Annotated in this window: 31 protein-coding genes; 13 read left to right on the top strand and 18 right to left on the bottom strand. The window is 53.3% G+C overall.

Annotation, left to right across the window (positions count from 1 at the left end):
* Positions 1-189: 189 nt before the first annotated feature.
* Positions 190-2661, top strand: a complete 2472-nt coding sequence (locus tag CA13_RS06710) for a YidC/Oxa1 family insertase periplasmic-domain containing protein (RefSeq protein ID WP_146395169.1) — start codon at positions 190-192, stop codon at positions 2659-2661.
* A gap of 3 nt (positions 2662-2664) precedes the next feature.
* Here the strand turns inward: CA13_RS06710 and trhA are convergent, their stop codons facing one another.
* Positions 2665-3354 (bottom strand): PAQR family membrane homeostasis protein TrhA, encoded by a 690-nt coding sequence (gene trhA, locus CA13_RS06705; protein WP_419194016.1) that lies wholly within the window; start codon positions 3352-3354, stop codon positions 2665-2667.
* Between the two features lie 5 nt (positions 3355-3359).
* Positions 3360-4295, bottom strand: a complete 936-nt coding sequence (locus CA13_RS06700) for an alpha/beta hydrolase (protein ID WP_146395168.1) — start codon at positions 4293-4295, stop codon at positions 3360-3362.
* A 122-nt stretch (positions 4296-4417) separates the two neighbouring features.
* Between CA13_RS06700 and CA13_RS06695 the strand changes: the two genes are divergently transcribed.
* A complete protein-coding gene (locus tag CA13_RS06695) occupies positions 4418-4864 on the top strand; it encodes a YkgJ family cysteine cluster protein (protein WP_146395167.1) in 447 nt (148 codons plus the stop codon).
* A 28-nt stretch (positions 4865-4892) separates the two neighbouring features.
* On the opposite strand, the gene CA13_RS06690 is transcribed toward CA13_RS06695, so the two are convergent.
* The 6 genes from CA13_RS06690 to CA13_RS06665 form a co-directional block, all read right to left on the bottom strand.
* A complete protein-coding gene (locus CA13_RS06690) occupies positions 4893-5492 on the bottom strand; it encodes a nuclear transport factor 2 family protein (RefSeq protein ID WP_146395166.1) in 600 nt (199 codons plus the stop codon).
* Positions 5492-7177, bottom strand: coding sequence for a hypothetical protein (locus CA13_RS06685; RefSeq protein ID WP_146395165.1), 1686 nt, complete (start codon positions 7175-7177; stop codon positions 5492-5494). Before CA13_RS06685 ends, CA13_RS06690 begins: the two co-directional genes overlap by 1 nt.
* Before the next feature lie 156 nt (positions 7178-7333).
* The gene (locus tag CA13_RS06680) at positions 7334-8137 is read right to left on the bottom strand and encodes a type III pantothenate kinase (RefSeq protein ID WP_146395164.1); all 804 of its coding nucleotides are present in this window, start codon (positions 8135-8137) and stop codon (positions 7334-7336) included.
* Positions 8134-9330 carry a GTPase ObgE gene (gene obgE, locus CA13_RS06675; protein WP_146395163.1) on the bottom strand — a complete coding sequence of 399 codons (1197 nt, stop codon included), beginning with the start codon at positions 9328-9330 and terminating at the stop codon, positions 8134-8136. The genes CA13_RS06680 and obgE overlap by 4 nt, the downstream gene beginning before the upstream one ends.
* A gap of 159 nt (positions 9331-9489) precedes the next feature.
* The gene (locus CA13_RS06670) at positions 9490-10503 is read right to left on the bottom strand and encodes a hypothetical protein (protein ID WP_146395162.1); all 1014 of its coding nucleotides are present in this window, start codon (positions 10501-10503) and stop codon (positions 9490-9492) included.
* Positions 10504-10552: 49 nt separating this feature from the next.
* Positions 10553-12052, bottom strand: a complete 1500-nt coding sequence (locus tag CA13_RS06665) for a hypothetical protein (protein ID WP_146395161.1) — start codon at positions 12050-12052, stop codon at positions 10553-10555.
* 881 nt (positions 12053-12933) lie between these two features.
* Here CA13_RS06665 and CA13_RS06660 point away from each other — a divergent pair.
* Positions 12934-18036 carry an Ig-like domain-containing protein gene (locus CA13_RS06660; protein WP_146395160.1) on the top strand — a complete coding sequence of 1701 codons (5103 nt, stop codon included), beginning with the start codon at positions 12934-12936 and terminating at the stop codon, positions 18034-18036.
* A gap of 108 nt (positions 18037-18144) precedes the next feature.
* Here CA13_RS06660 and CA13_RS06655 read toward each other — a convergent pair whose 3' ends face one another.
* The gene (locus tag CA13_RS06655; protein ID WP_146395159.1) at positions 18145-18864 is read right to left on the bottom strand and encodes a pyridoxine 5'-phosphate synthase; all 720 of its coding nucleotides are present in this window, start codon (positions 18862-18864) and stop codon (positions 18145-18147) included.
* 298 nt (positions 18865-19162) lie between these two features.
* Between CA13_RS06655 and CA13_RS06650 the strand changes: the two genes are divergently transcribed.
* Positions 19163-20488 (top strand): competence/damage-inducible protein A, encoded by a 1326-nt coding sequence (locus CA13_RS06650; RefSeq protein WP_146395158.1) that lies wholly within the window; start codon positions 19163-19165, stop codon positions 20486-20488.
* Positions 20489-20520: 32 nt separating this feature from the next.
* Here CA13_RS06650 and CA13_RS06645 read toward each other — a convergent pair whose 3' ends face one another.
* From CA13_RS06645 to CA13_RS06625, 5 genes are all read right to left on the bottom strand, one after another.
* Positions 20521-22140 (bottom strand): SulP family inorganic anion transporter, encoded by a 1620-nt coding sequence (locus tag CA13_RS06645; protein WP_146395157.1) that lies wholly within the window; start codon positions 22138-22140, stop codon positions 20521-20523.
* A 249-nt stretch (positions 22141-22389) separates the two neighbouring features.
* Positions 22390-22893, bottom strand: a complete 504-nt coding sequence (locus tag CA13_RS06640; protein WP_146395156.1) for a shikimate kinase — start codon at positions 22891-22893, stop codon at positions 22390-22392.
* Positions 22890-23747, bottom strand: coding sequence for a shikimate dehydrogenase (gene aroE / locus CA13_RS06635; protein ID WP_146395155.1), 858 nt, complete (start codon positions 23745-23747; stop codon positions 22890-22892). Before aroE ends, CA13_RS06640 begins: the two co-directional genes overlap by 4 nt.
* Positions 23748-23982: 235 nt before the next feature.
* Positions 23983-25425 carry a sugar porter family MFS transporter gene (locus CA13_RS06630; protein WP_473087445.1) on the bottom strand — a complete coding sequence of 481 codons (1443 nt, stop codon included), beginning with the start codon at positions 25423-25425 and terminating at the stop codon, positions 23983-23985.
* A 137-nt stretch (positions 25426-25562) separates the two neighbouring features.
* Positions 25563-28931, bottom strand: coding sequence for a DUF5107 domain-containing protein (locus tag CA13_RS06625; RefSeq protein WP_419194015.1), 3369 nt, complete (start codon positions 28929-28931; stop codon positions 25563-25565).
* A gap of 390 nt (positions 28932-29321) precedes the next feature.
* Here CA13_RS06625 and CA13_RS06620 point away from each other — a divergent pair, with 390 nt between their 5' ends.
* Both CA13_RS06620 and CA13_RS06615 read left to right on the top strand, forming a co-directional pair.
* The gene (locus CA13_RS06620) at positions 29322-30557 is read left to right on the top strand and encodes an AraC family transcriptional regulator (RefSeq protein WP_419194014.1); all 1236 of its coding nucleotides are present in this window, start codon (positions 29322-29324) and stop codon (positions 30555-30557) included.
* Positions 30558-30684: 127 nt separating this feature from the next.
* Positions 30685-31701: a TraB/GumN family protein gene (locus CA13_RS06615; RefSeq protein WP_419194013.1), complete on the top strand. Its 1017-nt coding sequence runs from the start codon at positions 30685-30687 to the stop codon at positions 31699-31701.
* 131 nt (positions 31702-31832) lie between these two features.
* On the opposite strand, the gene CA13_RS06610 is transcribed toward CA13_RS06615, so the two are convergent.
* Positions 31833-33347: a SpoIIE family protein phosphatase gene (locus tag CA13_RS06610; RefSeq protein WP_146395154.1), complete on the bottom strand. Its 1515-nt coding sequence runs from the start codon at positions 33345-33347 to the stop codon at positions 31833-31835.
* Between the two features lie 563 nt (positions 33348-33910).
* Here CA13_RS06610 and CA13_RS06600 point away from each other — a divergent pair.
* The 3 genes from CA13_RS06600 to CA13_RS06590 all read left to right on the top strand — a co-directional run bounded on the left by CA13_RS06600 (position 33911) and on the right by CA13_RS06590 (position 36863).
* Positions 33911-34435, top strand: coding sequence for an SET domain-containing protein (locus CA13_RS06600; protein WP_419194012.1), 525 nt, complete (start codon positions 33911-33913; stop codon positions 34433-34435).
* Positions 34436-34574: 139 nt separating this feature from the next.
* Complete coding sequence (locus CA13_RS06595; protein WP_146395152.1) at positions 34575-35654, top strand: hypothetical protein; 1080 nt, start codon at positions 34575-34577, stop codon at positions 35652-35654.
* Between the two features lie 591 nt (positions 35655-36245).
* Positions 36246-36863: a hypothetical protein gene (locus CA13_RS06590; RefSeq protein WP_146403471.1), complete on the top strand. Its 618-nt coding sequence runs from the start codon at positions 36246-36248 to the stop codon at positions 36861-36863.
* A 17-nt stretch (positions 36864-36880) separates the two neighbouring features.
* On the opposite strand, the gene CA13_RS06585 is transcribed toward CA13_RS06590, so the two are convergent.
* A complete protein-coding gene (locus tag CA13_RS06585) occupies positions 36881-37966 on the bottom strand; it encodes a polyprenyl synthetase family protein (protein WP_419194011.1) in 1086 nt (361 codons plus the stop codon).
* A gap of 243 nt (positions 37967-38209) precedes the next feature.
* Entirely contained in the window at positions 38210-40474 is a 2265-nt protein-coding gene (locus CA13_RS06580) for a S8 family peptidase (RefSeq protein ID WP_146395151.1), read from the bottom strand.
* 187 nt (positions 40475-40661) lie between these two features.
* Between CA13_RS06580 and CA13_RS06575 the strand changes: the two genes are divergently transcribed.
* From CA13_RS06575 to CA13_RS06560, 4 genes are all read left to right on the top strand, one after another.
* Positions 40662-41381: a hypothetical protein gene (locus CA13_RS06575; RefSeq protein ID WP_146395150.1), complete on the top strand. Its 720-nt coding sequence runs from the start codon at positions 40662-40664 to the stop codon at positions 41379-41381.
* A 335-nt stretch (positions 41382-41716) separates the two neighbouring features.
* Positions 41717-43573, top strand: a complete 1857-nt coding sequence (gene glmS / locus CA13_RS06570; protein WP_146395149.1) for a glutamine--fructose-6-phosphate transaminase (isomerizing) — start codon at positions 41717-41719, stop codon at positions 43571-43573.
* Positions 43574-43621: 48 nt separating this feature from the next.
* Positions 43622-43819 (top strand): hypothetical protein, encoded by a 198-nt coding sequence (locus CA13_RS06565; protein WP_146395148.1) that lies wholly within the window; start codon positions 43622-43624, stop codon positions 43817-43819.
* Between the two features lie 350 nt (positions 43820-44169).
* Positions 44170-46548 carry a glycoside hydrolase gene (locus tag CA13_RS06560; RefSeq protein ID WP_146395147.1) on the top strand — a complete coding sequence of 793 codons (2379 nt, stop codon included), beginning with the start codon at positions 44170-44172 and terminating at the stop codon, positions 46546-46548.
* Positions 46549-46912: 364 nt separating this feature from the next.
* Here the strand turns inward: CA13_RS06560 and CA13_RS06555 are convergent.
* Positions 46913-47703, bottom strand: a 791-nt coding sequence (locus CA13_RS06555; protein ID WP_146403468.1) for a sulfatase-like hydrolase/transferase, incomplete at its 5' end; no start/stop codon positions are given.

The raw sequence follows: 47703 nt of genomic DNA, 5'->3' as shown, positions 1-47703 counted from the left end.
GGGAATGGGGAATGGGGAATGGGGAATGGGGAATGGGGAATGGGGAATGGGGAATGGGGAATGGGGAATGGGGAATGGGGTTTTGCACCCGTATAGAGACGAACGCCTTCCCAAGATTTCCGTTGGCTGTCAGAATAACCCACTATTGGCCAAATCGCATCTCACCTCTCTTTATTGTTTGGAATCACCGTGGAACGGCGTCTTTTCACCTTTATTATCACTTCGACGGCGTTCTTCTTCGTCTATTTCACCTTGCGCTCGATGCTGCTACCCGAGCCACCAAAGGTGGAACCGAATGCCGCAGCCGAGGTTGCCGAGATGGATGATCCTGCTGCGGAGGATGCCGAAAGCACGGAGGACAGCAGCGAAAATGCGAGCGAAACGGATGTTGCGGATGCAAATGATGCCGCCGTAGACGTGGTTCCATCGGATCGGACCGAGACGCCGACCTGGGTAACGTTGGGGTCAATGGACCCAACGAGCGGCCACCGAATGCTGATCACATTGACCAGTCGAGGTGGTGCGGTCGAGCGAATCGAATTGACCGAGCGAGAGCCCAACAGCACGGATTTGAAGTATCGCCGTGTTGATATCCGCACCGGCTACCTCGGTTACTTTGCCGCTACCTCCGATTCCGAATTCGACGGTGTCACCGTGAACGTGGTCGGCCCAGGCACCCCGGCGGATGTTGCCGGAGTGAAAGTGGGCGACATCATTACGATGGTCAACGGCAAACCGATTGTTTATCGCGAAGACATCAATGCCTCGCTATTGAAAACGAAACCTGGCAAGACGATCGAGATGACCGTTTTGAGAAAAGAGGATCCGAACAGCGAACCGACCGAAGTGACTATATCCGTAAAACTCGGCGAACACCCGCTCGACCTGATTCGACTCGCTCGCGATGGCGGCGACGATCAAGTCAAAGGAAATTTGACGCGATTGTCGTGTCTGATGACTTTGTCGCAAGTCAATCGCAAGAAAATTGAAATTGGAAAACAATCGATCGAAGGTGTGGCCGACCCAGCGGAAATGGTCTGGTCGGTGCAAACTGCCGATGGTGTGGCGGTCGATGGTGTGGCGGTCGATGGTGTGGGTGAAGGAAGCCAGGATGCCGCTGAGCAAGTTACCTTCAAGTTGAACCTAACGGCTGCTGAATTGGCCAAAGCGAAAGGCCAAGCAGTCGAGTTGACTCGGACCTACCGATTGCCCAAATCGAGCTATGTCGTCGATATGGATGTGGAAGTGCGCAACCGAGGGGATCAACCGCAGGACTTGGCTTATCGCTTGGCTGGACCAAACGGCGTGACCATGGAAGGTTGGTGGTATAGCAACAAGATTACACCGAATTGGGGTGGTGCGGCTGCACGCGATATCGCTTACAAGACCGCAGCCGATGGCCGGCAATTCATTAGTGGTTACTCGTTGTTGAAGCGAGCCAAGAAGACCCCCGAAGACGCCGATCAAACGATTTTTGCCCCAGACACAGGCGAAAAATCGCAAGCGCTTAAATACATCGGCATCGATGCTCAATACTTCGTTGCCGCTTACCTGCCGCCCGAAAGTGACGAGTTTCTGAACACGTTCGCACGAGCCACGGCGGAAATCGTCGCGGATTCGGACGCGATTGAACGACACCGCGAACGTGCCGTGAATGTCTCGTTCTACTTGAACAGCGAAACCGCGACATTGGCGCCCGATGAAGCGATCCGGCAAAATCTTCGCATGTTCGTTGGTCCCAAAGACCCCGAAGTGGTCGCGCCATATGGACTAGGCGAAGTGATCTACTACGGTTGGTTCTCGTACTTTGCGAATTTGCTAGCCGGATTGCTCCATTTTCTTGCTAGCGTGATCGGGAACTATGCGATTTCGATCATTGTTTTGACGGTGCTAGTTCGTGGCGCGATGTTCCCGTTGAGCCGCAAAGCAGCCGTCAATGCCCAGCGGATGCAGGAACTCGCACCGGAGCTCAAAAAGATCTCCGAACAGTACAAAGACGACATGGAAGGCCGCATGAAGGCACAACGTGAATTGCAGGCCCGCGTCGGGTTCAATCCAATGGCAGGTTGTTTGCCGATGTTTTTTCAGTTGCCAATCTTTATCGGCTTGTATCGAGCGTTGTCGGTCGACATTGAATTGCGTCAAAAGACCCTTTCGTCGATGACCAATTGGGCTTCGAACTTGGCCGGCCCCGATATGTTGACCTATTGGGGCGATTGGATGTGGGACTACTTGTCCGGTCGAGGTACCGGATGGCTGGGGCCGTATTTCAACATCCTGCCTGTGATCGTGGTCGGATTGTTCTTGTTGCAGCAAAAGTTGTTCATGCCACCGGCGACGGACGAACAAACCGCGATGACTCAAAAGATGATGAACATCATGACGTTGATGATGGGATTGTTCTTTTTCCGAGTCCCCGCCGGATTGTGCTTGTACTTTATTACCAGCAGTTTGTGGGGGATTTGCGAACGCGTGCTCGTGAAAAAGACTTTGCCCAAAGGAAAGCACTTTGACCTTAGCACGGTGGATGGAACGGTCGTCGCAAGCGGAAAGAAAAAGCCGACTTTGGCCGAGCGGATCCGCGATCAAGTCAACAAGCCTGAGGTGAAAGCCGAACGTCCGAACAAGCGACGCCGGCCCGACATCAAAAAGAAGAAGTAAAGGCTAAACCAAGTACCAATAGATGCCCAAAAAATGGCATGTTGCGGCAAGCATGACAGCGACATGCCATCCAGCATGAAGGTAGCGAATTCGCGAGTCATTGACCAATAGAATGACGCCCAGCGAATACAGGACGCCGCCGACGAACATCGAGAAGATCAGGCCCGACGGGATGCTGCCGATCAGTGGCAACGCAGGTAACCAACCAAGTAGCAAGTACGAGATCGTGCCAATCGAGTTCACTCGGTGACGTATCATGACTTTGTGAAAAAATCCGATCGCAGCGGCAACCCAAATCGCGATCAATAGTGGTGTTCGTACGGCATCAGGAGCACAGGTGTAGATGATCGGTGTATAGGTGCCTGAGATCATCGTGTAGATCATCGCTTGATCCCACGCACGCAAGTGATCCAGCAACGGTTGACGCAAAATCGCATGCGACAAAGTGGATGAAACAAAGGTGCCGATCACACCTAGCATGTAGGCAGCACATGCGATTGCTAAACCGGTACTCTGCTCAAATGCTTTGGTGACCAACAAAGCCATTCCGACAATCGATACCGCAGTGGCTACACCATGAGTCAGCGCATTGGCCCATTCTTGGTCAATGCGAATGGGGGCGTCGCCTATCTCTGACTCCAAGTCATCACTGCCGAATTCTCTCGACACTAATGCTGCGATTGAATTTGTCACACTACTCACTTTCCGATCCACTCCTGGTCACGCATCCAATTTTCCAATAATTCGGGCCACGCATCCGTTGCATTGCCAACGGGGCGGGCGCCAAAGCCGTGTCCACCTTGGGCAAACACGTGTAGCGATGCATTTTGTTTGTATTTTTGAAGTTCACTAAACATCGTCACGCTATTTAGGCAATCGATCCGGTCGTCGCGAGCGTGGGCGAAAAAGATTGGAGGAGTCGATTCGGTCACCCGAATCTCGTCCAATAGCTTAGTCGGGTTTTCTTTTTCCACCAGCCACGCTGGATAGACTAAAACGGCGAAATCAGGGGAAAAACCGGCTGAATCGTTCGAATCGATGGGCGAATAAAACCGCTCGGTCGCCGTCGCCGCTCTCGCTGACGCGTTCCCGCCAGCGGAAAAGCCTAGCACTCCAACACGCTTGGGCTCAAGCCCCGCAACCGCGCCGCTGCGAATCATGCTAATCGTTCGTTGGATATCTTGTACCGGAGCCTTCCACGACTGTGATTCTTCGCGAGTAGGAACGCGATACTTTAATACTACCGTTGTCACCCCGATTTCGCGAAGGAATTCGGCAATTTCCGTGCCTTCCAAATCCCATGCCAAAATGGAATAGCCACCGCCGGGGCAAACAACGATGACCGTTTCCGATTTTTCGGTGTTTTTGGCATGGTAGACGTGCATTTCAGGCGTCGAGACGTACCCCAAGCGGACCACATCTTTACCGCCGACTTGGCGGCTCTCGGGTGTACTAGTGTCACGCTGTGACTCACTCGGCGCGGTCCAGGTTGGCGGTTGTTCCGGCCAAACTTGTATCACCGAATCTGCTTGGGTGACATTGGCGGGCGATTCCGCCAAAACGTTTTGAACGTTGGTCGCAGTGCCCGATAAGACAGCTAGAAAAAGGATCGTGTAAGCAACGGATTTCATCATCACACAGCCTCGGATTTAATTTCACCAAATGTCGTAAGTCGCTCATTGTCGACGATCAGAGTCAAGATAGGCAAGCCCGCCTACGCTTGACCTGCCACCGTAATCGGTACCACAATCGGGGCATGGCTAAGAAACAGAGTAAGAAGAAAGACGACAAAAAAAAGAAGTGGTACGCCGAAGGACTGCGGTTCGAGTGCACGCAGTGCGGTGATTGTTGCAGCGGTGCGCCTGGGTTTGTGTGGGTCAACGAAGAAGAAATCGCTGCCATGGCCGAAGAAATGGAAATGGAAATCGATGCGTTCGAGCACCAATTTGTTCGCCAAGTCGGCCGCGAAAAAAGCCTCAAAGAGTATCCCGACGGTGACTGCATCTTGCTCGGTCCCGAGTCTCGTAAATGCACGGTTTACGAATCACGGCCAATTCAATGTCGAACGTGGCCATTTTGGGATAGCACCGTGAAGAAACGTGGTGATTGGAAACAGGCGTGCGAGGTCTGTCCGGGCGCAGGCACCGGAAAGCTTTACACATTCGACGAGATCGAATTGCAGCGAAAACGCAAATCGGTGTGATCGCTGCCGGTCGGATCAATCGTTCGGATCAACGACGATGTTTTGCCGATAGTCGACCGCAGACAAAGCCTAGCAGAATGCCTCCAAGGCCAGCCGCCAGCATCGATGTCGCTAGCGATCCTTTGGCTTGGTTGAGCATTGGATTGTTGAAGATGTTCGCGGTTGCCTGAAAACTAACGACTTGCCAATCGGCGTCCTGTTGGCCAAGCGTCGCCGTCCAGTGACTTTCAAGCGTGAATTCGGAACGGTCTTCAAGTGTGAAGTGATCCGCGATCGTTCCTTCGACAATCGCTGTATTGTCGTCGACGACAATGAACCCGTCGTCAACGTTCATCTCGTGATCGACGTTTTCCACCGACGAAGCCTCGCCGCTGTAAAGCCTTTTGTGGATCTCGATAAAGTCTTCGTTCCGATGGCTCGTTTCAGCGGAGTACCAAGTAATGGCGGCATCGTCCGAAAACTCATCTAGCATTGCGGCAAGGTCATCTTGCTGATAAGCGGCTGCAATGCGATCCATGACCGCATTGGGTGTCGCTGTGTTGTTCGGCTCGACGTCGTCGGCCAAAAGTCTCCCGCCACCGAGAACGGCAACCAAGGCAAGTGATAGTAATGGGATTCGATAGTTCATTAAAAATTCAGTTCCGCGATCGTTTTGGCGACTTGTTGTAGGTCCACGCCTTCGACTGGTTCCGCCATCGACTTGAGCCAGCGGATCGATTGGTCGCGGTGTTGGGGCGTGGCCTTTTTTGACACCGCTTGAAAAGCCGCTTTCGCCGCGACCGTTTCGGGATCGTCGGGGCTCATGCCAAAAGTCGCAAGTTTATGGGCGAGGGTAAGAGGGATTTCGTCGAACGCAAACTCAAAATTCCTGGCGTTCCGTCGGACAACCAGTCGCTCCGGGTTGGGCTCGACGACTAGCAAGCGGACGCCTTTGATTACTTCGAAGTCGCTTCCGGTACTCTGTGCCGCAATCCCTCGTTGAATGCCATTTCTATAGTGGACCGCTAAGTCCGCCAATTGGTAAAGCGACTCGGCGCGAGCGATTTGTTCGTCCGTTCCCAGCGACTCCGTCGCCTGCTGTGCCAGTGGTTTCATCCGCTGCCAATCGGCTGAAATGATCGCCCGGGTTGCATCGCCAATTAATGTTTCTTGGGCCGCCATCTGAGCGGGTGTCAGTTCCGGCTCGGATGTCAGTTCCGGCTCGGATGGCATTTCCGGCTCGGATGGCATTTCCGGCTCGGATGGCATTTCGGTTTCCATCGCCGCAGACATTTCGGTTTCGTTTGCCGGAGTCATTTGTGTATCGGGTTCTGGCTCGACGCCCGACATCATGTCGTTTTCGGTGTCCGGAACAAGTTCCGGCGTCCCGTTCGCTTGCAGGTTGTCGGCAAGTGATTTTGCTTGCGGCTTTGGCCGCGACTTGAAGGGTTCCCGAGGCATGCTGCCTAAGACGGGATCGAACACGCGTCGGTTACGATTGCGATTTTGTTCATCGTCGGGACGCGTGGTTTGGACGCCCGCACGTTCGCTGGGCTTGGTCGAAATTGAAAAGCCATCGTCCGACGTAGTCACCTCAATTTTGCCTGGCCCCCAAACTGTAAACCAAACCAAGCCGAAAATAAGGCCGGTAAGCGACAGCGATAAGAGCCCAAAGAAGAACGTTCCCAAATGGGATTTGTGACGACGTTGGGCCGGTTTTCGATTACGGACCGATACGGTGGGAGACGGCCGCGCGGCGGCACGCGACGCTGTCGGCGAGTCAGCCGAAACGGGCGAGTCAGCCGAAACGGGCGACTGGCCGAAATCGGGGCTAGGTACTGGGCTTGAATCGGGGCTCGGTACTGAGCCAAAATCGGGGCTCGGTACTGGGCTGGGATGCGGCACGTGATCCGGCTGCGGCTTTGAAAGCGGATCGCTATTTGGCAATAACCCGGCTAGTGGATCGGTGTTGGGTAGCAGCCCGGCAAGTGGATCAGACGAGGCCGATGGTGACTCCGACGATTGCGAGGGAGGAGGCGGGACCGAGGGTAATGCTTCGAAGTCAACAATCCCCAAGCGAACGTCAAATTCCTTCTTGCGGCCAGGGTTCAGCAAAATCTCGCGAGCTTGGTTGATCATCGCCGTGGCTTGATTCCAAACCGAAGGGTCTGCGGTTGGCTTGGCAGCTTCGAGTCGGCGAACGGTTTGCTTGATCGAAGTTACGATCAACTGCAGATTGGGTTCGCCATCCTCCAAGCCGAACACCTGATACGGATGAGGATCTTTCACCCCGTCAGGAATTGGCAGCAGGTCGGAGATCTTCTTAGACTGCATCGACAAAGTTTAATTGGAGGAGAAGAAAAGGAGTTCCGCTTTGCTTTTGCATTTCAAACCGAATTTGTCACCTGTCGTTCGGCGGAAGCCTGTTGGCCCGCGGAAGCCTGTTGGCCCGCGAAACTAGGTTAGCCCGTGCACCACTGCAAAGCGACACTATTTTGGTGGTCGGACCAAATCGCACAGCCCCTCGAGCACCAATTCGGGCTGGACCGTGTGCGTGTGTTGGACCCAACCCGAGATCACGGGTGCATCACCGCCGCACAAAACAACCGTCACTTCATCACCTTGCTGCGTTTCATTTTCATAGGCCTGCACGAGCCGGTCAATGGCTGCGGTGACGCTGGTCAATACGCCAAGTTGAATTGCCTCCGAAGTGTTTTTTCCTGGAATGCGGAGCGAGGGCGTGTCGGTCCAATCGATCGGTGGCAGCGCGTCGGTCCCCGTGGCCAAGGCGTTGGTTTGCAGGTTCAATCCTGGCAAAATCGCGCCGCCACAAAATTCGTCTGACGCATTCACATAATCAACCGTCACCGCCGAACCGGCGTCAACAATGACCAGTGGAGTCTTGAACCGGTTTTGGGCCGCAAACGCGCTGAGTAATCGGTCAATGCCGAGCGAGCCGGGTGCATCGATTCGCATCTTCATCGGCACATCGTGGTGAGTGATCTGTTGGAGCGTCGTCGAGGGAATGGACTGGGCAATCTGTTTACGCAATTTTTCGGCTGCGCGGCGTTGGACACTCGAAATCAACCAATGCGATTGTTCGAGCGACAACTTGCTTGCCGCCGCCGTTGACTGGGCCCATTGGACAATGGCCGCAGGCCAATTCGCTCGGTCGAGCTTGAACGCATGGACCAGTTTGAATGAAGCACCTTCGGAAGGGGCAAGCGGCTCGATCGACAATTTCACGGCCGTGTTCCCGACATCGACCGCGACCAAGGCGACGGGGCCACTCATTTATCGCTCTCCGTATCGGTCGCGATATCTTGTTCGTACGCTTCGTCATCGAAATCACGTGGTTGATTTTCGTTTGACAATTGTGCCGTTGCGCCGGACAGGTGAGGTGGCAACTTTTTCGGACGTTTCTTTTTCTCGCCCTTGGTTGATTCGGAGGCGTTCGGTTGCGACGGACGATTCGATTTTGCATCGGCAAGCGCCTCGCGCCGACGTTCGACCCGTTCCATGATCTCAAGTACAAGCGGGTCGAGCCCTTCGCCTGTGACCGCACTGATCAAGAAAACTTCTTTGCCAGTTTGCTCTGCGATCGTTTCACAAATTGCTTCCGAGCCCGGCATCTCTCCTTTGGAAACAACCACAATCTCGTCCCGTTCACCAAGTGATGCATCATATTGAGTTAGCTCGGCGCGGATTGCGTGGTAGTTTTGAATCGGGTCACTCTCGTCGACAGGGGCAGGTTCCACTAAGTGAACTAACAAACCGGCCCGTTCGACATGGCGGAGAAACTCGTGTCCTAACCCGATTCCATCGCTTGCCCCTTCGATCAATCCAGGGATATCGGCAAGGACAAACGAACGCTCGATACCAACTTCCACGATCCCAAGGTTGGGGTGTTTGGTGGTAAAGGGATAATCAGCGATCTCGGGACGCGCGGCACTAATTCGGCTCAATAGCGTGCTCTTTCCCGCATTGGGCAATCCCACCAGCCCAACATCGGCGATCGATTTAAGCTCTAGGATGACATCGCGAATTTCGCCGTCTCCGCCGAGTGTTCGATCACGCGGGGCACGATTGGTAGCGGTTTTGAACGAAGCGTTACCACGGCCACCTTTGCCGCCACGAGCGATGACGAATTCTTCCCCTTCGTCGGTTAAGTCTTTGATCACAAATCCGTTCTCGGCATCGATCACGGTGGTACCGGTCGGCACGAGCAACTTTTGATCGCGGCCGCCGCGCCCATAACGCATCGAACCTTGGCCCGGTTGGCCTTTGGGAGCCTTGTAGAATCGGCGGTTGGCGAATGCTGCCAAACTGTTCACGCCGTCTTGAGCGTGGAGGATTAGGCTGCCGCCGTCGCCTCCATCACCGCCATCGGGCCCCCCCTTGGGAACGAATTTTTCGCGGCGAAAACTCATACAGCCATCGCCACCTCTACCAGCGTGCAATTCAATGCGGACACGATCAACGAACATAACGAGTGCTCTTACTCAACAGAAAACGGCTGACCCGTGCTTCATTTGCAGGTCAGCCGCAGATGGACTTGTGTGGTGTGGATCTGCTAATCGAGCGGCTTGCCACTCATTTTGCTTTGCTCAAGAAAGGGTCTGACCCTTTAAAACCAACACTGAATCCTACCGGAAAATCCATTGATAGTCGAGTCGCTTGTCGAGACCGTACTGCTTTAAATAGTACTCTTGCTCGGACTTTTTCTCGTAGGCAGGGACTCCAAAACGGATTTTGTCCTCGGTTTGCTTGACCGCATCCCCCGGACGATAGAAGTTCAATTGGAGTGCTTTTTTGCGGTAAGGTGCGTCAGGCCCTTCCCCGTCTTGTTCGAACGCATTGGTCAAACCGAAGACGTCCACCGACAAAAAATCTAGCTTGGGGTCGACATCTTCCCACGTCGCCACACCCCATACGCCAGGGGAGGCTGGATCGGTCGACTGAGGAATTTCGGCTCGCGAGATTTCGACCGTGTTGTAGAGCGGTGCAGTGATCTGTTCGCGAATGGCAATTTTTTGCTTCGCTGTTGGTAGGATTCGATCGACGTACCGCTTGCCACTGATACGATTGTTGAGAACCAACATCGGGAAAATTCGCCGCGATTGGTAGCTAACCGATTCGATTCGCTCGAAAATTTCTTTGCCGCCGACGACATCTGCCGCCGGTCGCAAATCACCACCGCGATAGCGGATGCGAAAAACCAAGTACCAAATCAATTTTCGTTGCATCCGCCCATCGGAACGTGGCACGTCAATGTAGATTTGACGCAGCGGTTTGAACGAAAACTCAAACGCATAGATTTCGCGTCGCAAGAAGACTTCTTCGGCCATCTCGGTCAGCATTTGGCTGCGTGGATCAAAGTGTGGCTTGCCCTCGGGATGCGAATCACCACCCCATCGAATCTCGGGATGCCCGTCGAGCAACGTTTGAAGCGTCAACGGACCGTCGAAAGTTTCCTTTGGATCGGGCGCTGGCGGGATTACCGTGACGACGCCGGGGGCAAACTCGGTTTGCTCTTGCGTCGACGGATCGTTTTCCGCCCCCTTCTGCCCAGCTGCGTCTTGGGCTAGCAAAATGCTGCCTGTTACGGATGCGCAGACAACGAACAGACCTGCAAAATAGATTGATCGACCGGAAACCATTTTCACTACCGTCGGGAAAAAAAGTGCTTACGAATTGTATCGCAAAACGTTATTTGCGATCGCTCGCCGATTGAACTTCACTGCGTCCTACTCGCTCAACGGCATCTTCATTGCCAGTCGCAAGTCCGGGCGACGTTGGCACCGCCGTTGGCGACACTTCGATCCAATTCATCGTGCTCGACAATTGGACGTCCGATCCACCAAACGTCTTAGCCGCATTTGCTTCCATTGTAAACGTGGCCAGGACCCGTTGGCCCGAATCATCCGAATAATGTTGAATCACCCACTCAATCGGCACCTCTTCGACCGCGCCGCGAGCGTGCAGACTCATTACCCGCAAACCCATTTCGCTTTCACGCTCGGTCGCAGAGACAAATTCACGCCATTGCTCGCCAAGCGTCTTGCGGATCTCTCGTTGAAATTGCTCAATCGTCCACGGTTTGTTCTCATCAAGCCGCGACAATTGGCGGAAATCGCACTGGGCGATGCTTTGGTCATTGTCAATCATGCGCATCATTACCAAGCCGGGCTTGTCGCTCATCATGCGCCATCGGCGATCCATTAACGAGCTAAATCCAATGGAACCGCTGCGCAATTGGACGTAAAGACGTTCCGCGGGAATCGGAGACTCGATTTCGATTGCGGTCGGTTGCGAATTCATCGCAATCGGTTTGTCGAGCGGTTTGCGAACCATCTTGATCGTTGTGGCAATGTCGAAACCTGGTTCCGCTTTGCTGATTTCTCGAGTCTCGTGAACGGCGATTGCCAACCAAGTGGTCACGCCAGCGGTTCGATCGAAGGTCATTTTGCCAACGATACGAATGGTTGTCGGTACCCCGTCTACGCTTCCGTCGATATTTCCGCGAAGTTGAAGGCGAGCTTCCGTGGGCGACATCGCGACCACCTCGCCTTTGACATCACTTTGGTCGACGGCCGACAAATTCAACAGCGAGCGCATGCTCTCGGCTTCGACCACATATTGGTCCCCTTTGACTACCGGATCTGATGGTAACAGGGAATCTGCCGCAATGCTGCTAACTGGCATCCGGAGTAAATCGAGTTCTTCGTGAGTGAAATAATCGTCGGGCGAGTACGTGATTTCCGGTAACGTATCGCGACGAACGATGGCCATCGGTACTTCGGGGCGCAGTTTCGCGGCTAGCGGAGAGCGATTGACTTCGCTTTGGCTTTCGGCTTCATGAAAGTGGCGTTCCGAAGCCGTCACTACCGAATTGGCAACCGCGTCGTTGGGTCGGCGAAACCGTTCTTCGTAATCAAAAACGGCGCTACTTGTCAGTGGCAATGTCCGATCACTCTTGCGAGACACGAGCGGGTTCTTGGGGACGTTCACGTTTCCTTTAGCATCGATTTCGACTCGCACGCGAAACAGGTTTCGCGTGTGGTCAACGCTTAATGTTTGTGCTGACATCTCCGTCGCATGGCTGAGCCCGATCGGCGCGACGCCCCCCGCGAAAAGCGCCGAGGCGATGATGAGCATATCACGGCGAGATTGCACAGATTCGTTTGGATTTCGAAGATTGCCTGACATTTTCAACCTGTTTACGCCCCTGAGACAAGTGTGCCCAAACGCAGCCCAACGCGATGCCACGGGGGCAATACAGACGCGGACCGCTCACGATGTTTATCTAGGGATCGACCAAATGCAGGGAGTCACAAAAGTCAAAACGTGCACAATCCAAAATATCGGTGTGTCAGGAAACTCTGGTCACCGGAAAAGCGTCTCCTTATTAAATCGCAAACCGGAACTCTCAACTTGGTCTGGATATGGTTTTGGTCTGTATGTGGTTCCCCCCATTCGGGCCGTGCTTCGCCAATTTTCCGACCACGCTCTCTTCCGATCAGATGAAAATGAGTGAAAAAATGGGGCAAGAATCGTGAATGCAAGTTTAACGAAGACGCCTTTTGTCCGTCCCCCTGACTACACGCCTATACACTGATTCGCCTCACATCTCTTGTAATCCTCATGATCGGTCCGATTTTTGGGGGCATCTGGGAACTTCCTTACTAACTTGGCGTCCCATTTGAAGCCTTTCGTTGACACGCCAATGGGGCCAACTAGAATCGCATCTCGTCCCTTTTCCCAACCTGTCCATCCTATTTATCGCGTAGTTCCTAATGTTCCCATGTTACGGGATAGGCAGGCCTTGGCTAATTGACAAACGGCACCCAATCCTTCCGACCGATGCTAGAACTGGATTCGAGTTTTTTGCACGCGAATGTGGCCATGATTGGACAGATGAGCGCATGAGAAACGAAAATCTAGTGATTGAGACGAAGTCAGAGTAAATTAACAAATATTCCTTTCCCTCTCCGCGTCATTGATTTGACGCCTTGGGGTTGCGGCGTAGGGCCAAATCCGGAATTGGTCTTTCGCATCACCTCAGGCAGACGTTTGGTAAGAGACCCTCGATGATCAGACGAAGTGAACCGACCCCATCATCCCAATCCCTTCCCTCTCGTAGCCGCGCCACGCGGAAGCGGGTCAAACACAGTAAGCGTAATCGCCGACTGATGATGGAAGGGCTCGAGCAGCGTCAACTGCTCGCTGGTGACGTGTCACCCTTGACGATTCCAACGGTTTCGGCGAGCGAGGTGTTTACCTACGATGGCCCTCGCAACGTTGGTGCTGCGACCGAGGCGTACATTGTCCAAGAAGCGGAAACAGCCGGCACGTTTGGATTGAATGACTCAATCAATGCGGCTCAGTTCATTCCGCTAGGTAATGGAGCCGGTCAACGCAGCACGATTGACTTGACCGGAAATTTGAGTTTCGGCAGTTCGGCACCTGGTGGGATTGGGTTCCAATCCGACATCGATACGTACGCGTTCGATTTGAAAGCGGGGGACATCCTTGACATCTCGACTCACGGCGTTGCGTTCTCGTACACCGTTTACGATGAGTCTGGCCGCGTTTGGTATGGCGTTGATGATCCCCAGATTGGGTACTCACTCGGGTCACCGCTGCAAACGACCGGTAATGCAGTGTTTGCTCAAGTCGTGCCTACCGATGGACGCTACTATCTCGACGTGGTCGCAACCACATCAGGTTCTGCCTATACATTGGGTTTGCGAACGTATCGACCGACGACTGAAAAATTGCCGGTAGGCGCGAAGCAATCGATCTTTCTTGATTTCAATGGCGGTTCGTTTACACCTGACACGTTCAACGCCGTAGCCGGTGGTGATGGGTTCACTCCGATCGGTGGCCGTGTCATTATTCCACCACTTCAAGATTCGTTAACCGATTTCAATATTGAAATTGAAGATGACGCCGCATACCGAGAATTGATTCTATCGGTGGTCTCCCAAGTGGAGAAAATGTTCTCGGACGTTGCCGCTATTGGTAACAACGGCGATTTTGCAACAAGTGGAATCGCAGGCGAATATGGAATCGACATTTTCCATAGTGAAATGGATATCGATCCGATTAATGGGCGACCGGATCCAGGGATCAATAACCCGCTTGTCACGCGTATCATCGTGGGTGGAAGTGCAGCGGACTACGGGTTCTCTACGGTTGGGATTGCGATGTCGATTGATATCGGCAATTTTGATTTGTCGGAAGTCGCAATTCTTCAAACTGACGGCATCGCTGGCTTAGCGACTCAATTTCCAATCAGCGGATCCGCCAGTATTCTTGACGCAGTCGCGCGGGCAATTTCGATTGTTTCGGTTCACGAAGCAGGCCACTTGTTCGGTATGCGGCACACCAATGCCTTAAACAATGTTGGTACATTGACCGACTCTGGTGGTCAACTTAACAGCAATGCCTATGGCATGGGCGTCGGACCCGACCAGATCTTCGGAACGGTGGATGATACCGAAGCCAATTTCCACGTGGATCGTTTTACTCCCGTTGAAGGTCTGCTTGGGACTCAGTACTTCCCCGCAGCTCTTACGCACGTGTTATCAACCGGTACCCAGGGTGGCGTGGCGCTGACTGGCAAAGTCTTTAGCGATGCAAACCGCGACGGAAGTTCCACTGGCGATGCCGGAATCGGTGGCGTAACAGTATTTGTTGATTCAAATAACAACGGTGTTCTCGATGCCGGAGAAACGCGATCGATTTCAGCAAGTGATGGTACCTACACGCTCTCGGCTGCATCAGGAACCGTCGTGGTTTCGGTCGTCGCTCCCTCCCAATATGTTGCTACGACTAGCACTAGCCAAACGTTGAGTACGGCAAGCGGCGGAAATGTCAGCTTTGGTTTTCATCGAGTCCAATCGGACATCACTGGTACCAAGTTCCTCGACTCCAACGGGAATGGGCAACTTGATGACGGCGAAGGCGGAATCGGTGGCGTATACATCTACTTAGACCTCGATGGTGACAATCGTCCTGACATCGGCGAACCTGCCAGCCGAACTGCCGATGACGGAACCTATTCGATCAACTTCCCAGGCCCAGGCACCTACACGATTCGCGAAGTGTTGGAGCCCGGTTTCCAACAAACGCTTCCTGGTGGCGTCGAACAAGAGTATGTCGTCTTCTATGACGGCACCGCATTGACCGATAACTACAACTTTGGCAACCAACCCTCCCAAGACTACGGCGACGCGCCGGACACGTACCTCACGACCGAAGCCGTTGGCGGACCAAGCCACGGAATCACCGATGGCCTGTACCTGGGTGCCGGTGTCGATCGTGAAATCGATGGCCAACCTACCGTCGGAGCGGACGGGGACGATTTGGCCGGTTCGGTGATCATCGGCGGGATTTTCGATGACGAAGATGGCGTTCGCCAAGCGTCACCATTTGGTCTTGGTTCCACCGGCCAATTTGAAGTGACGTTGACGAACAATTCCGGTTCACTCGCCTACCTTCAAGCCTTTATGGACTTCGACGGCGACGGCACCTTCAGCGGTGCGGGCGAACACTTTTTAGTCGATAGCCTAGTCACATCCCAAGTCGGTAGCCAAACTCGCAGCGTCAACGTCGACGTTCCTGCCAACGCCGAATTGGGGGATACTTTCGTACGATTCCGTCTCAGCCAAACGCCTGGCCTCGGTGTCGGTGGGTTTAGCGAAACGGGTGAAGTCGAGGATCATCGCGTCTCGGTATTGCCGACGGCCAATGTCGCCAATAACGATGACGAATTCGTTGCCCGCAATAGCTTGGCAAATCAACTCTTCCCGCTGGCGAATGACTTTGAGACGGCCGGCAACGAGTTGACGATCGAAACGTTGAACCAAACGGGTACACGTGGAACCGTCGTGGTTGCCAATGATCGTCGATCGGTTTACTACACTCCCGCGACAAACTTTATCGGAAACGATTCGTTTGGCTATACGGTCGTCGACGCGTTCGGCAATCGCAACAGTGCGATTGTGAACGTCCAAGTTTCGTTCTTGTCCGAGAACTTGACCGCCGTGGACGACACGCATTTCTTTGCGATGAATTCCACCCAAAACGCAGTGAATGTGCTTGCCAATGACTTGACCAGCACGACAGGCGGCTCGCCAGTCATCATCAGTACAACGCCCGGTAGTGCCGGCGGCACGATCACCAAGGTGGGTGGCGGACAATCGCTCTACTACACACCACGAAATGGTTTCGGCGGAACCGAAGAGTTCAGTTACACGATCCAAGACGGTAACGGTGAAATATCAACCGCCAACGTGACAATCAATATTTTGCCTCAATCCGAAGCGGACGACGTGGTTGAATACTCGATCGAGTTCCTCGATCCGATCAACGGTGTTCCTATCCAAAGCTTGCGATTGGACAGTAACAACCCTTCGTTGAATCGGTTTGATGTTCGCGTTTCCGTTGATGAACTGGATCCGAACGACCTTCGCAATCCCGAAGGCGTGGCAGCGGCATTTATCGATTTGCTGTACGACGACGGTTTGGTTCAAACGGTCACTTCGAACCCGGGAGCCGGTTTCGATTTTGACATCACGTTTGGTCCGTTCTTCGGTGGGTTCAGCCAAGGTGTCGCCGATACGCCTGGTTTGATCGATGAAGTGGGAAGCACGAAGGATCAAACTCCACATGATGGCCCGGTCGAATTATTCACGATCACGTTTGAAGCGACCGAAGTTGGCGTTGCAACCTTTAAAACCAACCCGACCGAAGACGCGCAAAGCGAAACCCTGTTGATTGGCGTGGACGAAGAAGTTCCGACCAGCCAGATTCGCTTGGGTAGCAATTCGATTGAGATCTTCCCTGGCACAGGTGCCTTTGTCGGTGCTATCGATGACGGGTTCATGAACGGCGTTGACTCGGCAGGTGCCACGATCGCGCAAGGCGTCGGTTCGACTCTACGTGTTCTCGACAATGACCAATTCGTTGGCCAAACGATTACCGAATTCGAAGCCATTCGCGGGCCAAGCGAAGGGCTCGTCGAACGCAGTACCAATGGTACTGCGACGTTGAACGATGACTTCTTCATCTACCGTCCCTTCGTCGATGCAGGGGCGAGCGGATATGACGAGTTCACGTACTTGGTGGTTACCGAAGGAGGCTTCGCGACAACGGCTGAAGTCACGATCGCCTATGGCAATGCCGCAGCAGACGATGAAGTCCGGATTGGCTTGGCATTGGTCGACGACAATGGAAACGCCATCAACGGAAATGACTTGAGCGTCGGTGATCGATTCGGTGTCCAGGTCGATCTTGAAGATCTCCGTGCGACTCCGAACTTTGTCTACGCCGGGTTCTTGGACATGCTCTATACCTCGAACACGGTCGCTCCAGCGAACACGATCACGACTGACGACTTTAACTTTGATGTCGAAATTGGTGAAGAGTTCAACCGTGACGGTGCCGTGGGCGTCGCTTACCGACCAGGCATCATTGACGAATTTGGTACGTTCTCAATTAAGGGACCAAACCAAACCGGCAGCAATCCGGCAACGATGGCAGTTGTTTACTTTGATGTGATCGCACCGGGGCCGATCAATATCGTCGGTTCCCCAGCGGATTTCTCACCGTTCCAAGACACGTTGTTGGCCGATGGTGCCACACTTGTGGTCCCCACCGACAAGATCACCTACGAATCACTCAGTTTCAACGTCAATGGTCCGCAGGGCGAATTGCCTGAGCACAATTACTTGTGGGGCGAAGATGTCAACAACGACGGCGACGTTAGCCCGATCGATGCCTTGTTGATCATCAATCGCCTGAGTGCCGAAAATGCAGCGGCTGCTCAAGGTGAAGCGACCGCTATCAAGCATTTTGTTGACGTCAACGGCGATAACGCTGTGACGGCAATGGATGCATTGCAGGTGATCAACTTCTTGACGCAAAACGACCGTGGTGTCAGTGGTCAAGGTGAGCAGATCGCAGCGGCAATTCCGTCAAATGGTTCAGTCGCAACCAGTGACGAAGTTCCTAGCGATTCGGTGTTCGCCGAATTGTCCACTTCCGAGAAGGTCGTTTCCGTCGACACGTCAAGTAGCCAAGCACTCGCCAGTGTTTCGATTTCTGACAATGCTTCGACGGATGCAGACGACGATGACGACCTGCTGGACCTGCTCGCCGACGATATTGCCGGCAACTGGAGTTAGGCATCGATTCAATGTCGCCTTTTGTGCAAAGCAAAAGGCGGCGCTGTGGTGCCGAAATCTCGGTAGCGATTCCGAGAGGCTTGAGATTCCGAGAGGCTTGATAGGTGTCTAGCCCGCCAAATCGAGAATTCGCCGCATTTCGGCGACCGCTTCTCGCATCCCTACCATCACGGCTCGCGAGACGATCGAATGGCCGATATTCATTTCGGTCATATTCGGCAATCCCGCGATTGGGCGGACATTCGCGTAGTTAAGTCCATGTCCGGCGTGCAGCCGAATTCCCGCATCACTTGCTGTTCGGCCGGCTTGTTGCAGTCGAGCAAGTTCTAAGGCTACGGAATCGTGTTTGGCCAATGCGTAGGGGCCAGTGTGCAATTCCACGGCGTCGACACCCAATTCAACCGAAGCATGCACCTGAGCCGGATCAGGGTCGATAAATAGGCTTGTTAAGATGCCCGCGTCTTTCAATTGCTTAATTGCATTCTTGATCCGTCCCGAATCGGCGATCACGTCGAGTCCACCTTCGGTCGTCACTTCTTGACGGTTTTCGGGGACCAGCAGCCCCCAAGTCGGTTTGAGTTGGCATGCGATTTTGAGGACGACATCGTCGCAAGCCATTTCCATGTTCGTTTTGACCGACACTGTTTTCATCAGTACTTCGACATCGCGATCTTGGATATGGCGTCGGTCTTCCCGAAGGTGGAACGTGATCCCATCGGCTCCCCCCTGTTCGGCGAGCGCCGCGGCGATTACCGGGTCGGGTTCGTACGTGCGGCGAGCTTGTCGGACGGTTGCAACGTGGTCAATATTGACGCCAAGTTCAATCATTTTGTGTTTGAGCGGTTATGGGGTGGCAAAAAAGGCGTTCAACGCGGATGGCCATCTTAATAGTAATCTTGGTGATCGCCCACGGGACAACATGGTGTTGTCCAAATGGTGTTGTCCAGTTCCGCCACCAAAGATCACAGGAATCACAAACTCTGGCAATCGCCTTTGAAGGTTGCACACCCGCACAGTTGTCCTCTCTTTCGCCTCGCAAGTATGCGAATCACCAATAGCCCCCTCCTCCTTCGGATTGTCCTATCGCCTACAATCTTTTTTTCATCCTTCACACGTGAAATGACCCATGAGCGATACGTCCAACCCCGATAATGCCGTCAAACGAGTTGCCGAGGTGATCTCGATTGGCGATGAAATGACCAGCGGCGCTAGACTCGATACCAACTCTCAATGGCTTAGCCAACGACTTGGTGAATTAGGGATTGAAGTTGCTTTTCATACCACTGTCGCTGATACGTTGGCGAACAATATCGATGTCTTTCGTACCGCCGCACGGCGAGTCGATTTGGTCGTGTGTACCGGTGGGCTTGGGCCGACGCGAGACGATTTGACCCGCGAAGCGCTAGCCGAGGCTGCTGGGGAACCGTTGGAATTTCGCCAACAAGCGATGGATCATATCGAGTCGATCTTTCAAAATCGGAAACGACCGATGTCCGAACGGAATCGCTTGCAAGCGATGTTCCCGCGTTCGAGCCAAATGATCCCCAATCCTGATGGGACCGCGCCCGGAATTGACATCACGATTCATCCGTCGGTTGCATCAGAGGGTGATAATTTGGGTGATCTATCCAGGCACCCGTGCCGCGTTTTTTCGCTGCCGGGAGTGCCAGCCGAGATGAAGCCGATGTTCGATGCTTCGGTTGCTCCGGCGATCATGGATATGGTTGGTGGTGGCCAAGTGATTCGAAGTCTCGTGATGAAGTTCTTCGGTACGGGCGAAAGCGACATGGAATCGAGATTGGGCGAGATGATCTCACGTGATCGAATGCCGCGGGTGGGCATCACCGTTAGTGCCGCGACCATCTCGCTCCGCATCACCGCAGCCGGTCAATCGGTTGACCAGTGCGACAGCATGCTAGTGGATACGAAGGCCGAAATCCTTACGCGAGTCTCTGATTTGTACTATGGTGATGGTGAACAGTTTGAGCAATATCACGCGATCGATTCAATGCTTCAAGCACGCAAAGAATCGCTAATGGTGGTCGAACTCGGGTATGCTGCGCCACTTGGTGACTGGTTCGCGTCGCTGGGTGAAACCCCTGCTTACCGCGGTGGTTTGTCGTTGGCGACGAAAACGGATCTGCAAGAAATCGCAGGGGCCGATTCTTTTGATGAAGCCATTTTGGATTTCAAGTCGCGATTCGGAGCCGATTGGCTGCTATTGGTCAGCGAGTATCCCCAGATTCGTGACGACCAAATCGTTGGTCAAAAGGGCTGTGGTTTACCGATGGCCGATGTGACGCTGTTGGTGGTTAGCCCAGACGGTCGATCACAGATTAGTGCCACCGGGGTCGGTGGACATCCGAAGATTTTGCAATCCCGAATTGGCAAATATGCTATGCAGTTCTTGCGCCGCGTGGTCGGTGAATATCGACCAGTGCCAATTGACTGATAGGCGATGACGGGTTTTTCGACAATGCGACGTTAGCCCAACCGATCGGTCGCAACATGGTATTGCGGATCCTCGGAGACGTTCACTTCAACAAAGTGGCCTGCGCGGTCGAGTAAGCTGCGGCACTCGCTGCTTAGATGCGTTAGATGCAAACGTTTGCCAAGTGATTGATATTTCTCGGCCAACATGTTGATTGCTTCGAGTGCCGATTGGTCGTACACACGCGTGTAATAGAAATCAATCACCACATCATCAGGGTCACTCGCTGGATCGAACATCTCTTTGAACGACGACACCGATGCGAAAAACAGCGGTCCGTGCAACTGATAAATCTTGCTGCCGAATTCATTCGTTTGGATGTCCGCTCCCAAGTGCAACGCGTGTTTCCATGAGAAAACTAACGCCGAAACGATCACGCCCAAAATCACGGCGGACGCCAAGTCGTGCATCACAACGGTGTATCCCGCGACTAAAACCATTACCGCCATGTCGCTCAGAGGCATTCGATGGAACATTTTCAGCGACGCCCATTCGAACGTTCCGATTACCACCATGAACATCACTCCCACCAAGGCGGCCATTGGGATTCGTTCGATCAAGGGAGCAAGAAACAGGATGAAAAGCAGCAAGCAAACCGCTGCCGTGATGCCGGACAAGCGGCCTCGGCCACCCGAATTGACGTTGATTAGCGATTGACCAATCATCGCACATCCGCCCATTCCGCCGAACAGGCCACAAACGATGTTCGCCGCGCCTTGGCCGATGCATTCCCGATTGCCTCGACCGCGTGTTTCGGTGATCTCGTCGATCAAAGACAATGTCATCAAGGATTCGATTAGACCGACGCCTGTCAACGTGAGTGCAAAGGGGAAAATAATCCACAACGTCTCGAGCGTCATGGGGGGAACGGAGTACTGCAAAAAGAACGGTCGTGGTAACCCGCCACTGATCGAGACAGGGTCGACATTCATCGGGTCCGCAGCGACCGCAGTTGCCTTGGTGGTCAGCATATCGCCGACGGTCGCAATGACATTCGTACCGTTTGATGCAAACGCAGCATTAACCGCAAGCGACAGGAACGTGACGGACAAAATCGCGACTAACGACGCTGGGATCGATTTGGTGTATTTGGGCAACAGCCAAATGATGGCCATTGTCAGTGTGACCATAGCCAACATCAGCACCAACGGCATGCCGGTTAACATCGTCAATTTGCCAGCAGCAAAATCGTAGGTTTGGAACGAACTAAATTGAGCCATTCCGATCACGATCGCTAAACCGTTCACGAAGCCCAGCATAACGGGATGGGGAACCAAACGGATCAGTTTTCCCAAGCGTGCTGTTCCGACAATGACTTGAATCAATCCGCAAAGGATGACGGTCGGGAACAAGTACTCGATCCCTTGGGTTGCTACGAGCGCGACGACCACGACTGCCATTGCACCCGTTGCACCCGAAATCATTCCAGGTCGACCACCGAAAATCGCAGTGATCAATCCGATAAAGAACGCGGAATAGAGACCAATGATTGGCGAGACGCCGGCGACAAAGGCAAACGCGATCGCTTCGGGAACCAAGGCTAGCGCGACAGTCAAACCGGAAAGGACGTCGTCCTTCGCCGTCGCGGATTGCGACCGAAAAAAGTTGAGCATGAAGTTTTTTGAGTAGGGTCACGGACAAGAATCGTTGAGCGGCGACTATAGTTTTTGAAGTCGGGGTGTCAATATCGATCGCAAGCCGGCGAAGCGCAGCGGCGCGGCAAAGAAATCTCGCTATCGTCTCGATGGCGAGTATCGCCCCCGTTAGGGTCCGGTTAGAAAGGGGATCTGCAACGTTTGGTCGGGACCAAAAATTGTCGGGGACGAGCAAGAATCATCACAAGTTTTGACTTAAGCTCGGCGTTAAGCGAGCAATTCTTGGATTCTCGCAGCAACTTGTTCGACCGACATTGAATCGGTATCCACACCATGGTGTGAAATTCGCTCATACAAAGGCGTCCGTCGCTCAAGCACCTCGACGACTTCGTCGGTAAAACTCTTGGTCCCGGTGAGCGAAGGGCGTTGATTGTCACCACCGATTCGCTCGACAATCTTTTCCGGTGAAGCCTTAAGCCACACCACTGGACCTGCTGCTCGCAAGCATGCAAAGTTGTTTTCGCGTTCAATGACTCCGCCACCACAATCGATCACCAAACCATCACGAGCGGCAAACGTTCGAACGATCTCCTCTTCCAAGTCGCGGAATCCGGGCCAACCGCGTTCCTCTACGACTTCGGGAATCACCTTGCCCGCCTTTTTGACCAATTCTTCATCGAGGCTGACGACTTCTAAACCGAGGGCGTTACCGAGCAATTTTGCGACCGCACTTTTTCCGGTGCCTCGGTATCCTACTAGGACGACATTCATAGGTTCGCCTCCACCACTTTTCGCATTACATCACGGGGTGCTTTTTTGCCGGTCCACAATTCAAATTGAACGAACGCTTGGCCGCAAAACATTTCGATTCCTTCGATCGGCGTTCCACCCGCTGCGGCGGTGTCTTTCAGCAACTTTGTCCGACGTGGGTTGTAGACGGCGTCAAAGACAACCAACCCTTTTCGAAGGAAATCGGGGGGGACCAAGCTAGAGTCTTCTTTGGGATGCATCCCAATTGGCGAGCAATGCATGACGATGTCGGCCTGGGCGATTTCACGCTTCATCGTGTCGTCGTTCAAGGCCAATCCGACCACATTGGCTTTTCCTCGTTCGTTAGCGTCGGCAACCAATTGTTCAAGTTCGTCTTGGGCGACACCCAAAATGGACAGTTGCTCGGGCGGTGCTTCACAGGATAGCGTCACCGCAATCGCTCGAGCCGCTCCGCCGGATCCCAGTACGACGACCCTTTTTCCTTCCGGGTCTGCGCCGGCATCGCGAAGCGCGTTCAACGCCCCGAGGCCATCGGAATTGTAACCGAGCAGTTTGCCGTTCTCGTTGACGACCGTGTTGATGCAACCGATACCCATCGCCGTCGGGTCGACATGATCGACGTTTTGCATCGCCTCGACTTTGTGGGGGATCGTCACTGACAAGCCGCGGTAGCCCATCGCCCGGACGCCATCGAGTGCCTTGCCAACTTGACCTGGTTGGACGTCATGTGCAACATACACGTAGGGCAAATCGAGTGCCTCAAACGCCGCATTGTGAATTGCAGGCGAAAGGGAATGGCCAACGGGGTGGCCAAACAGGGCACAAACGATCGTCTTAGCATCAATCGCAGGCATGAAGAAAACTCGTAGTGAACGCGGAAAAAAAGCGGGCCCCAGTGGATCTCGCTAGAACAGAGAATGACTGCTTCGAAAGTTTAGCAGTTTCATGTTCGGTTGGTAGCAGTAGCCCGGGCGAACCGAGCTACTTTTGGAAATCGCCCCATTCGAACCTGGCAAACTCGCAAACTCGCCTTTCGAGTTGCGTCCGCGAGGTCGCCGTTCTCATCGCGTTTGTATGCAGGACATTCTCTTAGTCCTTCATCATTTCCCGTTCGATTGCTTCGAGGGATTTGCCTTTGGTTTCCGGCAATTTAAAGTAAATCACCAAGAATCCAATCACGCAAATGCCACCGTAGAGCCAAAAGGTTCCGTACACGCCAAGTGCCTTGTTAAGCAGCGGAAAGGTGAACGTCAGTAGCGTGCAGGCTAACCATAGTGCAAAAACGGCGACGGCCATCGCGGCACCGCGAATTCGATTGGGGAAAATTTCCGATAACACCACCCATGTCACTGGCGCTAGCGACATCGCATAACAGGCAATTGCACTAACAACGAGAACTAACATCAATACGCCGCGAGTCTCGGTGTAGTAACAAGCACCAAGCAAGGCATAGATACTGGCTAAGCCGGCACACCCCAGTAGCATCAACCCACGGCGTCCGAACTTGTCGACCGTAAAGATTGCGACAAACGTGAAAACTAAATTGACAATCCCAGTAATCACAATATTGAACATGATCGCACCTACGCCGTAACCGGCTGCTGCGAAGATCTCCTGGGCATAGTTGAAGATGGTATTGATTCCACACCATTGTTGAAAGACAGCCAAGAAAACACCGAGCCCCAAAATTTTGAAAATTTTCGGTTCGAGTAGTTCGCTGTAGTGAACTTGGGCGACTTCTTCTAGTCCAATCGTGTTCTTGATATCCGCCAATTCTTGATCCGCGTAATCCTTGCCTCCGACGCGCGTGAGCACGCCGCGGGCCTGTTCATCTTGCCCGTCCTTGATCAACCATCGTGGACTTTCCGGAACAAAGAACATCAACAAAAAGAAAGCCGTTGCCGGAACGGTTTCCGCAGCAAACATCCATCGCCAACCATCCGTCCCATTCCACGATTCACGGATCACATCGACACTCGCGCCGTCGGGAACGTCTTGGGCAATCAGCAAGTTGACGATTTGCGCACCTAGAACTCCGAACACGATCGTCAATTGATTGATCGACACGAAACGGCCACGAGTATCCGCGGGCGAAATTTCTGCGATATACATTGGTGACAGGTTTGACGCCAAGCCAATGCCACCACCGCCGATGAGCCGGAAAACGTTGAACCAAGTGAAGTCCGATGCCATTGCCGTGCCGATCGCCGAAAGCGTGAATAGGAACCCGGAAAATACGAGCAAGCGTTTGCGTCCGAGGCGATCGGCGAGGACGCCGCTAATGACGGCGCCGACTAAACAGCCGACCAAGGCACTACTCATTGCCCAACCTTGCAGCATCGGCGAATCTGAAATGCCAAAGTAAGGCTCGTAAAACGGCTTGGCTCCGCCGATGACGACCCAGTCATAACCGAATAGCAAGCCACCCATCGCCGCCACAAAGCAGATCAACCAGATGAATCCCATGTTGTACGTCGAAGTGACCGAATCGGATGACGACAACGATGTTTCAGTCGGCGAAGTGTAAGGCACCGCAAAAATCCAAATAAGAAGGGATGAAAAATTGGAATGGCGGCGTGGCCGCAAGTCGCGAGCGTGTGCTCGGAAACAAAACGTCAACTCAAAACAGATACTTGTCTGTCATCGGATATTCGATGACGGACGACAATTTACGCTAACGCCACTTGGTGTGTCAGTACGCCGAGGTGTGCAGGTTCCAGCTTCAATACCTGGTCGAATTGCTCGTTGGCAGCTTCGAGGTTCCCTTGTCCCAAGAAACCAAGTCCTAGGAAGCCGAGACCCATCATGTAGCGACAGTGAACCTGGTTGCCCTGATCCAAGTCTGCGTCGAACACCAAGAAGTCAGGAAGCGAAACGGCAAAATAATCGATCGTGATCTTGTCATCCAAGTGCTTCTGGCCGTACTTGATCAACCGATCGAATCGCTCCGTTGCTTGATCTTTGTTGCCCAATTTGGCTTGAGCAAGTCCTTGGTAATAGATCGAATCGGGTGGTTGGTCGTTGTAATACATCGCCGAGGTCGGTTCACTCAAACCTTCGCTTGCACGAAGAAACCACTCTCGGGCACGGTCCGATTCGCCAATCGCTTCGCAGGCACAGCCGAGCATGAAGTGGACGTGGTTTTCTTGGGCCCCAATCAGCTTTCCTTCGCCGAGATTCTGGGGCCAATCCAAGGCTTGCTCAAGCAGCTCAATCGCCCTCGTGTGGTCACCGTTCTCAATCGCCGCACGTCCAAGCTGTGTCAGGGCGACAACATATTGGATGGGCACCTTCCCCTCACCACCTTCCCAAGGATGGAAATGTCGCGATCGAAGCAGGTCCAGGGCAACTTGGTACTCACCCACCAAATTATGTAGCGTGATCCTTTGCAGGAACAAATCATCGCGTCGTTCGACTAACGATGGATATTGCAGCAGGCGAGCGAGCCGATCGGCGGGAGCATGGCCGAGACGCATCGCCAATTGATCGAGTTCAAATAGCACTCGAGCATCTTCCGGATTTAGCTCGAAGCCTCGGTTCATCGCATCCCAAGCTGCTGAGCCGTCGTCGCGATGGTTGAGATAGGCCAACGATAAGTTTCGCCACACGGTTGGAAACTCAGGATTCAAGTCACGCGAACGTTGCCAACATTCAATCGCGCGGTTGTATTGTCGCCGGTCATACCACAAGTTGCCAAGTTGGTAGGCTGCGACCGAGTCACCACGGACGATGTTGGTTTTTTTGGCCCCATCGTTTGAGGGCATTTGGAAGTCCGCTTCCATTGCTGATTGTAGGACGGGGATGTCTTCGAGCTTGTTGGCAAAGAACAAGTCGCCGGCGGCATGTTCCATGGCCGATTGACGCTGCGCCGCGGCTTCATCGGATCGTCCTAGTTGATCGAGGTAGTGCGCCAAGTGGTAAAAGACCATCGATGATGCCGATTCCACTCGCGTTAGCAAATGTTCCAGCACCAAGACGGCTCGGTCAAACGCACCAAAGGCAGCGTAATCAATCGCCAATTCGAGAGCCGTGTTTTGGTCATCGCGAGTTCGAGCGTTGTAGGTTTCGAAATTCTGATTGCGAATGGCTTGCTCGAACAATACGCCAAAATTGAAGGGGTTTTGGCTCAAAGGATATTCGAGCATCGCATCGAACTTCGGATAATCTCTCGCCAAGTATGTGCTGAGATGGATTGCCTGAATATGATCAACGCCACATTGATGACACAGCCGAACCGCTTCACCGATATCGTTGCGGCGTGCGGCAAGCCTTGCCAATTGAAAAGAGGCCGATTGGCGGCATGCGGCATTCCACGTCGCTTTCGCAAACGCGTCATACGCTTTAGCGAACTGTCCTAGCATCACAAGTGATAGGCCTAAGTTGTACAACGGTTCGCCGTCGTACGGATTTGGGTTGTGGCGGGTCATTCGGTCGACTGCGTTTTCGAAATAGCCGATTGCTTCCTTGAAACAACCTTGCCGGTGCAGCAGTTTCCCTTTAGCATTGTTCGAACGAATGTCACCAGGATCCCGACGCAGTGCTTCGTCATAGTAGGGCATCGGGCGGCGGGTGGCATGACGATATTGTTCGATATGCTGGCCCGCCAAGAACAGTGACTCGGTCGAATCGAGTTGTTCAGGTTCATCGATTGCTTTAGCAGGCTCAGGCACGTTTTGGTTTTGCTCACCAGGCGGCGTCCAGGCAACCAAAGCTAGGCCATCGCTGCGAAGAAGACGCACCGTCAAATCACTTGCTTTGCAATCGCTCGGCACAGAGAACTCATGTTCGAAGTGCGTTTTAGGTGATGCGTCAAAAACGACTTCACCGATTTTTTTGTCGTTACGAGTCAGTGACACTTTCGCTCCGTCGTGACATCCGGTGGTGTAGACACGGACGACGGCCGTCGAATCGTCAACCTCCATTCCGACGGCGGCATCGATCGTTGCGTTGCCGATGACGCCGACACCTTTGTATGGCATGAAGTGCTGCGTGAAGGTTTTCTGCTCGCCCGGCATCAACCAGGAAAAATCGGGCTGGTTGTCAGTGTAAACGCCGCACATTAACTCGATATAGGGGCCATCTTCATCCGTCAAATGGCGATCCCAGGCTTGGCCGAATTCGCCGTTGCCCCAGGTCCATTGTTTTTTGCCGGGGCTGGTGTGATGGCTGCTGATATGCAGCAGTCCCGCTTGTCGGCCATGGTCGTAGCTGCCGACAAAATCGTACTCACTCTTGTGCGCCATGTAGGACATTGGAACGGGAATGTTCCGGTACCGCGAAATATCAGTGCCCGATTTGCCTTGAAAGGTTTCGGGACCTTGGGAATAGTCGACCTTGTAATAGGTTCCGGTTGCGATCGGGAAGCTCGATACATCGCGTTTACCATGATCCATCACCGCATTGACGTCCGGTGGGAAAATCGATTGGTGGTTGTCGTCGACCGCGATCGCTGGGTTGGCCCACCACAGGAATGTCTGTGGTTGTGTGGTTCGGTTATAGAGTTTCGCTTGAATTTCCAAAAAAGCTCGATCGGGATACAGCGTTAAACCGTGCATGCTTTCGGTGCGATGCATGCGGTCGATTTCATGACACCAAAGGGTGCGAGAGCCGTTTTTATTTTCGTCGATAGTGAAGTCGACCGGTCCGTAGGTGTTGGGGCGGTGGTGTTGCGGCCAATTGAATTCAATCCCGCCGCTGATCCATGGACCAGTCAATCCAACAAGCGCAGGCTTAATGACATGGTTGTAGTAGACAAAATGGTAGTCATTTGTTTTGTCCAAAGCCATTTGAATTCGCCCGCCCAGCTCCGGCAGGACCATGATTCTTAAATAGTCATTCTCCAAGAACACCGCTTGCCAAACCCGGTCGTTTTTTTCGTCATCGATGCTGTCAACGACTGGCAACGGGTAAACGGCACCACTAGATCCTTGATAGACTCGTTTTTCGAGAAACATCGGATTTGGATCGGGATCGCCAATTCCGTAAGTAGGAATCGTTATGGCTTTTTGCCAGACACGCACGGTGTTTTGCTGATTCATTTGGGTTCGTTTTCTTTAGGGACCAAATATGAAAATAGCTGGTTGGAGTCAAACGCCCGTAATGGTTATTTGATCGGCGAAGGCTATATGATAGGCGATGAGTCCACGAAGCACATTTCATCCTTGCGTTAATCTATTGCATTTTTGCCGCAACTGAAATTGGCCGGATTTGTGCCTGCGGGCAGGGCGGTTATGATAGCCACCCTCCGGCGACATTCTCGATTTGCCGCAGACATTGTTTTTCCCTTGATGTGGTTTTTTGCTCGGTTATTTAGTGGTTTGCCTATGTCGGGACCGCCAGCGTGTTGTTGTCGGCTGATTCGAACAGATTGGAAAGCAATCACGGGTTCCGCGAATGAAAAACGTGATGCCAAAGAGTACCGTGAAACGATGAAAATGAAGCCTATTCGAAAATTGCCGCAGGTTTTGCTGTTGATCGAATCTTCAAGAGGGTATGGTCGCAATTGTTTAATGGGGATTGCCTCCTACATGCGAACCCACGGTCATTGGCAAGTGCTGCATCTAGAACGTGGACTCCAAGAGAAAGTCCCAGCGAATGTGGAGCGTCAACGTTTTGACGGCGTGATCGCCAGGATGGAGAACGCTCAAATCGCTCGGTCAATTAACCGAATGGGGGTGCCGACGGTTGATCTGCGCGGACTTTTTCAACCACCCGGCGGCGTCTGTTACAATACGGATCCGAGTGCCTGCGCCTTGATGGCGCTGGAGCATTTTCGGCAACGCGGTTTTCGACAATTGGCCTATTGTGGTTATCCCGGTGTCGATTTTTCAGATGCGCGATGCACCGCGTTCAAGTCGCTTTGCGAGAGTGCGGGTATTCCCGTTTATGTTTTTGATGCATTCGCGGCAAAGAAAAGTACGAAAGCTCGACAATCGAAGAAGAGTCGATCGAGTGCAACGCCTCGTATCAATACGCTTGCTCGCGAAGCCAAGGGGGAAATGGATGAGGCGTTGATTGCGAAGTGGTTGTTAACGTTGCCAAAGCCGTTGGGGATTTTCGCGTGCAACGACATGCGTGGCCGGCAAGTTCTCAATGCCGTTCGATCCACCGAGCTACGTGTACCGGATCATGTTGCCGTTTTGGGGGTTGATGACGACGAGGTCATCTGTGACTTAGCAAATCCGCCGCTTAGCAGCATCCAGCCCGATGCCCTGCGAATTGGGTTCGAAGGTGCGGAGATGCTCGATCGATTGATGGCTGGCGAAACGCCCGATCAGGAAACTGTCTTAGTGCCGCCTGTACGAGTGTCGATCCGCACGAGCACCGATGTGTTAGCAGTTGACGATATGGACTTGGCCGAAGCGATTCAATTCATCCGGGCACATGGTTGTGATGGGATCGGTGTTCAAGATGTCCTTGAGGCGACCTCGATTTCTCGGGCCACTCTTGAACGGCGGTTTCGTGAAATCCTCGATCGGAGTCCCCGAGAGGAAATCGAACGGGTGCGGATTGATCGAATTCGCATGCTGTTGGCGGAAACGAACTACGGGCTCGAAAAAATTGCTACCATGACGAGCTATCGCACCGCCGCTCACCTGGTTACCGCGTTTCGGCGAATTGCTGGCTGCACACCGGGGCAATACCGCAGTCAATTCCGTGGTTAAACGGCCCTGCGACGTTGTCACTTTCTTGTCGGCAGCCTATCCTTCAAGCAGCGAAACGCACCCTTTTTTTCCCTCAGCATGCTGGAACTTGCATTGCTGGCTTTCCAACTCGGCTCCCGAATCTCTCATGAAACGATTCTTCCAATCCAAACGCGATCGATTTCTCGCCTCGTTTTTCGGCTTCCTGTTTATGACGTCCACCTTCAATCCAGCTGTGGTCGAGGCTCAAGCGGTAGCGACACAGCCGGCAGATGAAGCCAAAACCGAAGACGCGGCTAACAAAGCAGACGCGGGCGACAAAGCAGACGCGGCTAACAAAGCAGACGGGGGTGAAAGTAGCGACTTGAAATCGGAAGAACCGTCTTACTTGCGCGTTGATGAAACGGACAAAGGAAAATCGCGTGCGTTGCAAACGGCGATTGTCGGTTATGAGGGCAAACCGAACACCAAGTACGACGGGCATGTGGTCGATTTGGTGGGTGTTGTTCACATCGGCCAAGCCGAGTACTACGCGGATTTAAATGATCGGTTGTCCAAGTATGAATCCGTTTTATACGAATTGGTCGCGCCCGATGGAACTCGCATTCGACCAGAGGACTTACAGCGTCGCCGTGGTCTTTTGTCTTCGATGCAATCGGGCATGAAGGACATCTTGAATTTGGAATATCAGCTCGAAAAGATCGACTACATGGCGACCAATTTTCGACATGCCGACATGAGTCCCGATGAATTCGCCAAGGATTTTAGCCGCCGAGGCGATAGTCTATGGAAAATGGGAGCCCGCATGATGGGGGCCGGTTTGGCCACGCAAGCGGCCACCGGTGGCGAAGCCGGATTGATCATGGCTCTGTTCAGCGATGATCGTCCGCGACGAATGAAACAAGTGATGGCGAAACAAATGGTCGATATCGAAGTCGCCACCGCGGGAATGGATGATGCCAATGGCGAAAACACGCTCATCAAAGGTCGCAACGCGAAAGCGTTCACGATCTTGAAAGAGGAGCTCGAAAGTGGCAAAAAGAATATCGCTGTCTTTTACGGTGCGGGACATTTGTCGGATATGGCTGACCGCCTCGAAAAAGATTTTGATATGCAGGCGACGAAAACCACGTGGCTCGACGGTTGGGATTTGACGCAAAATTAGCGGGCGGTTGAGGTGCACTCAATGACGCCAATCACGCCAAGGTCATTTGTGTGATTCTTAAGCTCGCAGCCGGTATCGCTCGTTGGTATCGCTCGTGCTAACAGCGAACTTTCGCTCGGCCTAACCTTTCTCTACAGGCGAAGTAGGGTCATGGCGCCACGCTCATGGTTCAGCGGTTTGCCCGCCAAATCGCGTCGGATCGCCGCTAGGGGGTTGCAATTCGATTCTGCCATGCAGGCTCGCAATCGATCACCAAGGCTTGATTGCGTCGCTCCGTCAGCCAGCATTCCTCCGCTGAAACACAACAGTGTCTCGGCGTTGAGCAGCGAGAACGATCCGGTGAGCGGCCGGGCGTCGATGTGGCTGCCTAGCGGTTCGGTATGACCGTCCACCAAGGGACGGTATCCATAACGGCTACTAATCATTGCCGTGATCGTCCCCGCCGAGGCGAACGTTCCTTCGCCCGTTTCAGGGTCGATGTGAAAATACAATAGCGACGTTAATTGGTCTCCTGAATTGGTTTGCCAAAGTGTGTCGCAGATTCGTTGGAGCATTTGCTGCGGCGAATGGCGATAGCCACAATGCGCGGTCAGTGCACTTCGGGCGACCACCGAGCCGATCGATCCTCGTATCGACGCGTCGACCGATTCCGCCATCGCCATCATCAATGTTCCGTCGGGAAGGATGTCCCATGTGTGCCATCCAGTGGCGTGTGAGCGGGGTGATTCGAGCATCCCGTCCGCTTGGAACCCGGGAGCGATCTCGTTACCAATAGGCAAACTGAGGTGTTGCCATTCGGTCAAGTCGTGAAGTGAACCGACCGTGGCTGCTTGCTGTGTGGTTTGGGGCTTCGAAACAGCGCGGGACAATTCCGAAGCAATCGCCGATGCTGCCAAGCGAGCTGCTGCGGCGTGGGTTTTTCCGAACGTCACTGCCTCATCGGTGAATAACCATAGTGTTCCGATTGGGATCGAGTCCTCCAAGATCGCTGCGCAGATTCCACCCCGGAATGGTTCGGGGCTGTTCCAAGTATCGATACCACCGGCGGTAAAATGGTCGGCTGTCACGACCGTCCGAACGAGTGCTTCAAGATCACCACGACTGCCCTGTAATTCGCGGGGCGGATCTTCCAGCCGGCTGATTGGCAAGCCGTAGACGGCGCGGGCTTTGAGCAGTTCGGTGTTATCGTCAAGCAGATAGATCGCAGCCGATTCACAACCACAGCTTTCCGCCGCATTGACCAATATGTGCTCGATTCGGTCGGCCAGTTTGGTTTGTGCCTCGGCGCCGGACAGGATCGATGCACGCGCGGCCAATTCCATTTCTTGCCGGCGTAGCATTTCTCGCGATCGGATTAGTTGTTCGGCGAGTGCGGTTGCCGATTCTGCGAGCCGTTGTGCGTTCGGCTTTGTGATCGATGGCGAGTCGTCGCTTGGATCGGAAACGCGGTCGCTGTTGACTGCAGGCAGCAGATTGATTTGGGAATCAATTTGGCGGCGTGGTTTATCGATGCGCCAACCAGTGGCATCGCCAAAAATTTGCCAAAACGATTCAATCGCTTGGTTGTCTTTTTCGCGTTTGGTCGATGCAGCGACCGAGACTGGTCCATTATGGAGACGCAGATAACTAGGGATGGTTTTCGTCACGCTGATCAGGTGCTCAGGTTAAAGGGATCGCAAGGGAAGGGGGTCACTGGCGATCCATGCCAGAGCAATTCGTGAACAGTCAACCTTGGTGGGAGGGTGGAGTGTTCGGCGCAGTTATCCGTTGGTGCGTGTTAAGGTCATCGACGCGGCGGTGCGGTTTCGCTAACGTGAATGATCGACAAACTGGCCGAAAGTTACCGGGACGGCCGATCAATGCGAATAACGCGAGGCATCAGCAGAATCCGAATGAAAGACAAAAAGCGAAAAGAAATTTGCCATTGGGATCGTAGCGAGATTCAACGGTCGATCGCTTTGCTGATCGTTCAAGCACACAATGCAAAGTATGTTTGCAAAAAATGTGGTCGAACCGCAGAAGATAAATCGCTTTTGTGCAAACCCGTCAGGGAAAAAGGTAGCGATGGCTCGCTCTCGAATTCATGATGTGGGAGAGTTCAGAACCGCTGCCTTCTGATCCTTGACTTTCGCCATTAAAAACAGTTCATTTGTCCTCGCTTCACGCAATCATCGTGGGCGATCAACAACAACCATTCAGAAACGACGACATGTCACAGATAAAGCCTCTTGGTAAACGACGACGCAAAAAACTACAAAATAGAGTGGATGAGAAACTCGGCTATCGCTCCTATCACGATGGGGATGTTGCTGTGAAATCGACGGGGGCCGATAGTTTGGGCATCTACGCGGTCCGACAATTTACACCCGGCGAATTGGTGATGGAAATTAGGGGCCAAGTCTTGGCCAAAGCCTCCTACGAGGGGTCGACTTACGTTATGGAACTCGATGACGATTGGTACCTTGAACCTGCGATTCCGGCTTCCTTTTTGAATCATTCCTGCAACCCAAACTCGGAATTGGTTCAATTGTCCAAGTTGACGATGGGCTTGGTTGCGATTTGCAATATCGAAGAAGGGTCGCAAATCACTTTCGACTATTGTTGGCCAGCGCTGAAATGGATCCCTCGGTGCGAATGCGGTTCACCAAACTGTCGCGGTTGGGTCGTCGCTCAAGATGAAGTGGAAAAGATGAAGAAAATCGCGCGACGTAAGGGCAAACGCAAAGCATCTTGACAGGAATCGCTATAATTTTAGCAGGCGAGTTCGCTAACACGCCAAAGGCCGAATCCTCAACCATGGATGGCACTTTCGCTTGATGCTGGCTAATCGGATGTGGTCCTTGGGCGACGGTAACAACACTCGGAGATCTGCGATGCGTTTTCCTTTGCCAAATTGTTTCAGTAACGCTTGGCGTCTGGGCATGGTTTTCTTTTACGCCATTCCCTTTTTGCTGGCCGCGTTTCTAACCCAACCTGCTGATGCACAGTTTTTTGAAGCGGTCAATCCTGACGGCAGCATCGCCGCTCAGATCGAAGCGGCTTCGGGCTCGATGCGGATCCAGATGCAATCGGGACAACAATATTTGTACTTCCGTGATTCTCAATACGATTCTTTGAGTGGTCGCTTCGCAGGCTATTTTCACCCAACGCTAAACCGAGTGTTGCGGTTTCCGCGTTCGGGGGCGGGCCACATGATGATGGCTGACCTTGATGATTTTCATCCGCACTATCGTCGCTCGGTGATGGTTGCACGCCCGATGCTTCATCCGCCCAGGCCCGTTCCGGGATTCGGGCATGGCCATCATCGAAATGGATATCGCGGACAAGACGCATGGCATCATGGTGGAAGATTTAGGTCGGGTGGATTCGTGCCTATCTATACGCCAGGTTTTCATTGGCACGAGTTCTCGGTGACCACGTTTGGTGGCCCCTATGGTTCGCCATTTTTACCGCAACCTGGAATCGGTTTTTCTGTTCCCACTCAAACGCCGCAATCGGTCTTGATCGATACGCGGATCGCTCCAGGCCCCGAGCTGGCGCCGGTGGAGATTGGGCTGCAAAACAGTGGACGCGATGAGTTGCGCGTGACCATTGTCGATTTGAAAGACGGATCGCGAACACACCAAGTAAGAATTCGGCCCGGCGAAATCGCAAAAGAAATTTTCGCCCGCCAATCAGCGGACGAGCGAATCGATACTTATGAATCGCTATCCCTATCAGGGGAAGTCAAGACGCGTGAAGTGACTCTCGCGGTGCCGCCAACCGTACGGTACGAGATTGTCGTGGATTTATGGCGGATTCAATCGATTGCGATCGACCGAACTGGCAAAAGCCCTAACAAAATTGAAGACATCAATTACCAAGGGAAAGCCCTAGGCCGTTTCCCATTACCGCCTGGTGATCGGCTTCAACCCGGGGTAATCGACGTGTATCGCGAAGCGGTAGGTCGATAGTCGTCTTGGGACCGAGTGAAGGCGACAATGGTAGGTACATTCCGCAGCATCTAGCAACGACGATGGCTAAAATGTGACGCTTCAGCCATAATGTGTCTCCCTCCTGATTATTTCCCTTTCGAAAAGGCCTATCACATGCTCGTTCGCTTCTGTTCCCTGTTCGTGTTTGGACTTGCCGTTTGTTTTTGTAATCTCACTGTTCACGGCGAAGAGGATGCGTCAAGCCAAGCCGCAAAAGTTCGCGAAACTCGTATCGCAAATTATTTGACGGGAGCGAAATTTATCGGCAAATTCACAAAGGACGGCAGCGACGACACGACTCCGAAGACCGAAGAGTACACGATTAGCAAATGTGAGAAACTCACGGCCGCCGACATGTACCGTTTGACCACACGGATCAAGTATGGCGACGTTGATACCGAAGTGCCGATCGATTTGCGAATCGTTTGGGCGGACCGAACGCCTGTCATTACGCTTGATGCTCTGACGATTCCCGGCATGGGGACCTTCAGTGCCCGCGTCTTGGTGTTTAATGGTCGTTATGCGGGCACTTGGCAGCATGACGAAAAGGGAGGCCACTTGTTTGGCGCGATCGAAACAAAAGCTGCGTCTTCGGACCAGGATGCCGAAGTCGTTTTTAAAGAAGACTTCGAATCGGGGCTCGATCAATGGGAAATTTTGGATCCGAAAACTTGGGAATTGAATACCAACGACGGGAACGCGACCTTTGGAATTACGGATCGGAAAAGTGAGTATGTACCGCCCGTTCGTAGCCCCGGGCATGTGGCACTGATCCGAGATTTAGAACTAGCCGATTTTGACATCACATTCCGCGTTCGCAGCACCCTTGATACCGGCAATCATCGCGATTGCTGCGTCTTTTTCTGTTACCAAGATGACCAACATTTCTATTACACTCATCTCGGTGCGAAGCCCGATCCTCACAGCGGACAAATTATGATTGTCAAAGAGGCACCGCGATTGGCACTCACCGAAAACGAAAAACTCACGCCCTGGAATGACGATTGGCACACGGTCCGGTTGGAACGCAATTCAAAAACAGGCTCGATCAAAGTTTTCTTTGATGATATGCAAACGCCACATATGGAGGTGATCGACAAGACGTTCAGCAAGGGCCGCGTTGGGATTGGGTCGTTCGACGACATGAACGAGTTCGACGACGTCGTCGTGCGAAAACGCACGTTTTAAACTCGAAACGCGTGAACTTAGAAACGTCGATGGACAGCGAAATTCGCAATCGCAATCAGCGATTGCTTGGCCTCGGTGTCTGGTAACACGTCGAGTGCCTTGATCGCTCGAGTCCGATAACTTTCCGCGACGTCTCGGGTGTACTCCTTTGCATCACTTCTGTCGAGCCACGGCGAAATCTTTTCCGCGCGTGTGTGTGCCGGACCGCTAAGCAATTGAATCACTTGGTCCCGGTCACGTTGTTCGATTGTTCGAAGTAAGCGGATCAGGGGCAATGTCATTTTGCCCTGTTCAAGATCTGTCCCGAGTGTCTTGCCGACTCTTTCGCCGCTACCCCAAAGATCGAGATAGTCGTCCGCGATCTGGAACGCGATTCCGATCGCATTGCCGTAATCCGAGAGTGCTTGGACTGCGGCATTCGTGCCACTGGCGAACTTGGCGCCTAGCAGGCAACCGACTCGGCACAACTCGGCCGTCTTTCCTTGGATCATTTCCAAGTACGTGGTTTCGTCCAATTCGATGACATCACGGGTCAGCACTTGTCGCATTTCGCCTTCGCAAATCAGCCGCGACGCTTCCCCGAGCCACTGGCACGCTTCGATCGACCCGAGTGTCGCCGCTAGCCGAAACGCTTGGGCGAAAAGATAATCCCCCAACAACAGACTGGTGTGATTGTTCCACTTCGCATTGACGGTGGCGACATGCCGCCGCGTGTCGGCTTCGTCCAAAACGTCGTCATGGATTAACGTCGCCGTGTGTACCATTTCGATGACAGTCCCCAAGATCACGTGCTCATCGGTGACTTTTCCGCACGACGCTGCGGAGAGGAGCAGCATTGCCGGCCGAAGTCGCTTGCCACCCATTTGGGTGCCATGCCGCAGGACGGGGACGAGCGATTCGTACGGCGTTTGAAGCTCAAGATGAAATCGTTGTTCGATCAGCCGCATTTCTTCGGCAATGGTGCCGTACATGGCAGCGATTTGCTGTTTTGACGACTCATCTAACTCAGCGGCCGAAGTAGCCGTAAGAGGAGAATCGTCAGCGTTTTCACGAGTAAATGAGTGCGACAAAGGAACGCTGCGAAGGGTTGAGGTCGAGTCCATTTCGGCGAAACCGATTTACGAGAGCAAGGAAATGACTGCCCTGAGTTGATGAGCATTGAGAGTCAAACCGCAAACGGCGGACTCAATTAACCATACCTGTGCTGTGGAGTGACGGTAGCATTACGGATTTTTGCCGATTTGGGGAGTGGGGGAAAGGCGATGGACAAAAACTAGCTTAGAGCTTCACGCCGAAAGATGCATACAGAGTTTTTCGCTAGGTGTGCTGAACCGCGTTAACCCGCTTTATGGTTGTTCGCCAAGCCACTCGAAAACCGATTGGCTTGCCAATCGCTCGCGGCGGAGTCGTTCGGCAGGATCTTCAAGGATGCTTTGTTGTAACTGTCCGCCCAACGATTGTGTTTGGATCGCGATCGGTTCGTATTGCTCAAACGCTTGCATTCGTTCGAAATTCCGAGCAATTCGGACCACGCCATCTTCGCCGGTCCATTGCAAACGGTCGGGGGCTCGGTCCCATCGGCTGTCAATTTCGTCTGTATAAATGTTCGCCGTGTCGGTGCCGCCGTTGCTTGCGAAAGCTTCGACTGACTCGAATCCGCGAGCACTGACTTGATAGGATGGACCGGTGATAATCGATCGGTTGGGCGAAACATTCATTGTGTCATCGCCATCGGAATCGTAGATGGACGCCCGGTCATGACCGCCAGCGGAAGAATAGGCGTGAACTTTCTCAAAACCGTACGCCGCCTGGAAGGTGTCGTTGCCTCGGAGGCTGGTGAATTGAGGCTGGACTGCCAATGTGTCGTCGCCATCCGAATCACTTAGGAAGGCTTGGTCACTACCCCCCGCCGTGGCGTGGACGTAAATCCGTGGAATTTGGTTTACTTGGAATTGGAACCCGACGCCCGATAGTGTCGCCATGTTCGGTTGACTTCGCAAAATGTCATCGTCGTCGGAATCGTACAACGTTGCTCGGTCCGAACCGCCACCACCATCGAACAAGACTGCTTCGACGCCTCGAAGTTCAATCTTGTAGGTGTTAGTCGACAACACGCTTTTCGCTGCGGCGAGCGATCGAGGGTGCATGATCAATCGTTCGGCGTCGGACGAACCGAGAATGTGCAACGAATCGGCACCACCGCCAACATCAATGATCAGCGCCGAATCAGCAGAAGCATCGGAATCAAATCGGTAGACATTCCCGCCGCTTCTCAACTCGATGCCGTCTCGTAGGTCCAAGACATACGCTTCGTTTTGATTGTCACCGATAAATTGGGTCAGCGTCGGCTCGGAGAGAACTGGCGTCGGCTCGGAGAGAACTGGCGTGCTATTGTCAGCATCAACATCCGGCTCACTGCCGCTTTGCCAGTCCTCGCTTTGCGGAAGGATCGCCGAATGCAGATCAACGACATGGTAATGGGCACCGGTTTCGGGGTCGACTTGGGTTTGCATCGATTCTTGCAATCGAATCAAAACGTCGTCTGCACTCGGGTGTAGTCCTTGGTCGAGCATGGATTGGCGAACCAACATCGAAGCGGCTGCGATTTGTGGTGTCGCCATACTGGTTCCGTCCAACGATGCAAAGTCATCCACGTGGCCGTCCCAGCCGTAGACATGGTCGGGGACGGAACTGCGAATCGATTCACCGTCAGCAGCCAATATTCCGTCGGCACGCTGCGAGAAAGGACTGAGCGAACCGGAATTGGTGATCGAACCGACCGCGACGACCGATTCGCTCGATGCCGGATACATCAACGATTCGTCAGTGACAGTGTTTCCAAAGAAGTTACCTGCTGCGGCAAAAACGAGAATGTTGTCTTCGCGAAGGAGTGCTAGCTCGTCTTCGAGGATGTTTTGGGCTTCGGCCAAGTTGTCAGCGTTTAATGCTGCGCCCACCGAAAGGTTGACAGTCGTGATGGGGGAAGCAAAGTCGTTTTGGTGTTCGTGAACCCAACGCAAAGAAGCTTCGATCCAAGGCAATTCGCCCATCCCGGAATCGTCAAATACGCGGAGGGCAACGATATCCGCATTCGGGGCAACACCCGTGAAGGCGTCCGATTTTCCGGCCACGATTCCTGCGACATGGGTTCCATGAAATCCGGCGGGGCCGTCGTCGTACGGAATTGCATCGTTTTCGGCAAAATCCCATCCACCGACCACGCGATAGCCAGGCCCAAAACCGCCACCCAAAGCAACATGGTCCCATGCCACTCCGCTATCAATTACGGCGATCGTTTGGCCACTGCCATCGAGTGGATGGGAGCCGACTTGTGAGGCCAGCTCACGCACGGTGGCGGCTTGGTCGAACAGGTTTGGGCTGGGATCCGTGGAGGCCGGTTGTAACGATTCAGCCGGCTGTGAAAGGTCCGAGGATGGATCGATCGAATCGTATGGCGAATCGACACTCAATGCATGCAGCAGTAAATCGCCAGGCAGCGAAGCTGACAGCGCAAAGCGATCTTCACAGCGTTCAATCTCGAAGTTTTCAAGCTCCAATGCACGACGAACCCGCGGGGCACGCTTCGAAGGATCTTGAGTCTTTTTTTTCATGTGAAAACAATTTGCCGCTAAAGGTGGGAGCCTGCCAAAGGAAACCTAGATCGCAGACTCGGGTGCTTCCTGCCTAACCGGAATTTCTGGGCGTCGAATTGACTCGCGCCAACGGAATTGCCGACACAATATGACGAGTCGTTATATCTGTTACCGCGAAAGCTAGATTTGTCGAGGCCATCATTCGATGTCGCTGCTGAAATTGTGGAATTCCTTACTCGGTCGTTCTTCGGAAACAGCCCCCCAAACGATCGAACAACCGTCGATCGAACAACAATCGAGCACGAAATCGTTAAGCACCAAACCAAAGCAGCTTGCAGTCACGCAACCCGAACCCGAACAAGCGTCCATTGGGAAACCAGCCACTGCCGCGCAACCGGCCACTGTGCCGCAACCGGCCACTGTGCCGCAACCAGCCAAGGGTTCGCGCGGGATGTTCGGTTTCGGCTCAAAAAATGTCGAACCGGGCCTCTGCAAACTGCTCAAGCCGCTCCGTATCGGCTCGCTGTTGGAAATTGGTGTTGGTGATGGAACTCGCGCTGTCGCGATCATTTCGACGATCCAAAAGAACAAGCCTGAATCGAAATTGCGATATGCGGCGATCGATCCCTTTGAGATGGGCGATGGAAAAACGTCTCTGATGCAGTTTCATAAGTGCCTACGAATTGAAGGCATTTCGCCGCAAATTTTCCCCGGCCCGATCGACCAAGAACTACTTCGTTTGTCCCACACAATCGGTCGAGTCGACGTGGTGGTGATAGCCGAGAGCACTGAGAATTGGCAAACCGCGTCGACCCTCAGCATGCTCCGCCGCGTCTGTCATGAACACACAATCGTCTTCTTTAACGACGTGGGGAAGTGGAAACCGTTTGAATTGGAATCGATGGAAAGGCGTAAGGCCTCTTAGATCATCCGAGTCAATCGGACGAGTCGACCGATGGCATGTATATATATTTAGCGGCATTTAGAAAATGGTCGCGGCAAAACTTGGCGAAATGCGCCTTTCTTAATACAACTTCCTTGGCACAACCACACCAACCGGATTGTTTGGCGTGATCGCTATATTTTGGGTTTCCAAATAGGGCGAGGTGAACTATTTTCACCTAACCAAAATCGGAGTAGCAGCGGATTTCATTAGGCGATTACACTGAAGCTGGTTAACCTTCAAGGGAGTAAATCCTGAGGGAAAGTTCCGTTTGCGTCCGAACGGACAAGTCGCTGAAAGGCTAGAAAGGCTCGTCAATGTGTGGAATTGTTGGATACGTCGGAAGTGATGAAGCGGGCAACTTTTTGCTCGATGGTCTTCGCCGGCTCGAATACCGTGGTTACGACAGTGCCGGAGTTGCCATTCATTGTGGTGCGGAATTCACGATTACTCGTTCAGTCGGCCGGATTGATTCGCTCGCTGGCGCATTGGGCGATGTCATGCCCAGCGGTTCCCTCGGTCTTGGGCATACACGATGGGCCACGCACGGTCCCGCATCGATGGAAAACGCTCATCCGCATCTCGGCGGCGATGGCGAAGTCGTTTTGGTTCACAATGGCGTGATCGAGAATTTTCAAGTTCTCAAAGAGGGTTTGATTAAGAAAGGTTACACGTTTGTTTCCGCAACCGATAGCGAAGTGATTGCTCATCTGGTTGCTGACGAACTCAAACATGCACCTGAAACGAATGGCCAGCCCAACCTTCGCTACTTGGCTGCGGTACGAGCGGCCGTTGCACAATTGCGAGGCACTTACGGATTGGCGATCGCGTTTCGCGACCATCCTAACTTCTTGATTGCCGCCCGTTTTGGCAGCCCGCTTGTGATTGGTGTTGGCAGCGGCGAGTATTTTGTCGCCAGCGACGCGTCTCCTTTGGTCGGACGAACCGAACGGATCGTGTATCTTGCCGATCATCAATTGGCGGTGTTGACGCCTGACGGTTTTTCGGTGCTGCATCGCGACCAAGGCAAAGTTCGCGTCGATATTCGGCCTTTGGAAACCGATTCAGGCGAAGCCAGCCTTGAGGGTTTCGACCATTACATGCTCAAGGAAATTTACGAGCAACCCGAATCGATTCGCAACGCGATGCGAGGTCGACTTGATGATGAAAACGCGACCGCAGTCTTTGGTGGATTGAATCTAACGCCCCAGCAACTTCGCAGTGTCGAACGAATCATTTTGACCGGATGTGGAACCAGTTGGCATTCGGCGTTGGTGGGCGAGTACATGATCGAAGATCTGGCCCGGATTCCGGTGAGCGTCGAGTACGCGAGCGAACTTCGATATCGCAATCCACCGATTGATAACAATACACTGATCTTTGGGATCACTCAGAGTGGCGAAACGGCCGATACGCTGGCCGCTTTGAAAGAAACGAAACGCAAAGGGCATCGGACACTTGCGATTTGTAACGTCGTAGGAAGTTCGATCGCACAGGCGGCCGATGGAGGCGTTTACTTGCACGCCGGTCCCGAGATCGGAGTTGCGAGTACCAAGGCGTACACGTCACAATGTTGTGTCTTGGCGATGTTGTCGTTGTATTTTGGGCGATTGCGTCACGTCAGTTTTGAGAGCGGCCAACGGATCATTAATGAGCTCCGGCAATTGCCTGCCGCCGTCCAACAAGCATTGGCATGCGATGAACAAGTTCGCGACGTCGCGAAGAAGTACCAAGACGCGTCGACCGTCCTTTATCTCGGTCGGCAATACAACTTCCCGACCGCGCTCGAAGGTGCATTGAAGCTAAAAGAAATTAGCTACATCCACGCCGAAGGTTACCCGGCTGCCGAGATGAAACACGGCCCGATTGCCCTGGTCGACGAACACACGCCAAGCGTTTTCATTATTCCTCGTGGCACGACTTACGACAAAGTGATGGCCAACATGGAAGAAGTCAAAGCACGCGGTGGACCGGTGATTGCCTTGGCAAGCCGTGATAATCCCGAAGTGGAATCGATCGCCGACGACGTGATCCATGTGCCTGAGGTGCCCGGGTTCACCCAACCGATTGTGAATGTCGTGCCGCTGCAACTATTGTCGTATCACATCGCATTGCTACGAGGATGTGATGTTGACAAGCCACGGAATTTGGCGAAAAGCGTGACGGTCGAATAGACTCCTTCTCTCTACTTCTTTGACTAATTATTTGTGGAAATTCGAAACATGACTAAACGAACCTTGAGCGAGAATTCTCGAAAAGCTCTGATGATCAATATTGGCGAGTCGGCTGGCCGCGAAGTGGCTGACCTGATTGCACAAATGGCTGCTGAGATTGATGAACTCAAGCGGACCAAAGTCAGTGTCACGCGAATTGTCCCTGGCCCTGTCGATCGTTCGGCGATGGTGGAAGAGCCTGTCTAGGCGACGGATATTGAATTCTCAATTCTTCGAATGCTCTCTCTCCGATTTCAAGTGAGTGCCATGCAGGTGATTGGAATCACGGGCGAGTTTTGTTGGCAAAGCTGCGTTTTTGACTTGCAATCAAGTCGGTGACTTGGTTCTTGTTGGGGTGTATCAGGCCGATCTGTTGGGCCGATCTGTTGGGCCGATCGTGTCAGGGAAATCGTGTCAGGGCGATCGCAACTCGCAATCAAATGGGGCTATAATCAAAGCAGCTTCAGGTCACATCAAGTGTGTTTGATGTGACCGACTGCTCCTGCCGATTAACCTCGCCCACCCGACTGCTCCCCTCCCTGCCGAATGAACCTGCCATGTTACGCGCCCTCAGTCTTGTGCTGCTTTTTAGCATGCCCTTCTTTTGCGAATCCACTCTCTGTTTCGCACAACATGTACCCTCTAAAACGGACGCTTCCAAAACAAACTTGATTTTGAATGGTTCGTTCGAAGTGGACACAACCGCTTGGCGTCTTTTCTGGTCACGTTCAGGTACAGGCTCCGCCTCGATTGTTGATTCCGATGTTCATTCGGGCACGCATGCGTTGCAAGTTCACCATGCTGCGGAAAATGATTGGAGTGTTGATGCGGTCGAGCCACTCTCGGTTACGCCCGGGGAAATTTATCAACTCAGTGGTTGGGTTAAAGTTCAAGGATCGGGATCGGTCACACTCGCGGTTGCCCTGCGAAACGAACATGATGAAGTACTGGATTGGTCCTACGGAAGGCAGGCCAGTAAGGCGACGGAGTCATGGAAGTATTTGGTGAGCCGCTTTGTTGTTCCTCGTGGCGCTACGACAATAGTTCCCCGGATGATGGGTGTGGGATCGGCTGAGGTCACCGTTGATGATCTGCGGTTGGTTGCGGATGGCGATGTTCCGGCGCTGCGCGAACCACCGACGGACGATGTTTGGACGATCCGAAATGACCGCGTTGAAATTGCTGTTCATTTCGCTGACGCGTCATTTCGAATGCTCAATCGTCACACCGGTCGAGTGTGGCGGACGATGCCTAGTGAGACGGTCGTGTTAACGGCGGGACAACAGTTGTCGCAAAGTCTTCGTTTGAATTGGCTCGATACCCGCACGCTTGTCCAAGGAACGATGACGATTGGGGTGGTTGCCGATTCGCCAGAAGTCAAGATGACCCTTCATGGCGAGGGAGGCGTTAGCGAATCGGTTGCATACCCATCCGCGTTGCAAACCGAGTCGGGGATGAATTTGATTTTGCCAGTCAACGAAGGCATCAGTTATCCGGTTGACGACGACACGATCGATCCGATGCAGTTTATTCTTTATGGGGGTCACGGATTGTGCATGTCATGGTACGGCGTCACCGCTGGTGATGAAGGGGTGATGACGATCGTCGATACACCGGATGATGCATCCGTACGAGTCCCTCGTGTCGACGGTCGGTTGACGGTTGCACCGATATGGGACGCTCAAAAAACCCACTTCGGATCGGATCGGCAATGGACGTACGTGCTCGTGGACGAAGGTGGTTACGTCGCGATGTGCAAGCGGTTTCGTCGTTTGCGAACCGAACAGGGGTGGCTTAAGACGCTGTCGCAGAAGCGAGCTGAAAACTCGGATGTGGATATGTTGGTCGGCGCGGTCAATGTTTGGTGCTGGGATCACGATTCGGTCGGGATTTGTCAGCGGCTGATGGCGGCCGGGATCGACCGGATTCTGTGGAGCCATCGTGGTACACCCGAGTCGTTAGAAGAGCTCAATGAAATGGGTGTGCTGACGAGTCGCTATGACATTTTCCAGGACGCGATGAACCCCGCCAACTTTTCAAAATTGAATGGTCTGCACCCCGATTGGACCTCCGAGGGCTGGCCCCACGACTTGATGATTGATGGTGCCGGACAATGGATTCGGGGTTGGGGAGTCACAGGGAAGGACGGTTCGATGTATCCCTGTGGTGTTTTGTGTGACGCACGTGCGGTGAAGTATGCGAAGCAGCGGATTCCTGCCGAACTGCTTACGCATCCCTACCATTCTCGGTTTATCGATACGACCACCGCGTCACCTTGGCGGGAGTGCTATGACGAGCGTCACCCGCTGACCCGCAGCGAAAGTCGCCAAGCCAAGATGGAGTTGTTGCAATACATCAGTGAGGGTTGCCACTTGGTGACCGGAAGTGAAACCGGACATGAGGCTGCGGTCCCCTATGTGCATTATTTTGAGGGGATGCTCAGTCTAGGCCCGTACCGCGTTCCCGATTCCGGCCGCAATATGCAAAACATTGTCACCGAAGTTCCACCCAGAGTAGCGAAATTCCAAACCGGCCACTTCTATCGATTGCCTTTGTGGGAATTGGTCTATCACGACTGCGTTGTGGCACAGTGGTATTGGGGTGATTACAACAACAAACTACCTTCGTTGTGGACACGGCGCGATCTTTGGAATGCGCTTTATGGCACTCCGCCCATGTTCATGTTCAACGCAAAATTGCTCGATCAAAAAATCGATCGTTTTGTCGAAAGTTACCATACTGCTGCGACGGTGGCACGCAGTGCAGGCTATAGCGAAATGTTGTCGCACGAGTGGTTAACGGAAGATCACGCGGTCCAGCAGACGAGGTTTGCCAACGGTGAGACTGTAACCGTCAATTTTGGTGATACCGCATTCACAATGGACGACGGCACTCTCTTGGAACCGTTGTCACATGTCGTAAGCAAAGGTCCCTAAACAAACTGCGATCCATATTGCCGATTCATATTGCCGATTCACATTGCCGGTTCAGTAGGCTCGGTTTCTATTCTAGGCACGAGTCTCCGGTGCCGGATTTCGTCCGCGAAACACGTTGGCGAAGCGAGATGCGGGATGAACGAATTAATTGTGAATTGACTCCCAAAACACGGAACGAACCGGTAACGTGCTTGAGCGAGCTGACTTCATTGCGCGTGCAATCTCATTCTAGAGTCGTGACCGCGCCGGCCATTGCCGCTGATTGTTTTGACGTTCTTATGTTAGCGGCTCACGCGGGCCAGGCTGGTTCCGTGCAAAGCCGCCTAAGCCTGAACATCAATAACCGTACCGGTCGATCGCCGTCTTATGGCAACTTGGGTCGCAGCTCATCTCCGTTATCGTCGACTGGATAGACTGCTTGGTGGGCTTCCAGAGAAGCGATCAGTCCTTTCATCATTCGCTTGAGGACATCCGGCTTTGAATCGGCGAGGTTAGTCTGTTCAAACGGATCGTCAGCTAGGTTAAACAGTTGATAGTGGCCACCGTCAAACTGAATTAGCCCACCACTGGTGGGGATGTCTGGCAATGTGTGGTAGATCACTTTCCACTGTCCATTGCGCCAAGTTGTGAAATAGTTACTGCGATGGACTGCGTGCGGATAATGCATCAAAAACTGTTCCGGCCGGCTTGAGTCCCCGCGACCGGTCAACAATGTTCGCAGATTGGCACCGTCGACCGTGTGGTTGGCTGGAGAGTCAATTCCGGCAGCATCCAAAATCGTTGGGAACAAATCCGTCACCGACGCAACCTGACTTTGAATCACGCCGGCAGGGATCTTTAGTTGTCGCTGCAATTCGTTGTCTGGATTGGGCTTGGCCCAAGCGGCGATAAATGGCACACGCATGCCGCCTTCGTAGTGTGCCCCTTTTTTGCCGCGTAGCGGTTCGGCACAGGCTACCTCATGCTGATGTCCAAGCGGTGCATCGGAGCCGTTGTCGCCCAGGAAGAAGATTAACGTCCTTTCGGCAACGCCCCGTTTCTCAAGTTCGTCCATCATATCACCAAGTGATTTGTCCATTCCTTCGATCAACGTCGCAAAAGCCTGTGCGTTGGCTGGCTTGCCAGAATCCTTGTAGTGATCGGCAAAGCGAGGAT

This window comes from Novipirellula herctigrandis (genome assembly GCA_007859835.1).
GTDB lineage: Bacteria > Planctomycetota > Planctomycetia > Pirellulales > Pirellulaceae > Novipirellula_A > Novipirellula_A herctigrandis.
The sequence above is the reverse complement of the archived record's forward strand: the minus strand, read 5'-3'. Positions and strand labels throughout refer to the sequence as shown.

Coding starts and splice junctions, on each gene's coding strand:
- CA13_RS06575 (WP_146395150.1), top strand. CDS start 40,662: ATGTCGCTGCTGAAATTGTGGAATTCCTTACTCGGTCGTTCTTCGGAA.
- CA13_RS06560 (WP_146395147.1), top strand. CDS start 44,170: ATGTTACGCGCCCTCAGTCTTGTGCTGCTTTTTAGCATGCCCTTCTTT.
- CA13_RS06580 (WP_146395151.1), bottom strand. CDS start 40,474: ATGAAAAAAAAGACTCAAGATCCTTCGAAGCGTGCCCCGCGGGTTCGT.
- CA13_RS06620 (WP_419194014.1), top strand. CDS start 29,322: ATGAAAATGAAGCCTATTCGAAAATTGCCGCAGGTTTTGCTGTTGATC.
- CA13_RS06700 (WP_146395168.1), bottom strand. CDS start 4,295: ATGATGAAATCCGTTGCTTACACGATCCTTTTTCTAGCTGTCTTATCG.
- CA13_RS06600 (WP_419194012.1), top strand. CDS start 33,911: ATGTCACAGATAAAGCCTCTTGGTAAACGACGACGCAAAAAACTACAA.
- CA13_RS06690 (WP_146395166.1), bottom strand. CDS start 5,492: ATGAACTATCGAATCCCATTACTATCACTTGCCTTGGTTGCCGTTCTC.
- CA13_RS06565 (WP_146395148.1), top strand. CDS start 43,622: ATGACTAAACGAACCTTGAGCGAGAATTCTCGAAAAGCTCTGATGATC.
- glmS (WP_146395149.1), top strand. CDS start 41,717: ATGTGTGGAATTGTTGGATACGTCGGAAGTGATGAAGCGGGCAACTTT.
- CA13_RS06665 (WP_146395161.1), bottom strand. CDS start 12,052: ATGTCAGGCAATCTTCGAAATCCAAACGAATCTGTGCAATCTCGCCGT.
- CA13_RS06670 (WP_146395162.1), bottom strand. CDS start 10,503: ATGGTTTCCGGTCGATCAATCTATTTTGCAGGTCTGTTCGTTGTCTGC.
- CA13_RS06585 (WP_419194011.1), bottom strand. CDS start 37,966: ATGGACTCGACCTCAACCCTTCGCAGCGTTCCTTTGTCGCACTCATTT.
- obgE (WP_146395163.1), bottom strand. CDS start 9,330: ATGTTCGTTGATCGTGTCCGCATTGAATTGCACGCTGGTAGAGGTGGC.
- CA13_RS06695 (WP_146395167.1), top strand. CDS start 4,418: ATGGCTAAGAAACAGAGTAAGAAGAAAGACGACAAAAAAAAGAAGTGG.
- CA13_RS06595 (WP_146395152.1), top strand. CDS start 34,575: ATGCGTTTTCCTTTGCCAAATTGTTTCAGTAACGCTTGGCGTCTGGGC.
- CA13_RS06655 (WP_146395159.1), bottom strand. CDS start 18,864: ATGATTGAACTTGGCGTCAATATTGACCACGTTGCAACCGTCCGACAA.
- CA13_RS06615 (WP_419194013.1), top strand. CDS start 30,685: ATGAAACGATTCTTCCAATCCAAACGCGATCGATTTCTCGCCTCGTTT.
- CA13_RS06685 (WP_146395165.1), bottom strand. CDS start 7,177: ATGCAGTCTAAGAAGATCTCCGACCTGCTGCCAATTCCTGACGGGGTG.
- aroE (WP_146395155.1), bottom strand. CDS start 23,747: ATGCCTGCGATTGATGCTAAGACGATCGTTTGTGCCCTGTTTGGCCAC.
- CA13_RS06640 (WP_146395156.1), bottom strand. CDS start 22,893: ATGAATGTCGTCCTAGTAGGATACCGAGGCACCGGAAAAAGTGCGGTC.
- CA13_RS06650 (WP_146395158.1), top strand. CDS start 19,163: ATGAGCGATACGTCCAACCCCGATAATGCCGTCAAACGAGTTGCCGAG.
- CA13_RS06625 (WP_419194015.1), bottom strand. CDS start 28,931: ATGAATCAGCAAAACACCGTGCGTGTCTGGCAAAAAGCCATAACGATT.
- CA13_RS06645 (WP_146395157.1), bottom strand. CDS start 22,140: ATGCTCAACTTTTTTCGGTCGCAATCCGCGACGGCGAAGGACGACGTC.
- CA13_RS06680 (WP_146395164.1), bottom strand. CDS start 8,137: ATGAGTGGCCCCGTCGCCTTGGTCGCGGTCGATGTCGGGAACACGGCC.
- CA13_RS06660 (WP_146395160.1), top strand. CDS start 12,934: ATGATCAGACGAAGTGAACCGACCCCATCATCCCAATCCCTTCCCTCT.